We start from the raw sequence: 56,574 nt of genomic DNA on the forward strand, positions 1-56,574 counted from the left end.
TACTTAACCCCCAATCAAGTCCATTCGCAAGGAAAAAGCCCCGCCGGAAAATCCGAGCGGGGCCCTTGCCTTATTCATGTCAACATATAGCCGGACGAGACAGTAATTGCTGACGGTGGTGTCGCAGGGAGGAACTGCCGCTGGTGGTTGGGGCCGAGCGTAGGAGGAGACGGAGCGCCGGCACCCGACAATAGCCGAAGCAACTTTTGTGTGCAAACTTTAGGCAGGAGCCAAATGCTGCTGCCGGGTGGCCGGGTGCCGGCGAATACGGCTGTTGAGATGCTTTTCGACGGAATAATAGAGGGCTACCGCCAGCAGGTTCAGCAGCAGGAACTCAACTGCCAGGCTGACCAGCTCATTTTCGAACCCCAGCTGCTTGCGCAGAAAGGACTGGAGGTAGCCCAGATGGATAAGGTAAAAAATGTAGGAGCTTTTGCCCAGCACCTGGAGCAGCGGCGTGGCCAACAGCCGGCGCAGGCCGCTGGGCTCGGTGAGCAGTCCGGCAAACAGGGTCATGATGCCGCCGGGCAGCACTACGTTGTTGAGCATAACGCCAAAGGGGTGCTCCTGCCCGTAGGTATAGCCGCCGCGCGTCCAGACCATGCCGGCCAGGGCCGCCGCGGTGAGCAGACTGCCTGTAGTGGTCAGTGCAGCCGGCCAGCCATAGTGCCGCAACCGGCCCTGCTGGTACCAGTAGGCGAGCTGCATGCCCGCGAAAAACTCGAAGCACCGGCCAAAGAAAGTGAAGCGCAGCATGAACTTGAAATTGGCAAACAGGCCGTGCCACCCCAGCGGGCCCAGCAGCCAAACCAGCCCGCACCCAACAGCCAGCAGGATAAAAGGCAGTGGCCAGAGGCGCACCCGGGGCCGGGTCAGCAGCCAGAAGGCCACCGGGGCAAACAGGTAAAAGCATTCCTCCACGGTGAGCGTCCAGCCTTGGGCAACTCCCGAATAGATGAGCGCCTCAAAAAATCCCCGCACAAACGTAAGATTGGCCAGCCATTTCCAGGTGCTGAATTCGCCGGTATCGGCGTAGTTCCAGCCGTAGCTCAGGCAGGTGAGCAGAAAATACATGGGGTAGATCCGGGCTACGCGGTTGCGCAGGTACTCCCGCCACCAGCGGCCGTTCCACTGGTAGGCGTTGGCGTAACGCAGCGTGATAAGAAAGCCGCTGAGCACGAAGAAAACCGGTACCCCGATGTGCAGCTCCCGGCAGATATTGTGCAGCAGCCGGGTGGAGCCTTCGGCCGGGAAAGGATTGAAATGGTGAAAGAAAACCAGGTAGGCGGCCACTGCGCGCACCCCGGTCAGGGCCGGAAAATAGGAGGTAGGAGGCGGCAAGGATGAAGCAGGCATAAAAGCAAACGAAGCAGCTAAGTTACCTCGTTTGCCACCGGCCGGCCGGGGTTGGGATAAACTTAAAAAGGATTGGAAAACCGCTTATCCTGAACAAAGGTGGAGTCGGTCAGCGTCTTGAGGAAGGCAATAACCTGGCGTTTCTGGGTGGGCGTCAGGTCGAGCTGGGTCCCGTTGAAAGTGTTGCTGGCATCGAGCAGGTTGGGGTCGATGTTGGGGCTGGTGAGCTGCACATGGTCGCTGTAGTGGTCGAGCACCTGCTCCAGGGTCTGGAAGCGGCCGTCGTGCATGTAGGGCGCCGTCAGGGCAATGTTGCGCAGCGTCGGAGCCCGGAACTTGCCCCGGTCGGTGGCCAGCCCGGTTACGCCGCCCCGGCCGGTGTCGGTGAGCGTGGCGTCGAGGCCGTTATTGAAAAAGGTAGCCGCCGGGCCGCGCAAGTAGTCGGTGGAGCTGAACAGCAGGTTGCCCTCGTTGTGGCAATGAAAGCAGTTGGCGCCCACCAGCGACTCGATGGGGAAGGGGTGGGTCGAAAACAGCTGGCGGCCGCTTTCTTCCTCAGTAGTGAGCCGGCTGATTTCCTTGCGCTTAAGCTTGTCGTACTTGGAGTTGGCAGAAATCAGGGTGCGCTCAAACTGGGCCAGGGCTTTGAGCACAGTAGCTTCCGTGATGGTGGCAGCCCCGAAGGCTGCGCGAAACAGCGGGGGATACAGCCCAGTTTGCTGGAGCTTGCTTACTCCTTCGGCCAGGGACTGGTGCATCTCCACCGGGTTTTCGATGGGCGTGCGGGCCTGCCCCTCCAGGCCGGTGGCAGCGCCATCCCAGTTCAGACTGGGCTCCCACAGCAGGTTGGCCAGCGTCATCGCGCTCCGGGTATGCGCCGCGCCATCAACGCCCACGGCCCGGGCCCGGCCATCGGTAAAGGCCTTGCTTTGCTGGTGGCAGCTGCCGCACGACATGGTATTGTTGCGTGAAAGCCGGGTTTCGTAGAACAGCATCCGGCCCAGGGACACGCCCTCCTGGGTGAGCGGGTTGTCGGCCGGAATGACTACCGTCTGCGGAAAGCCGGCCGGCAGTACCAGCTGGTACGGGGTGGTAACCGGCGGGTCCAGGTCAGGTTCAGCTTCGCCGTCCTCTTTACAGCTTCCCAGCAGCAGCAGCCCGGCCACCGCCACCAGAAACCAGGAATACAGACGGGTAGGAGTTAGCACAGGCAAGCGGGCAAAATAAGGTGAACGGTCAAGTTATTGATTTTAGCTCAGAACGCTACCGCCCGCTTAATTGATTTCCTCCGCGGCTGTACCCACGGCCGAATACTGCAAGCTTCACTGGATCAGGAATTTGGTTCGCTTACAGCTGTAGCCCAGCGCCACCAGCAGGAGGCCGGCGCTGGCCGGGTGGTCGGTGGCAGTGGTGTACACGGGCAGCTGGCAGCTGGTGTTGAGTGACAGGTTCTTGTAGTAAACGTCTGGACCTCACCCGAGCAGGGCGTCGTTCATGGCGTGTTCGTGAGTAAGCTGGCCGTCGAGCATTTCGCCCTTGGTCTTCTCGTAGCAGAACTCTCTGGGAGGTGTTCATCACGAAGGGCACAAAGGCAGTCAGCTTCACGTGCCGGGCCAGAAAATACTTGCCCCGCAGCTCCGTGACGCGATAAGTCTCGTAGTCGGTCGGGTCGCCGACGTGGCGATGCCTGCAGCCATTATCCTCGTCGGGATAAAGGTCGGAAGGGGTGGGCGCCGGCGGGGAAAACCCGGTGGTCCTGCTCCAGCAGCTGGTGGCCGTTGAACACCCGGTAGTGGCGCACTACGGACACTCCGCTCGGGTTGTCGTAGAGAGTGACGCCCTAAAGCACCCGCAGATGTCGCAGGCGTGGCTGACTGCCGGAAACAGCAACAAAGCCAGCGGAAAAGTCAGGGGAGAAGCTTGGGCAGGGCGCCAGAACAGCCTACGGCTGCTCGGCCAGCCGTTTATCCGCCAGAAACGCTTCGTCGGTGAGGGTGTGCAGGAAAGCCAGCAGGTCGGACTTTTCCTGGGCCGTAAGGGAAATGCCGGGCTGGCCGGCGCGCTGCCGGAAAACCGGGTCCAGCGTCGCCGACTCAACCAGGCCGTGGTCGTAGTGGTCGAGCACCTGGAGCAGGGTCTGAAAGCGGGCGTCGTGCATGTAGGGCGCCGTCAGGGCCACGTTGCGCAGGGAGGGTACTTTGAACCTGCCCCGGTCGGTGGCCAGCTGGGTGATGTGCATGCGGCCCGAGTCAGCGGGAAAGGTGCGGTTCAGCCCGTTGTTGCGGAACGACTCGTCGGTAAACAGATCGGTCGCGTGGCAGCCGGCACATTTCTGCTGCAGCGCGGCCCGCCCCCGCAGCTCCGGCTCCGACAGTGTGCCGCCGGCCTCGCGCCGCACGAAGTGGTCGTAGCGCGAGTTGGCCGACGTAAGCGCGGCCGTAAACTGGGCCAGGGCCCGCAGCAGCTGGTACGAGTCGATGGGCTGCTTGCCGAAGACCACCTGAAAACGGCGCCGGTAGGTAGCATCCGCGTTCAGCTTGCCGACCACGTTTTCCACCGTTTCATCCATTTCCACCGGGTTGGTAATGGGTGCCAGGGGCATCACTTCCAGATGGTTGGGGCCACCGTCCCACATGAAGCCGCGGCGCCAGCGCAGGTTTTGCAGGGCCGGGGCGTTGCGGGTACCGGTGCGGCCATCAATACCGTGGCTGACGTCGTGGCCCGCATTGGCAAACGCCACAAACTGCTGGTGGCAGCTGCCGCAGGAAACGGTGCCGTTGCGGGACAGGCGCGGGTCGTAAAACAAGCTCCGGCCCAGCTCGAAAGCTTCTCTGGTGGGGGGATTCTCGTTCGGGCCGTACACCGGGGCCGGGAAATTGGCCGGCAACACCGTGCCGGGCACCCCCGCCTCGGGGAGGACATCGGCCTCGGACCGGCAGCCCGGCGTGAAAACTCCCGCCAGCCCCAGCAGGACCAGCGGCAGCATCAACGTGCGTTTCATGGGTGCCCGGGCCTAGTTGGCGTACACGTGCTCAACCGTAAACATGCCCGCGGCATAGTTCTCGGCTATTTTCACCGCGTTGGCGCCGGGGCCGTGCGGAATGGCGAAGCTGCCGAACCGGACCGTATTGGGGCCGGTAAACATCTTCAGCACATCCACTTTCAAGTGTATTGCGGGCGAGTGGTCAGCTCGGACCAGTACCTTCACACCCGCCGGTAGCGCCGGCGACACGGTTTTCAGGGCGTTGTTGGGGCCTTCAAAGCCCCCAATGTGAAACTGCATAAAGCGCGTCGAGCTGGTAGCCACCGGAGAGTAGCCTTCCATTTTCACGAAGATGTAGCCCGTGGTCCAGCTCCAGAACATGTCGCTGGGAGCCAGGGCATTCTCCTGCACCCCGGCCGTATTGCGCGGGGCATCCACGCCGATCAGGAAGCTCAGGCCGGTGTAGTCGCCTACGGGTACGTCCTTAATCGTCAGTAGCTTGTAGGCCGGCTTGGCCTCGTCAACCAAATAGTAGCTGTTGGGCTGCACGTATTCCGTCCCATCGGCGCGCCTGAGCCTGATGTTGGAAACGTAGTAGCGGAAGGTAGTCACGTTGAACGGGTCGCCACTGGGAGTAGCGTAGTCGTAGGTGGTGGGAGCCGTAGCGAGCTTCAGGACGCCCGCGCCCACTACGTGCTCCATCTCAATGGATAGCTCACCGGTTTTAGCCACGAGGTTTGGGTCGTCGCCTTTTTTCTTTTCGCAGCCGGTTACTGCCCAGGCAGTCAGGGCCAGGCCCAGGAACAGGGAAGAGATTTTCATCGTCAAAAACTTCGGGGTAAGTGGAACGGCAGGGCTACAGGGGAGCACCGCCGTTCCGGAAACAAACGGGGCCGTCAGCCGGCGGGGCCGACGGCGGGTCGGATTCAGGCCCGGAGCAAGGGAGGGTGAAAGATGCCGTGGGCGGGCGTAAACGCGTAGGGCCGCGCCCGGAAACCGGCGAAGCGCCCCGGGGCCGCGGGCAAAGCAGCCAGCGCCGCAAATACGGGCCGCAGCGGCCGCAGCGCCTCGTACTTCATCTTGGCGAGGCTGGCGCCCGGAGTTTTGCTGTCGGTGTCCGCAGCCTTGCGCAGCTCTTTGGCCAGGTGGCACTTGCCGTTGCACTGCAGCTGCGGGCGGGCCTTGTTCACGCAGAAAAGCTGGGTAATGCGGGCCTTGTGCACCTGGTAATCCAATACCACCAACTCCTGACTAAACGTCTGGAGCAGCATAAGGGTGGTCAGGAAGCAAGCCAGAAAGCGGGCCACGGCGGAAGGAGTAGGGGTAGCTGGCAAATATAAGCTCCTGGCCGGGAAAAGAGTTCGGGCTGCCTGCGGCTGAGCCTTACGCGGCCAGCAGCTGGGCGGCCTGCTCCCGCAGCAGCTGCAGATACAGGGAGTTGGTCAGCTCGCCGCCGCTGTCCAGGTGCTGGTTGATGGTCGGCAGCCGGACGCGGGCGGGCACCACCGTAGTGCCCAGGTACATGAGAATGTCGGTGAGGTGGGACAGCGCCAGCAGCCCGCCCTGGCTGCCCGAAGACAGCCCCACGAGGGCTGCTTTCTTGCCCCGCACACCGCCGGGATAGGGCAGTCCGTCGATAAAGCCCTTGAGCACCCCGGGAATCGAGTTGTTGTATTCCGGCACGATGAATACCAGCTTGTCGGCCGCTTCCGCCTGCCCGACCAGCTTATTGAAGGCCTCGTGCTTCCCGGCGTTGTGGTACAGCGCCATCTGGGTGAAGTCGGCGGGCAGGTCGGCCAGGTCCAGAATCTGGTGGGGGGCGCTAAGATCAGCCAGCAGGTCGGCGTAAATGTTGGCAATGAGACGGGCGCGGGAGTTAGGACGGTTGGTGCCGGCAATAATGGTTATCATTCGCAAAAGCCAAGTAAGAAAGCAGAGGCCAGGAGCAAGCCTCGGTAGGGCATAAAGCGGTCCGCACGCTGATTTGTTGGTGCGGGCTGCCGAATAAATTGCCGTGGCCGGAGCACTGACGCATAAAAAAAGCGAAACGGGAGCCGTTTCGCTTTTCTAGGCAGTCAGAATGACCAAGTCGCCGGACTACGACAGGTTGTTGGACGAGGCTTTGGCCGAGAGGAATTCGCGGTTCAGCATGGCAATGTTTTCCAGCGAAATGCCCACCGGGCACTCGGCGGCGCAGGAGCCGATGTTGGTGCAGGCGCCGAAGCCTTCGATATCCATCTGGGCCACCATGTTCTCGACGCGGGTCGCGCGCTCCACGTGCCCTTGCGGCAGCAGCGCCAGCTGCGATACTTTCGCCGAGACGAACAGCATGGCCGAAGCGTTTTTGCAGGCCGCCACGCAGGCGCCACACCCGATGCAGGTAGCCGCCTCAAATGCACGGTCGGCAATGTCTTTCGGAATCGGAATCTCGTTGCCGTCGGGGGCGCCGCCGGTGTTTACGCTCACGTAGCCGCCGGCCTGAATGATGCGGTCAAAGGCCGAGCGGTCCACGCTCAGGTCTTTGTTGACCGGAAACGAGTTGGCCCGCCAGGGCTCGATGACGATGGTGTCGCCATCCGAGAACTTGCGCATGTGCAGCTGGCAGGTCGTGGTGCCCGTCTCCGGCCCGTGGGCGCGGCCGTTGATAAACAGGTTGCACGAGCCGCAGATGCCTTCGCGGCAGTCGTGGTCGAAGGCAACCGGGTCGTCGCCTTTGCGCAGCAGGTCCTCGTTGAGCACGTCCAGCATTTCCAGAAACGACATATCGGGAGAAATGTCGCGGACGTTATAATCTACTACCTGACCCGAGGCGGTACGGTTTTTCTGCCGCCACACTTTCAGCGTCAGGTTCATTGGTTTGGCGTTGGGATTGGAGCCGGCCATATTTTTTTATTAGCTACAAGCTGCAGGCTGTTTGCTGCGAGCTGAGTTCAGTTGATTTAAGCACCGAGCCAGAAGCGGGCGCCGCCCGGCCCAAAGGGCCGGCCGCGGGCTGCCGGCCCCCCGTAGCTCCTTTATTTGTAGCTACGCTGGGTGAGCTTGACGTTTTCGAAGTGCAGCTCTTCCTTGTTCAGGATTTCGGGCTGGTTGTCGCCCACGTACTGCCAGGCCGCTACATAAGCGTACTCGTCGTCGTTGCGCTTGGCTTCGCCTTCCTCGGTGGCATATTCCTCGCGGAAGTGGCCGCCGCAGCTTTCGTTACGGTCCAGAGCATCGTCTACCATCAGCTCGCCCAGCTCCAGGAAGTCGGCCACGCGGCCAGCTTTTTCCAGCGCCTGGTTCAGCTCCATATCGGTACCGCTCAGCTTCAGGTCGCTCCAGAATTCCTGGCGCAGCTTCTGAATTTCGGCCTTGGCGTGCTTGAGGCCTGCCTCATTGCGGGCCATGCCGCAATATTCCCACATCAGCTGCCCGAGTATCTTGTGGAAGTCGTCCGGCGTGCGGCTGCCATTGATGCTCATCAGCTTCTGTACCCGGGCCTGCACATCGGCTTCGGCCTGCTTGAAGGCAGGGTGCTCGGTCGTCACCGGCTTGGGCGGCGTCTGCGCCAAGTAGTCGCCGATGGTATAGGGAATCACGAAGTAGCCGTCGGCCAGACCCTGCATCAGGGCGGAGGCGCCGAGGCGGTTGGCGCCGTGGTCGGAGAAGTTGCACTCGCCGGTGGCGTAGAGGCCGGGCACGGAGGTTTGCAGGTTGTAGTCGACCCACAGGCCGCCCATGGTGTAGTGCACCGCCGGGTAGATGCGCATCGGCTGCTTGTACGGGTCCTCGTCGGTGATTTTCTCGTACATGGCAAACAGGTTGCCGTACTTCTGGCTCACCGCCTCGGCGCCCGTGCGCTTGATGATGTCGCTAAAGTCGAGGTACACGGCCAGGCCGGTTGAGCCCACGCCGCGCCCTTCGTCGCACATCTGCTTGGCATTGCGCGAGGCTACATCGCGGGGAACGAGGTTGCCGAAAGCCGGGTACTTGCGCTCCAGGAAGTAGTCGCGGTCGTCCTCGGCAATGTCGGAGGCTTTGATTTCGCCCTTCCGAATCCGCTCCGCCGTTTCCACCGTCTTGGGCACCCACACCCGGCCATCGTTGCGCAGCGACTCCGACATCAGCGTCAGCTTCGACTGGTACTCGCCCGATACGGGAATGCAGGTCGGGTGAATCTGGGTGAAGCAGGGGTTGGCGAAGTACGCGCCTTTCTTGTGGGCGCGCCACGCCGCCGTAGCGTTGCAGTACATGGCGTTGGTGCTCAGGTAGAACACGTTGCCGTAGCCGCCGGTGGCCAGCACCACGGCGTGGGCCGCGTGCTGCTCAATCTCGCCCGTAACCAGGTTGCGGGTGATAATGCCCCGGGCCTGCCCATCGACAATCACCACGTCCAGCATCTCCGAGCGGGTGTACATCTTCACCTTGCCGTAGGCAATCTGGCGCGACAGCGCCGAGTAAGCGCCCAGCAGCAGTTGCTGGCCGGTCTGGCCCCGGGCGTAGAACGTGCGGCTTACCTGGGCTCCGCCAAACGAGCGGTTGGCCAGCAGGCCGCCGTACTCGCGGGCGAAGGGTACGCCCTGCGCTACGCACTGGTCAATAATATTCACCGACACCTGCGCCAGCCGGTACACGTTGGCTTCGCGGGCACGGTAGTCGCCACCCTTGATGGTGTCGTAGAACAGGCGGAAGATGGAGTCGCCGTCGTTCTGGTAGTTCTTGGCGGCGTTGATACCACCCTGAGCCGCAATAGAATGCGCGCGCCGGGGCGAATCGTGGTAGGTAAAGGCTTTTACGTTGTAGCCCAGCTCGGCCAATGAAGCGGCGGCCGCGCCCCCGGCGAGGCCCGTACCTACTACAATCACGTCGTACTTCCGCTTGTTGGCGGGGTTGACGAGCTTTACGTTGAACTTGTGCTTATCCCATTTTTCGGCCAATGGCCCCTCGGGAATTTTGGAATCCAGAATCATCGGAATGAACGAGGTTAGGGGTTATTTTAAAAAGTAGAAGTAAAGCGGCATGGCGGCGAAGCCCGCGCAAACCACAACCGAAAAAGCGTAGCCCACCAGCTTGATGGCCGGGGTGTACTTGCGGTGATTCAGGCCCACGGTCTGAAACGCGCTGTGGAAGCCGTGAATGAGGTGGTAGCACAGGGCCACCTGCGCCAGCACGTACAGCAGCACGTACCACCACTGGTGAAAAGAGCTAACTACCAGCGTGTACAGGTCGTCATTGTTGTTGATGTCCGGATCCAGGTCGCCGAAGCGGGCGCGCCAGAAAAAGTTGTACAGGTGCACCAGCAGGAAAACCAGGATGACCGTACCCAGCAAACCCATGTTGCGAGCCTGCCAGGGACTGTTCTGGCTGGGGCGGCTTTCCACGTAGCCAATGCCGCGGGCCGTCTGGTTGCGACGCGTCAGCACCAGGGCCTCGTAGATGTGGAAGCCAAAACCCAGTACCAGACCCCACTCCAGCGTCCGGATGATAGGGTTGGTGCCCATGAAATGGGAGTAAATGTTGAAGGCGGCGCCGCCGTCATCTTTGAACAGCTGCAGGTTGCCGATCAGGTGAACAACCAGAAAAGAGCAGAGGAACAGGCCGGTAAGGGCCATAATGATCTTGCGGCCGATGCTACTGGAAAACGTCTTACTAATCCAACTCATAGGAGCGATTGGTGGGTTTGAAGGGGTCGGGTGTATCGGCCAAAGGTACGTGCCGACCGGGTACTAAACAATGCAATTACTACGTTTACACGCGAGGTGAATCAATATTGGGCCAACCCCGTTAGAGTTTGACGGGGAAATAGTAACCGGCCGGACCGGACTTTTGTTAGGTTTCCAAACGGTTTTTCCCGACCTTCTTCAAATTGTCTTTTCGGGCTTTTAATTCATTCGTTCTATGAATCTTCCGTTACTTTCCCGTGCCGGCAGAGCACTGCTGGTAGTAGTGTTGGGCATGGTAGGGCTGCTGGGGCTGAGCCCGACGGCGTGGGCGACCCACATCCGGGCCGGCGACATCCAGGCTACCAGCGACCCGGCCGACCCGCGCCACTTCTTCTTCAAGATGGTGCTCTACACGGATGCTACGACTGGTCCGAACGGAACCCCGGCTGATACGCAGGAGGTGACCATTTTCTTTGGGGATGGTACCCGCACTGATGGTATTCAGCGGCGCGACAAAATCCTGCTCACGGGCGCAGCTTCCGACAGCTACCTGAATACCTACTTTTTCGAGCATACCTACAACGGGCCGCGCCTGCTATACCGCGTCAGCTTTATCGGGGAAAACCGCAAGAAGGATCTGGTGAACATCCCGGGGGCGGCCAACCAGACGTTCTACATCTTCACGTCCGTGTCCGTGGACCCGGCCGTTCCGTTCAACCGGACGCCGGTGCTGGCTAACCCGGCCCTGAACAAGGCCTCCCGCCAGCAGGTGTTCGTGCACAACCCCGGCGCTTTCGATGCCGACGGCGACTCCATGTCGTATGAGCTGCGGCCCAGCCAGCAGTCTGATCTGCAGGAAGCTATTCGCAACGGCAACCAGCCCATTGCCGTCAATTGCAGCGGCTTTGTCTATCCGCACCTGGCTGCCGGAGGCCAGCAGGTGGCGTATAACGGCCCGCCCGCGGGCCAGGTAGGCCAGGCTCCCATCTTCCGGCAAGACCCCATCACGGGCACTATCGTATGGAACTCGCCCCTCACCCTGGGCGACTACAATGTGGCCTTTATCGTACGGGAGTGGCGCAAGACCGGCTCCCGCTACCTCCTGATCGGGGAGGTGGTGCGCGACATGCAGATTACCGTGCGCAACGCCAACAACGTGCGCCCCATTCTGAAGGTGCCCGCGGATATCTGCGTGGTGGCGGGCACGCCTGTCGTGAAGACCATCACGGCCACCGATGCGGACAACGACCCGATCGAGCTGACCGCATTCGGGGGAATTATTCCGCCGGGCACCATACAGCCTTCAGCCACGTTCACCATCACTCCCTATTCTCCGCCCCTGAACCCACCCGTCACGCGCGGTATCTTCCGCTGGACGCCTACCTGCGACAATATCTCGGCGCAGCCTTATCAGGTGTTGTTCAAGGCGGAAGATATTCCTCCCCGCAATGGCGCCACCCCGCTGGCCGATGAGCTGTCCTGGCGGATACGGGTGGTAGGACCCGCGCCGCAAAACGTGCAGGTAGCTCAGGCAGGCACCCGGGCGGTGCTCAACTGGGATGCCTACGCCTGCCAGAATCCGGGTGCCCGCCTGTTGATCTACCGCAAAGAGGGCTGCACGATTACGCCCGTAGATACCTGCGTGACGGGAATTTCTGCCTCTTCCGGCTTCATTAACATCGCAAATCTGCCCGTCGGAACGCGCACCTTTACCGATGACTTCGGCGGTAAAGGGCTGGAGCGGGGCAAAACCTATTCGTACCGGCTGTTTGTGCAGTTTGCTTTGCCCAAGGGCGGCGCCAGCCTGGCCTCCCGCGAGGCCTGCCTGACCGTGGGCGGCAAGCCGGCCCTGTTCAAGAACGTCACCGTGGACCGCACCAACCCGACGAACGGGCAGATTACGGTGAAGTGGACCCAGCCAGTGCCGGGCCTCAATAGCCCGTTCAACAACCCCAAAGGCTATAACCTGTTCCGCTCGTCGGTGCGGGCCACACCAAAATTCAAGCGCATCACCGCGACACCGGTAGCTTTCGACGACACCACTTACGTGGATCAGGGCCTTAACACCCAGGACAGCGCCTACATCTACAAGCTGGAGTTCTTCAACAATGCGCTGCCCACGCCCGGCTCCCCCGTGTCGACTGAAACCACGGGTCCGGCCTCCAGTGTGCGGCTGCTGGCCACGGCCGATCCGGCGAACCTGCGAATCACGCTGAGCTGGACCTATGAGGTGCCGTGGGATAATTCGCTCCGGCCCGTAGTTATCTACCGGCGCGACGCCAACGGCAACTTTGTGCAGATAGGTACGGCGCCCACTACCAGGACCGGCGGAACTTACGAAGACCGCGGCACGACGGCCCTGCCCCTGCGCGTGGGCCAGAACTACTGCTACTACGTGCAGACCGACGGCACCTACGGCAAGCCCGACCAGCGGCTGATCAACCTGAGTCAGGAGCGGTGCGTGCGGCTGCAGGAAGTGCCGTGCATTCCGGTGCTGAGGCTGAAGCAGGTGAACTGCGACAGCCTGCAGGCGCGCCTGTTTGAGCTTGATGCCACCCCGCTGAATACCACGTACACCAACAATCTGTCGTGGACGCTGAGCAGCCTGCCCAGCAACTGCAGCCGGAAAATAGCGGCCTACCGCCTGTATTATCGGCCCAACGTGAAGGTGGAGGGCAACGACACGGCTACTACCCGCTTCACCCTGCTGGCTACCCTGACCGGGCAGAGCTACGCGCATACCATCAACAACGCTGCCATCGGGGCGGCGGGCTGCTACTACGTGGTAGCCGTCGACTCGGCCGGTGCGGCCAGCGGCCCCAGCAACATCGAGTGCAAGGACAACTGCCCGCTGTTCCTGATGCCGAATATCTTCACACCAAACAACGACGGCAAAAACGACAAGCTGCGGCCCAAAGTCGCCAGCCCGATCCGCAAAACCCGTTTCCAGGTGTTCAACCGCTGGGGTGTGAAGGTCTACGAAAGCGATGCCGACCCGCTGATCAACTGGGATGGCGGCGGCCCGACCGGCGAAAGCAACAAGGGCGTGAAAGCCGTTGATGGGGTGTACTACTACCTGGCCGAGGTGGAGTTTGCCGACGCCGTGGGCACCAAGAAAACCTACAAGGGCTGGGTGGAAATAACCCGCTAAGCTTTTCTGATTCGTTTAAAAGCCGCTTCCAGCCCTGGAAGCGGCTTTTTTATTCCCTTATCTTGTCGCCCCAACCACCTCCTCTTCTTCCGTTCCTTTACTTCGCCACATGAAAGCAGTTATTTTCCCCGGTCAGGGCAGCCAGTTCACCGGCATGGGCCGCGACCTGTACGAGCAGCAGCCCGCCGCCCGCCAGCTCATGGATCAGGCCAACGAAATTCTCGGCTTTAGTCTGACCGACGTCATGTTCACGGGCTCCGACGAGGACCTGCGCCAGACTAGCGTCACCCAGCCGGCCATCTTCCTGCACTCGGTGGCCCTGGCCGCCACCCTGCCCGACCTGCGCCCCGACATGGTGGCCGGCCACTCCCTGGGCGAGTTTTCGGCGCTGGTGGCGGCCCGGGTCCTCAAGTTTGACGATGCCCTGCAGCTGGTAGCCCGGCGCGCCCAGGCCATGCAGGCCGCCTGCCAGGAGCAGCCCGGCACCATGGCCGCCATCCTCGGCCTCGATGATGACACCACGGTCCGCATCTGCCAGGAAATCACCCAGGCCGGCGACGTGGTGGTGGCTGCCAACTTCAACTGCCCCGGTCAGCTGGTCATTTCCGGCTCCCAGCGCGGCGTGGAGCTGGCCTGCGAGCAGCTCAAGGCCGCCGGGGCCAAGCGGGCGTTGCTGCTGCCCGTGGGCGGCGCGTTTCACTCCCCGCTGATGCAGTCGGCCGAAGCGGCGCTGGCTCAGGCCATCGAGCGCACCCAGTTCAGCGCCGGCCTGTGCGCCGTGTACCAGAACGTGGACGCCGCCCCCCACCGCGACCCGGACGAAATCCGCCGGAACCTGGTACGCCAGCTCACGGCGCCCGTGCGCTGGACCCAGAGCATCCAGCGCATGGTGCAGGACGGCGCCACCGAATTTGTGGAGTGCGGCCCGGGCAAGGTACTGCAGGGGCTGGTAAAGAAGATTGCGTCCGAAGTAGTTGGTAGCTCGGCGGTGGTATAGCCGGTGTTTTCAGCTGTTGAACTAAAAAGCCTGCTAAACCACTAGCAGGCTGGGGTGGTCCAGTAAAAACGGACAGTAGGCTAAGGTAGGTTGGATTTCAGGTCTTGCTCAAATTGGTGGGGCGAGCGGTAGCCGAGAGCAGAGTGGCGGCGGTCCAGGTTGAAGTAGGTGTCGAGGTAGTGGGCCACTTCCAGCCGGGCTTCTTCCAGCGAGGCAACCGGGCTGCCGCCGGGCAGCAATTCGGTTTTGAGCGTGCTCCAGCCGGCTTCGGCCTGGGCGTTATCATAGGGATTACCCGGCCGGCTGAAGCTGGCCACCGCCCCGGCGGTGCTGATGCGGGCCCGGCAGGCGGCGCTGGTATACTGACTGCCGCGGTCAGCGTGAATAATAAGCCCTGGCGCGGGCTGCCGCAGGGTCAGGGCTTGTTCGAGCGCGAAGAGCACGAGTTCGGTGGGCATTTGGGCCGCCAGGTGCCAGCCCACCACCCGGCGCGAACAGGTGTCACGCCACGTGGCCAGGTAGCACCAGCGCCCGCCCGCCAGCGGCAAATAGGTGATGTCGCCCACCCAGACCTGGTCGGGGGCGGTGGGGGCGGGCTGACCGAGTAGCCGGTTTTCAGCCACGACGGCGGCCGGGTCGGCCACCGTCGTGCGGGGGCGTTGTGGACGGGTGCTCAGCGCCCGCAGCCCGTTGCGGTGCAGCCACGAGCGGAGTGCGCAGCGGCCCACGACATGGCCTTCGGCGCGTAATTCGGCCCGCAAACGGCGCGTGCCGTACCGGCGAGCATGGCGCGTAAAGGCCGCCTGCGCTGCCAGCTGCCACGCTGCCGCCGGCTGGTCCGGGCGCTTGCGCCACTGATACTAACCGGCCGAGCTCACCGCCAACAGACGGCAACGGACCTGCACCGGCCAAGCTTCCACACAGGCGTCGAGGAATTGGTAGCGGCTCATAACTGAGGCGGTTGCGCAAAGATGGTCACGACTTTTTTTAAAATATCACGCTCCATCTCCACGCGTTTGAGCGCAGCGCGCAGCTGCCTGATTTCGTCGCGCTCGGCGCTACTGGGCACGGCGGCCTCCAGGGCTTCGCGCTGCCAGCGGCCCAAGAGCGCCGGCGAAATGCCCTGGGCACGGGCCACGTCGCTCTGCCGGGCACCGGCGGCCACCTGGCGCACGCACTCCGCCTTAAAGGCCGGCGTATATTTCTTGCGGGTGGCGGGCAAATCGCCAAAATGCAGTTTCTCGGTCATGGGCAGGGGAAGGTAAGACTTCTCACTGTCCGTTTTAGCTAGACCACCTCAATGGGAGCTCTTGAAAGGTCCGTAGCTTTCCGCAGTCAGTAGCAGTCGCTCTTGCTTCCTGGCAGTGTCGGCTGATATCCGATTTGCTCAGCTTATAGGCCGAGAATAGTTTGTCAAGGGTCAACATATGCGCGACTTATAGCAGTAGTGCTACCCGAAGATATAGCGGTTTTGCAAACGGCGTACGCAGGATGTAGAAATGTGAACCTTGAACGAAATCGTTAAACGAGGAAACGCGAAGGGTCGCGTCTCTGTATGAGGTGGAAAACTGCTATGGCCAACTCGTGTCAGTAGCACCTTCCCCGCAGATACCGACTAAGGTGCCCTGACTTTGAAAGCTGCTCGGCAAAGATTAGCGCTACCTGCTACCCTGCCACCCGCCGCACCGCCAGCTCATCTGCGCACCCCGCCAGCAGCTCCGCCACCGTCCGGCCCAGCCCGGGATGCACTACGCCGGCCGCAATTTCGGCCAGGGGCACCAGGGCAAACCGGCGCTCCGGCAGGCGCGGGTGAGGAATTTGCAGCTGAGGCAAATTGAGGATTACATCGTCGTAGAGCAGGATGTCCACGTCGAGGGTGCGGGCGTCCCAGCGGATGCGGCGGGTGCGGCCGGCCTGCTGCTCGGTGGCCAGGCAGGCGGTGAGTAGCGCCTCCGGCGTAAGACTGGTAGCCAGCCGCACGGCCTGGTTGAGGTAGGCGGGCTGGTCGGTGAGGCCCCAGGCGGCGGTTTCGTAGAGGGCGGATACCGCCGTTATGGCGCCGGCGGTGACGGCCAGGGTTTGCACGGCGGCGTGGAGGATGGCGGCCCGGTCGCCGAGGTTGGAGCCGAGCAGGAGGTAGGCGGTGGGCATTGCGAAGGGGAAAAGCGCTGTCAGGTTTTGGAGCTTATTTTTCCTTTTCCAAAAAATATGCTCCAAAACCTGCGGCTTATTTTTTGGAAAAGGAAAAATAAGCCGCAAGAATAATCTAGCGGGTGTTTCTAGCTCTCAACGACCAGCACCCGCCGCAAAAACTCCGCCGTGGCCTCGGCGACTTCCCGCGACTCGGCCGGCAGCTCGTCGGACTGCCAGGGGTGGGCGCCGCCGAAGTTGTGGGTCACGTTGGGCAGAATAAGCAGCTCGGCCTCGGGGCGCAGGGCGTGCAGCTCGTGGGCCCGGGCCAGGGGCACGGTTTCGTCCTGGTCGCCGTGGGTGATGAGCAGGGGCTGGCGCAGCTTGCGGCGCAGGTTGTGCGCAATGTCGAGGCGCAGGCGGTGGCGGTGGTAGTCTTCCACAATCTGAAAGCAGAGCGGCAGCTGCTGCTTGGTGCGGCTGTTTTCGACGTGGTACACGCCCTGCTGCTGCCAGTGGGCCATCAGCTCCGCCGTCCAGCCCGGGTTCACGTTGCTGATGGCGGCCCAGGTGACCACGGCCCGCACCCGCGGGTCCTCGGCCGCCTTGAGCAGCACCAGCCCGCCGCCCCGGCTGTGGCCGATAAGGGCCAGGCGGGTCAGGTCCAGCTCGGCGGCCGGCAGCTCCGGCCGGCCCTGGTCCAGCGCGTCGAGCAGGGTGCCGATGTCGTTCAGCTCCAGGCTGAAGTTGTTCTGGCCGAAGGCTTCAAGGTCTTCCAAATCGCCGGTGCCGCCGGGCACGAGGCCGTTGTGCGACAGGTTGAGCTTCACAAACACGAAGCCCCGGGCGGCAAACCAGTCGGCCAGCACGTTGAAGTGGCCCCAGTCCTTGAAGCCCTTGAAGCCGTGCACGAACACCACCACGGGCTTGGGCTGGCCGTCGGCCACGTAGCGGGCATCGGCGGCGAAAGACCGGCCGTGGTGGGGCGAGGTCAGCAGGAAGTCGAAGCGGACGGGCTGGGCCGGCATAAAGATGCGTTAGAGGGTGTAGAGACGCATGTTCGCGTCTCGGCGTTGAACGGTGCGGGGCCGCATCGTTCGGGCATCGCCGTTCAGCGGCGAGACGCAAATATGCGCCTCTAGCTCTTAATGTACGCCGTCAAAACCCGCGGACCCCGCCGGTGGTTAGGAAACCGCCGGACGGCCGCGTATCATTGTGGCGCTTTGAGCTGCCCGGCGCGGCCCTGAGGCCACTTTGAGTCGCGCAAGCCCCCGCATGAAAAGTACCCTGGATGTAATACAGGCCCCGATAGCGGCCGAGATGGAACAATTTGAGCGCAAGTTCCGGGCTTCCATGCAAACCAAGGTGCTGCTGCTCGATAAGATCATGGGCTACATCGTGAAGCGCAAGGGCAAGCAGATCCGGCCCATGTTCGTGTTCTTCACGGCCAAAATCAGCGGCGGCGACCCGCTGCCCGAAGCCACCTTCCGCGGCGCGGCCCTGATCGAGCTGCTGCACACGGCCACGCTCGTGCACGACGACGTGGTGGACGAATCCAACTACCGCCGGGGCTTCTTTTCCATCAATGCCCTCTGGAAAAACAAGATTGCCGTGCTCGTGGGCGACTACCTGCTCAGCAAGGGCCTGCTGCTGAGCCTGGAGCACGACGACTACGACCTGCTCAAAATCGTGAGCAACGCGGTGCGTGAGCTGAGCGAGGGGGAGCTGCTGCAGATTGAAAAGGCCCGCCGCCTCGACATCACCGAGGACGTGTACTTCGACATTATCCGCCAGAAAACGGCGTCGCTGATTGCCTCCTGCTGCGCCGTGGGGGCCGCCTCGGCCGGCGCCGACCAGGAAACCATCGAGCGGGCCCGGCTTTTCGGCGAGAAGGTGGGCATGGCCTTCCAGATCAAGGACGACCTGTTCGACTTCGGCACCGACGAAATCGGCAAGCCCGTGGGCATCGACATCAAGGAGAAGAAGATGACGCTGCCGCTCATCTACGCCCTGCAGCAGGCCGACTGGCTGACCAAGCGCCGCATCATCTACAACGTGAAAAACAACGACGGCCGCAAGGACCGCGTGCAGGCCGTCATTGAGTTCGTGAAGCAGTCCGGCGGCCTCGACTACGCCATTCAGACCATGAAAAACTACCGCGACGAGGCGCTGACGCTGCTGCGCACCTTCCCCGATTCGCCCTCGCGCCACTCGCTGGAGCAGCTGATCAACTACACTATCGAGCGGGAGAAGTAGGCTTCGGGTGCCGGCTCTGCCCGGTTCTGCGCCGGTACAGCAGCACCGAGCTCCGCACAAAAGGCCACCCGGAAGGTGGCCTTTGGGCTGGGATGGCAGAGGGGCGGCCTGGCGCTGGGCCGCGGGTTAAAGCCGGAAGTTCTGGTGGCGGGGCTTGTTGAACAGCCAGGACGACAGCAGCGGCACCAGAAACACGCCCACGGTCACGACGGTGAGGCCAACTTCGGCGGCGTGGCTGCCCAGAAACACGCTGAACGGGTGCGTCGGCGCAAAGTGCTCCACCAGCGACAGCGTCAGCTTCAGCCCCAGGATGCCGATGACGACAAAGGCGGCCACCTCCAGAAACGGGTAGCGGGCCATGAGCAGCACGAAAGCCTGGGCCACGAGCCGCATGGCCAGAATGCCGATAAAGACGCCCACGCAGATCAGAATCAGGTTGTCGGTGAAGGCCACGACGGCAAACACGTTGTCGATGGAGAAGGCCAGGTCCATGAGCTCAATCAGCGCCACGGTGGCCCAGAACTGCCCGAACAGGCCCAGCGTGTGGCGGTAAACCCAGCTTTTCTCCTTCACAATCTCGTCGTGCTCCGGGGCGGCGCGGGACTTGAAGTGGTCGTAGACGAGGTAGAGCAGGTAGAGGCCGCCCAGGGGCTTGAGAAACCAGAACTCGATGAGGTAGGAGGCAAACAGGATGCACAGGCCCCGAAACAGGTAAGCCCCGAAGATGCCGTAGCGCAGGGCGCGCTTGCGCTGCTCCCGGGGCAGGTCGCCGACCATGGTGGCCAGCACGGCCGCGTTGTCGACGGAAAGCAGGCTTTCGATGATGACCAGGTTGCCCACAATGGCCAGGGAGGCCGCCGGGTTGTCAAGAATTTGCTGAAGAGCTGGGTACATAATCCGGCGCAAGTTACGGAAAGTGGCCGTGGGGAGTAAAAAATAGGGCCAGTATGCTACTGACCCCACTACATGGCAACGCGTTTGGAGTCGGCTAGCCTTCCTGCCCGGCTACCTGGTAGGCCACGCTTTCGGCTTTCACCTCCGAGACGTCGAACATCACCCCATCGAAGGTGCTCTTGACGGTGATTTCGTGGGTCATCTCGCAGCCGGGGCACTTGATTTCTTCCTTCTCGAATTGCCCGTCGTCTTCCATGGAGTTGGCCAGATGGTCGGGTGCCGGAATTCCGATCAGGTCGGTGAAGACTTCGGTCTGGCACTGGTTGCACTCAAACTTAAGACCGACGGTACGGCCCTGCAGCTCGTCGAGGGGGGCGGGGGCGTTGGGTTTCTGCTGAATCCACATGGCAAAGAAGGGTTTGGGGTTGGGAAGAGGCGGAACGGGCGCGGGCCGAAGCCCTGACCGCTTTACGAGCAGGTTTTGAAAAAAGATGAGCCGGCCCCCGGCGGGTTGGGGCCGAGCGGGTTACTTTTGGGCCTGCCCCGCAACTACGCCCGTTTTTATGGCTGACTCTTCGCCCTCTACCGTTCCGGCGCGCCTGCCCCGGGTGCCGCGCTGGCAGTCGGTGCTCCGCTCGCTGGCCCTGGCCAAAGACCCGCTGCCGGTGCTCGAAGCCACGCTCCGCCGCTTCGGCGACACGGTGCAGCTCTACATCGGCGGGGTGCAGAAGTCCATCCTGACCCAGGACCCCGGCCTGATCCAGCACATTCTGCAGAAAAACCACCGTAACTACGCCAAGTCGAAGTTTACCCAGGGCTTTGCCCGCTACGTGGGCCACGGCCTGCTCACCAACGAGGGGCCCGACTGGCTGCGGCAGCGCCGCCTGATTCAGCCCGGCTTCCACCGCCAGCGCGTGGCCGGCCTCACCGGGCTGATGCAGGAAATCATTCGGGAAACCCTGGCCCCGCTGACCAGCCAGGCGGCGGCCGCCGGGGGAGAGGTGAGCGTGCCGGCCCACGCGCTGATGACCCGGCTCACCTTCCGCATCATTGCCCGCTCGGTGTTCAGCTCCAACTTTGCCGCCGCCGAGCTGGATCGGGTAGCCGGGCTGATAACCGAGATTCAGGCCTTTTACGTGCGCACCATCCGCCAGCCCTACCTCACGCCCTGGCTGCGGCTCCGCGGCCGCTTCCGCTACCACGACCAGCTCACGGCCGAGCTGCGCGCGCTGCTCGGCGGCTACATTGCCCAGCGCCGCCAGGCCAACGACGCCCCCAATGCCCCCGCGCGCCCCGACGACCTGCTGCAGATGCTGCTCGACGTGCGCTACGAGGATACCGGTCAGCCCATGAGCACGGCCCAGGTGCTCGACGAAGCCCTGATCCTGCTCATTGCCGGCCACGAAACCAGCGCCAACGCCCTGAGCTGGCTGCTCTACCTGCTGGCCCAGCACCCCGGAGAGGCCGCAGCCATTCGCGCCGAAACCGCCGCCGTGCTGGCGGCCCGCCCGCCGGCGTTGGCGGCTGCGCCCTTCTCCTTCGAGGAGCTGCCGCGCCTGAGCCGGGCCCTTTACGCGGTGCAGGAAGCCATGCGCCTGTACCCGCCCGCCTGGATGGTAGACCGCGTTGCGCTGGCCGACGACGAGTACCAGGGCCTGCCCATTCCCAAAGGCACGCTGTTTTCGCTCTATATCTACGGCCTGCACCACGACGCCAAGTACTGGCCGGCGCCGGCCGAATTCCGGCCGCTGCGCTTCGCCCCGGGCCAGCCGCCGCTGGTGCCGGCGGCCTACGCGCCCTTCGGCGGCGGCCCGCGCCTGTGCATCGGTATGCAGTTCGCCCTCACCGAGATGCAGCTCGTGACCCTGGAATTGCTGCGTCAGTTTGAGGTGGAGCTGGCGGCCGGCCAGCCGCCCGTGCTTACCCAGCCGCTGATTACGCTGCGCCCGAAAGGGGATTTTGAGCTGACGCTGCGGCTGCGCTAGGTCAATAAAAAACGTCCGTCATCCTGAACGGCGCGAAGCAGAGGGAAGGACCTTCCTCCGCGTTATTGCTGAACCTGGTTCAAAACCCAAAGCCCTTTACCTGGCGAGGTAAAGGGCTTTGGACATTTAATAGCGTGGGCAGAGGCAAAGAGGAAAGTCCTTTGCAGGCTCCGGATGGCAGCCGGGGAAAATACGGGCTGCTGTGTAGCTACTCCGCCAGCAGCTTGTCCACCGTCTGGTTGAAGTCGGCCATTTCCGCCTCGTAGTACTTGCCGGTGCCGGGGCCCGAGAAGCCCGTGTGAATCTTGCGCACCTCGCCCTTCTTGTCGAGGAAGATGGTGGTGGGGAAAGCCAGCACCTGGGCCAGCTGCGGCAGCGACTTGGCGGCGGCTTCCTTGTCGGCAATGCCGGCCACGGCCAGATCGTAGCCGATGTTCATGCGCTGCTTCATCTTGAGCAGCTTCTGCGCGGCCAGCTTCTGGTCGGCGGTCCGCTCGTAGCCCAGGCCGATGACTTCCACGCCCCGGCTCTTGTTTTTCTCGTACCAGGGGGCCAGGAAGTTGGTTTCGTCCATGCAGTTGGGGCACCAGGAGCCCAGAATCTGGATGACCACGACTTTGCCCCGGTACTTGGGGTCGGAAGGGGAGATGCTGCCGCCTTCGAAGATGTTGGGGAACTTGAAGTCGAGCTTTTTCTGGCCGGGCTTCATGCCGGTCAGGGCGTTGGCATCGGGCAGCTTGGCGGTGGGGTCGCGCACGGCAGTCCAGGTTTCGTGGCCGCTTTTGCCGGAGTAGAAGTCGCCGAACAAGGTATTAGGGGCGTACTCCTTCGTAATATCGATGGGCTCTTTCGGTCCGTTGTGGGCCGTGAAGAGGAAACCGTGGCTGCCGTCGAACGTGCTGACTTTCAAATTGGCGCCATCCACTTGCCCGGCCAGATAGCGGTAGTCGCCGGTCGTGGTCAGAAAAGTGCCGGTTACGTCGGTACCGGTTTGCTTGAAGATGCCGACAGCCGGATAGGTTTCGCCATCGTCGCCTTTGAACGTTACTTTCCAGGTACCATCAAACGACAGGGCTTTGCGGGCAGCAGCTACTGCAAACAACTGCTGCTCCCCCTTCGTAGCCGCAAACGGCACCCGGTACGGCTCCTTGCCGTCGTACTTCACCCAAGAGCCTTTCAGCTTGTCTTCCCCATCGGCCCGCACCACCAGCGCGGCGTCGAACACGCCCAAACGAATCGTAGTGGAGTCGCCGGCCGAGGTGATTTCGTCGAGCTTGAGGCGCTCCTCGCCGTTGCGCAGCGTTACGGTGGGCTTGCCGCCGGCCGTGGCTACGTCGAACAGGAACGGGATTTCCTGGCCCTGGGCCGACAGCACCCCGCGCCAGGTGCCGTCCGTCAGCGTGGCGGGAGCGGTGGCCGCGTCGGCGGTGGCGGCGGCTTCGGGCTTCTTATCGGACTGGCAGGCGCCCAGGGCCAGCGTGAGGCTCAGGCCGGCCAGCACGGGGCGCAGGGAAGGGGAGTAGGTCATGGAAAAGCAGGAAGGTAATTCGGGGCTAAACTACCACGTCCGGCACTTAGTTTAATAGCCTGACCCGGCAGATAAATTTTGGCTGGCGCAACGGGAGGCACCTATATTTGCGTAACTGCTCCCAAGAGCCTTCCTATTTCACTTTTTCCCTTCTGACTATGGCGTTTGACTTAGAAATGATTCAGGCCGTGTATGCCGGTATGGGCCAGCGGATTGAAGCTGCCCGTGCTGCCGTTGGCCGCCCGCTCACGCTGACCGAGAAAATCCTGTACGCCCACTTGTATGGCGGCACCGTAACTCAGTCCTTCGAGCGGGGCGTTTCCTACGTCGATTTTGCCCCCGACCGCGTCGCCATGCAGGATGCCACCGCCCAGATGGCGCTGCTGCAATTCATGCAGGCCGGCAAGCCCCAGGCCGCCGTGCCCAGCACCGTGCACTGCGACCACCTCATCCAGGCCCGCGACGGGGCCAGCGAGGACCTGGCCGTGGCCAACGACGAAAACCGCGAAGTATATGATTTCCTGGCGTCGGTTTCCAATAAGTACGGCATCGGCTTCTGGAAGCCCGGCGCCGGTATCATTCACCAGGTGGTGCTCGAAAACTACGCCTTCCCCGGCGGCATGATGATCGGCACCGACTCGCATACGCCCAACGCCGGCGGTCTGGGCATGATTGCCATCGGCGTAGGCGGCGCCGATGCCGTCGACGTGATGGCCGGCATGGCCTGGGAGCTGAAGTTTCCGAAAGTAATCGGCGTGAAGCTGACCGGCAAGCTCTCGGGCTGGGCCTCGGCCAAGGACGTGATCCTGAAAGTAGCCGGCATCCTGACCGTGAAAGGTGGCACCGGTGCTATTGTCGAGTACTTCGGCGAAGGCGCCAACAACCTCTCGGCCACCGGCAAAGGCACCATCTGCAACATGGGCGCCGAAATCGGGGCTACCACCTCGGTGTTCAGCTACGACGAGAAGATGGGCGACTACCTGCGCGGCACCAGCCGGGCCGAAATTGCCGAAGCTGCCGCCGCCGTGGCCCACCACCTGCGCGCCGATGACGAGGTGTATGCCGACCCCGCCAAGTTCTACGACCAGCTCATCGAAATCAACCTCTCCGAGCTCGAGCCCTACGTGAACGGCCCGTTCACCCCGGACGCGGCCTGGCCGATTTCGCAGTTTGCCGCCGCCGTCAAGGAGCACGGCTGGCCCGAGAAGCTGGAAGTAGGCCTGATCGGCTCGTGTACCAACTCCAGCTACGAGGACATCACCCGCGCCGCTTCCATTGCCAAGCAGGCCGTAACCAAAGGCCTGACGGTCAACGCCGAGTTCACCGTAACGCCCGGCTCGGAGCTGGTGCGCTACACCGTGGAGCGCGACGGGCTGCTCGACACCTTCGCCCAGATGGGCGGCGTGGTGCTGGCCAACGCCTGCGGTCCGTGCATCGGGCAGTGGGCCCGCCACACCGACGACCCCAAGCGCCGCAACTCCATTATCACCTCGTTCAACCGCAACTTCGCCAAGCGCAACGACGGCAACCCGAACACCCACGCGTTTGTGGCCTCGCCCGAAATCGTGACGGCCTTCGCTATTGCCGGCGATTTGACTTTCAACCCGCTGACTGACACGCTGACCGACAAAAACGGCCAGCAGGTGAAGTTCGACGAGCCCCAGGGCGTGGAGATGCCCCCCCGCGGCTACGCCGTGGAAGACGCCGGCTACCAGGCGCCCGCCGCCGACAGCCGCGCCGTGCAGGTGCTCGTGGCCGAAACCTCCGACCGTCTGCAGCTGCTTGAGCCCTTCAAGGCCTGGGAAGGCACCGACCTGACCGGGCTGCGCCTGCTCATCAAGGCCCAGGGCAAGTGCACCACCGACCACATTTCGATGGCCGGTCCGTGGCTCAAGTACCGCGGCCACCTCGACAACATCTCCAACAACATGCTTATCGGGGCGACCAACGCCTTCAACGGCGAGGCCAACTCGGTGAAGGATGGCATGACCCAGGGCACCCCCTACAACACGGTGCCGCAGGTAGCGCGCAACTACAAGGGCCAGGGCATCGGCTCGGTCGTAATCGGGGATGAGAACTACGGGGAAGGCTCGTCGCGGGAGCACGCCGCCATGGAGCCCCGCCACCTCGGCGTGCGCGCCATCATCGTGAAGAGCTTCGCGCGGATTCACGAAACCAACCTCAAGAAGCAGGGCATGCTCGGCCTGACCTTCGCCAACAAGAACGACTACGACCTGATTGAGGAGGACGACGTCATCGACCTCATCGGCCTGACCTCGTTTGCCCCCGGCGTTCCGCTGCAGGCCCGCCTGCACCACGCCGACGGCGACACGGACCTCATCACGCTCAATCACACCTACAACCAGGGCCAGATTGAGTGGTTTAAGGCTGGTTCTGCTTTGAACCTGATCCGGTTGAAGGAAGCGGGTCTGGCAGTATAAGTACTGCGCTGAGTCCGATTAACGCCTGTGAAAACGGCCACTCCAGCTTCTGGGGTGGCCGTTTCTTTATAGTGAGCTACACTAGCTCGAAAATAAACTTTGCAATTCAAAGTTCTTTGATATACGTTTGTTCGGCCCAAGCACAACGCTTGGGAGCCTGACTTTATTCGGCCCTTATCTGATGCGCAACCTGCTCACTGCCAAGTGGATTATTCTGCTCAATACGCTGCCTGTTCTGCTGCTGCTGGGCTTGTGCTACGCTGAGTTTGGCGTAATCCAGAGTCTGCTGCCGCCGGCCGGCGTGGTGCTGTGGAGCCGGTTTGGGCTGGCTCTCGGCGCGCTGGCGTTGCTCACGCTGGGCCACGGGCTGTGGCAGCTGAGGCGGGGCCGGCCGCTGGGGGCCACCTACGGGCTCGGGGCTCTGCTGGCTTACGTGGTTTATCTGTACCTGGCCCTGTACTGGGGCGCGGACCTGGTGCCACGGGCCATTCCGGCCTGGATGCTGCCCACGCCGCCGGTGTTCTACCTGCTCACGCTGCTGATGCCCACGCTGGCCCACGCCATGTTTGTGCTCATTGCCCGCCTTACTCCCGAGGAGCAGCCCCACTCGGTGGCGGTGAATCTGGGCCTGGCGCTGGTGGTGCCGCTGGGGTGGCTGCTGCTGATTCAGGTGCCGGGCTGGTTCTGGCAGCCGGCGTATTCGCCCTTCTGGGAGCAGCTCTGGGGCGTCATGTACGTAGCAGGAGCCCTGCTGTTCCTGTTTTTTGTCACCCGGGTCGTCTACATCATCGGCCTGAAAAAGCCCGGGGAGTGGGGCGAGTTTGGCCTTGTCTGGAAGGCCGTCATCACCCTCGTGCTGCCGCTGCTGGGGCTGGCCGTCAACAGCGGGCTGTTTCTGAATAAATTCTCCGCCGAGGACCACGGCATTTTCGGCAACTTCAGCAGCCCGTGGTTCTACGGGCTGGCGGCGTTGAACGGCCTGCTCCTGTGCCTGCCCAACAGCACAGACCGGCGGTGGCGGCTGGTGCAGTACCTGAGCCGCAGCGCGCTGTTTGGCTACACGTTTTACTTCTTTATTGTTTTCCTGCCGTTTCTGCCCTTGTCGGTTATCGCCATCATTGCCGTTGGCGTAGGCTTTCTGATGCTGGCCCCCTTGCTGCTGCTCATGGTTCACCTGCGGGAGCTGACCACCGACTACGAGGCCCTGCGCGCGTTTTACTCCCCGCGGGTGCTGGTGGCAGGCTTTCTGGCGGGCTGGGCCGTGCTGCCGCTCTACATTACGGCCGCCTACCTGCACCGCCGCGCTACTCTGCACGCGGCGCTGGACTACGTCTACAATCCCGACTACTCCAAAAGCTACCACCTTGATGCCCAGACCCTGGCCGGCACGCTGCGGGTGGTAAAGCAGCACAAGGAGCGTAGTGCCGAGTTTATGGCCAGCCACCTGCCCTACCTTTCCACCTACTTCAACTGGCTGGTGCTCGACAACCTGACGCTGTCGGACGCGAAAATCAGTACGCTGGAACAGATTTTTCTGGGGGAAGCGCAGGCGGAGAGCGGGCCGCGCCGCCGCTGGGCTGCCGATCCTACGCCGCCGCCTACTACCGTCCGGCTGCGCCGCCTGAGTAGCTCCAGCACGTTCGATTCGGGGCAGCAGGCCTGGGTGAGCTGGGTGAACCTGGACGTGGCCAACACCGACACCACCCAGCGGGCCGCCGAGTACGTTACCACGCTGCCGCTGCCCGTCGGCTGCTGGGTAGGCAACTATTACCTGAACATCGGGGCGCGGCGGGAGAAGGGTATCCTGGCCGAGCAGAAGGCGGCCGCCTGGGTGTTTGCCCAGATTGTGAATGAGAACAGCTCCCGCGACCCGGGCCTGCTGGCCTACGACGGACCCAGCCGCGTGAAGCTGAAGGTGTACCCGGTGGCGGGCCGCCAAGTGCGACGCACCGGCATTCAGCTCCTGCACAAGGAACCCTTCGTGCTCACCGTTGATGGGCTGCGCGTGGTGCTGGGCGACACCACCCAGGCCCGGCCGGCCGGACCGGTAGCCACGCCCGGGCGGGAGGTGGCCTACCTGAGCGCCGCCGCCAAAAAGCAGCTGCCTTTGGTGCAGCGCCAGCCCTACTACCATTTCCTGCTCGATGTATCGGCGCGCAAAGGGGCCCGGAAATCAGATTTCCGCCGGCGGGTGCTTGCCCGGCTTAGCCGTGCGTCAGCCTTGGGCCAGCCCCGGTTTAGTCTGGTAAATACGTATGCTGCCACCCTGCCGGCCGGCGCCGACTGGCAGAAGTCTTTGGCGGAAGCTACCAACGCCGGCGGGTTTTATCTTGAGCGCGCCATTCGCCAAACCCTGGTGGAGGCTCGCCAAAACCCAACGCCCACGTATCCTGTGCTCATAGTCGTGACCGACAGCCTGCGCAAGGCCGTGCTGCCCGCGGATTTCGCCGATTTGAGCAGCGCCTATCCGGAAAGTGAGCTATTCTACGCCCTGACGCCGGACGGCAGGTTGAGCCCCCACTCGTTGCGCACAGACCCAACAAATGAGGTGCGTAGTACGCCGGACCCAGGGATGCCTGTATCCGTGCGGGCCTGGCCGGATGCGACCCGCCCGCTGGCTTATCTGCCGGATAACGAGCTGGCCGATATCGTGTTGAAGCGGTCCGGCAGGGACCTGCCCGCCGCCGAAATCATCCAGGGCCGCTGGCAAACCGGCCTGCTGCTGCAGGGGCAGCAGCAGTGGCAGGTGCTGCACCCCGAGGCTACCGATGCCCAGCGGGTGCCCTTTATCCGGACCAGCTTCCGGGCCGGCATCATGACGCCTTTCACGGCGTATCTGGCCCTGGAAAATGACGCCCAGAAAGCGGCCCTGCACCGCAAGCAGGAGCAGGTACTCGCCGGCAAGGCCGCCCTGGATGTAGCCGAGCAAACCACCGAAGTCCCCATCGACGAAGGCGCGCTGCTGCTGCTGCTGGCCGGCGCAGGGCTGGGACTGGCCCTGCTGCGGCGGGGGAGCTGAACAGGATTCAGGGCTGGATTCTGCGGTTGCCACCCTGGGCAGACACCCTGAATTCCGGCTTTCGGTCGCCGAATCCGTATGAGGGCATATTTCGGGCACGCAGCCCGAGGGCATTCATGCGAAATATGCTTCGGAAAGTAGTTAAGGGCGCCGCCTACGCGGTAGGAGGAATTGTTGGAGTGGCGGCCGTGTACGGAATAGCGTCCTTCGGTTTGTCGCGCATTGCGGTGGGCAGCCGCAGCCAGCCCAGCCCCCAGGCCATTGAGGCGTATCTGCTGTCGAACGGTGTGCATACCGACATCGTGCTGCCCGTGCGCACCAGCCACCTCGACTGGAGCCAGACCATACCCTACGCCCACACGCCCGCCGCCGACACGACCATGCGCTACGTGGGCTTCGGCTGGGGCGACAAGGGCTTTTACCTCGACACGCCGACCTGGTCGCAGCTCAAGGCCAGCACGGCGTTCAAAGCCATGTTCTGGCTGGGCACCTCGGCCATGCACATCACCTTTCACCACCAGCCCTCGGAAGGCCCCAACTGCGTCAAGATCTACCTGACGCCGGCCGAGTACGGCCGCCTGGTCGGCTACATCAAAGGCAGCTTCGACTACGATGCCGCGGGGCAGGTGCAGAATATTGGCGGGCACCACTACGGCCGCTACGACACGTTCTACGAGGCCCGGCGCACCTACAACCTGTTTTATACCTGCAACACCTGGGCGAATGATGCGCTGAAAATCAGCGGGCAGAAAGCCAGCTTCTGGACGCCCACCGATTCGGGTATTCTGCACCACTACGGCCGTTAGCAGCTCTCGTACCGGTTGTCCAGCCGCTTCGGGCCGGCGGCAGCGGGCAACAAAAAGCCCGGCCGTTGGCGCTACGGGCGCCAAACAGCCGGGAAAAAGGATGGAGGATAAGTCAGTCCGCTAGTTCAGCCACACGTCGACCACCGGGGCAAAGCGGCGCTGGGCAAAAGCGCCGTAGGGCCGCTCGGCATAAAAGCCCAGCACGTGGACCTGGGTTTCGCCGGTGCGGGCGTTGCGGCGGCACTCTACCGGGTACACCTGACCCTGGGCGGGCCAGTCGCCGATGTGGTCGGTGGGGCGTTTGGTGGCATCGATGCAGCGGGCGTACTGCTGTACGGGGAGGGGAAAAGGAAGCTTGGTCTTCTTCGTTCTGCGCATATCCAAAGATACTGATATTACCGGTTAACTAAAAAAATTAGCCGAAAAAATATTTCAATAGAATTGGGCTTTGAAGGGGCTTTAATCCGGAATTAATCAGAAATAATTGCCTTTCGCCGCAAGCCGCAGGAACTTTTCCGGCCGGCTAAAAAACCAATTTACTAAAAAATGTAGTAAATAGCAGCGGCGGGTTACTATTCCTGCTGGCTGCGCATGAGCGAACTGGTTTTCTATTCCCCCGTCAAGTCGTCCCAACTGACTAAGCTGCCCGTGTTTACCTGCCCGGTGCCCGCGGGCTTTCCTTCGCCTGCCGACGGACAGGCCGACGAAATGCTGGACCTGCACCAGTACCTGTTTAAGCAGCCTGCCTCCACCTTCATGGCCCGGGTTACCGGGGAGTCGATGCTGGGCGCGGGTATTCATCCCGACGATTTTATCGTGGTCAACCGCGCCATTACCCCTCTCGACGGGCATGTAGTGGTAGCCGTGGTAGATGGTGAGCATACCGTGAAGCGCCTGCGGCAGGAGCCGGGCCGCACCTGGCTCGAAGCCGCCAACGACCTCGACCCGCCCCTGGAACTGCACGAGGACTGCGACCTGCGCATCTGGGGCGTAGTTACCCACGTGATTCACCCGTTGTTCAAGAAGCGCGCCGGGGCCGCCTGGCCCGGCCGCTCACCGCGCCCGACGGCGTAGCGCCCATGTACGCACTGGTCGACTGCAACAACTTCTACGTGTCCTGTGAGCGGGTTTTTCAGCCCCAGCTCGAAGGCCAGCCCGGCGTGGTGCTCAGCAACAACGACGGCTGCCTGATTTCGCGCTCCGACGAGGCCAAGGCACTGGGCCTGGAAATGGGGGCGCCCTACCACCTGGTCCGGGCCCAGCTACAGGCCCAGGGCGTGTGGGTGCGGTCCTCCAACTACGCGCTGTACGGCGACCTGTCGCGGCGGGTGGTGGAGGTGCTGGGGCTGTTTACGCCCGATGTGGAGGTGTACTCCATCGACGAAGCCTTTCTGGACTTGGCCGGCCTGGGCTATATCGTGCCGGACCTGGAGGCGTACGCCGCCCGGATCCGGGCTACGGTGCAGCAGTACGTGGGCATTCCGACCTGCGTGGGCGTGGCTCCTACCAAAACGCTGGCTAAGCTAGCCAACCGCCTGGCCCGGCGCACCGGCACCCGGGTGATGGTGCTGGCTACGGCCGCCGAGCAGCAGCTGGCCCTGGCCGCCACGCCCAGTGGCAGCGTGTGGGGCATCGGCCGGCGCTACGCCAGGAAGCTGCTGGAGGCTGATGTGCATACCGCCGCCGACCTGGCCGCGCAGCCCGAAGCCTGGGTGCGGCGGCACCTGGGCGGAGTGGTCGGCGTGCGCCTGTGGCAGGAGCTGCGGGGCCGGCCCTGCCTGGGCTTTGCGGGGCCGGAGTGGGACGACGACGGGCAGCTGCTGCCGGCCCGGAGTGCCAAGCACACCATCACCTGCACCCGCTCTTTTGGCCGCCCGCAGCAGGAGCTGGAGCCGCTGCGGGAGGCCGTAGCCACTTTCGTGGCCCGGGCGGCCGAAAAGCTGCGCCGGCAGGATGGGGCAGCCAATATGCTGACCGTGCTGCTCGGCACCCGGGGCCCGACGGCGACGGCCCGGTCAACCACCCACACCGCCGTGCTGGCCCTGCCGGATGCTACCAGCAGCACGCCCGAGCTGACCCGCGTTGCCTGGCAGGGCCTGCAGCAGCTCTGGCGGGCCAATACCAGCTACTACCGGGCCGGGGTGCTGCTGGGCGGACTGGAGCCGGCCGGGCAGCCCCAGCTGAGCTTGTTTGGCCCCACGCCCGAAGCGCAGGCCCGGCAACAGCACCTGATGACCGCGCTGGATATCGTAAACAAGCGCTTTGGCAGAGATGCCGTGCGCTGCGCGGCCACCGGGCAAAAAAAGCCAGCCTGGAGCGGGCGGGCCGCCTTCCGCTCGGCCCAGTTTACCACCAGCTGGCCCCAGCTCTGGACGGTAGCCTAAGTAAAGCGAACAAAGGAAAAGCCGGTTGGCCGCCCCGATAAGGCAGCCAACCGGCTTAGCATGGAAGAAGGACCCTACGGGCTGCCTACTTTGTCACAACTACCTTGTGCTGGTAAATTCCTTGGGCAGTTGGCACCTTGAGAAGGTAGAGTCCTGCCGCCAGAGAGTATACGTTCAGCGTGGCCTGCCGCTGCGCTGCGGGTACCTGCCAGGTGCGCACCGTCTGGCCCTGCAGGTTGACCAGGGAAGCCGTCAAAGAAACGGCGGAAGCGGGCAGGTCAATGGTGAGCCGGTCCCGGACTGGATTGGGATAAGCGGCCAGGGGCAGCAAGGCAGTACCCGGTCGGGTGGCCGTCAACCCAGGATTAATAAGGCGGGCCAGGCCAATACGCGGCTGTCCGGCAACTGAGCGGAACGCGCCAAATACCAGAATCTTGCCGTCGGCGGGCTGCAAGGCTACGCCGTTGACAAAGTCGTCGCCGCCGAAAATAGCGGAGGGGATTGATACGGGCACAAACGTATTGTCTACGCTGCCATTGGTGTTCAGGCGGGCCAGGGCGGTAGCCGCACCATTGCCGCTGGTAACCAGAATGCGGCCATCGGGCTGTACCAGACGCAATACGTAGCCGGCCGTCAACCCACTGAGGCTGGCGTCGTTGCTGCCGTCACTGTTGAGCCGCACGATGCCAAAAGGAGTGGCCTGACCATTGAAGCTGACGAAGCCGCCACCAAGCAGCAGCTTGCCATCGGGCTGGGCCAGGACTGAAAAGAAGGAATTGGCGCTGGCACCCGTGCCCACGGCAAAAGTGTTGTCCAGGGTGCCATCGGCATTGAGGCGGATCAGCCGGGTGCCAACGGCAGCCCCGGTGCCGGTTTCCTGGTAAGCAACGACAATCTTGCCGCTGCCCTGAACGGTGGCGCTGATTACGTTGCGGGGCTGGGTGCTGGCGGGCGGGGTAAAGGAGTTGTCGAGCGCGCCATCGGCATTGAGGCGGACAATGCCGTTGCGGGCCGCGCCGCCGAAGGTGGTAAAGTTACCATAAGCCAGCACTCGCCCATCGGGCTGCACTACCACATTCTGTATGGGCAACGGACCGGTGGTAGAGCCGAATAGCGGGCCCGCAAAAGAATTATCGAAGGCTCCCGAAGGCAACAGGCGCACGAGCTGGAGCTGGGTGCCGGCATTGCCTAGGGAGTAGAAGCTGCCATCGGGCTGCGCACCGAGGAAAATATTGTAGATATTAGTATACGTCTGGTCCAGCGTGCCATCGGTGTTCAGCCGGCGTACTGGTCCGGCCGGCAGAACGGTACCGTTAAATTCCGTGAAAGTTCCGCTGATCAGAATTTTTCCGTTGGTCAGGGGCATAGTGGCCGCAAGAGTGCCCCGGGGCTGTGCCAGCGCCGTAAAAGACGCATCATTGGTCCCCGCCGCAGTGATGCGGGCCAGCGCGCTCTTGGCCAGGCCATCGTAGAGGAGAAAGCCGCCCGCGAGCAGAAACTGGCCGCTGCCCACCTGAGTAATGGTGCTTACCGAGCCGGTGCCCGCGCCGGTGCCGTTGTTGAAGGACGCATCCACGGTCCCATTTTCAAAAATCCGGGCCACTTGGTTGCGGGGCTGCCCGTTGTACTGGGTGAAGTTGCCACTAGCCAGGATGCTGCCGTTGAACTGCGCCCCCCCGTTGGTCTGAATCAGTAAGCTAAGGACCTGATTGTTGAAGCCGGCACCCGCAGTGAAGGAGGCGTCTGACGTGCCATTTGAGAGCAAGCGAACTATGCGGCCTACTGTCTGGCCGTTGAAAGTGGTGAAAGCCCCACCCACCACCACTTTGCCATCGGCCTGGACGGCAAAAGCGCGTACCGAACCATTGGTGCCCGCGCCCGTAGCGAAGCTGGCATCGGTGCTGCCGTTGGCATTGAGCCGCACCAGGTTGCCCACGGCTTGCCCGTTGAACGTGCTGAACATCCCGCCGACCAGGATTTTGCCGTCAGGCTGAATGACGATGCTGCGCACGAAAGAGCCGGGAGAGTCGGCGCCCGTGCCCGGGCTGAAGGAAGTGTCGAGCGTTCCATTGGCGTTGAGGCGGAGGATACCGCCGTCCGCGATGCCGGTTTCCAGGTTAGAACCACTGCCCACCAGGATTTTGCCATCTGCCTGCAAGGCCATGGAGCCAATCTGGCGCCGGGCCGTGATGCCCGTCGGGGTAAAGCTGGCATCCAGCGTGCCATCCGCATTGAGGCGGGCCACTGTGAGCCGGGGCGTGTTGTTGTAGGTGGTGAAGCCGCCGCCGATCAGGATTTTGCCGTCGGGCTGCAACAGCAGCGCCGCCACAAAGCCGTTGGCCCCCACGCCGCCGGCATTGAAGCTGACATCGGTGGAGCCATCCGGGTTTAGGCGCTGGATCTTGCCAGAGAGCGTGCCATTCAGGAAGTCGAAGCCCCCGGCTACGAGCACTTTGCCATCGGGCTGGACCACGGTCAGCTGCGGCCCCCCTTGAATAAAGGGAGCCGGCGCAGCCTTTAGTACGGTAGCCTGGAAGCTGGGGTCCAGGGTTTGGGCCGGCGCAGCCACCAAACTACCGAGCCAAAGGAAGCCGCCTAGCAGCAAGCGACGAGTAAATAATTTTGCCATGTTGGTAGATGAAAATTGGTGAGAAAAGAAGAAAAAATTGTCTGGTGTAAATATATAAGAAAGACGGAGTTTCTTATGCAACTGCCGGCTCAAAACCAGCTGACCGGAAACGGCCGAACAGCATCGGACTGCATGGCGCGGCTACCGCTGTACCAGCACCGGGCGGGCCTGCACGCCGGCGGCGCTCCATAGCTGCACGAGGTAGATACCTGCCGGCTGGCTGCTCAGATCGAGAATGATGACGGGAGTGGTCTGCCGTTGCGTCAGCACAACCTGCCCCAGCATGTTCAGAACCCGGATTTCCTGGCCCCCGAATTCCAGGGGTACTTCCACCCGCAGGCGGCCGGTAGTAGGGTTGGGGTACAGCTGCCAGCTGGTGAAGCGGGCCGCCGGCCGGGCAGGCAAAACGGTGTTGTAGCGGATCTGGGCGGCATCGGCGGCAGCCTGCAGGGCGGGCAGGGTGGCCGCGCCCAGCACGGCAAAGGCCACAGTAACCGAGTCGCCGGGAGCCAGTCGGAGGCGGGCGGCGCCCACTACCTGCGACACATCGGTGCCATTGGGCAGGCCAGTGGCGCTTTGCCGGGCCTTGCTGCTCAGGGTCAGGAATTTTTCGGCGGCGCTAAAGCCATTGCCCAGATACACCGGGGCGCTGTTGGGCGCATTGTTGTTGATGGAATAACAGCTTGGCGTGCCACCGGCCAGCAGCTTTACGCCCGCGTACACCGTGGGGGCTGCGGGCGTGTAGGCGTAGCCCAGGGCCCGCACCGAGTCCCAGGCCGCGGCATTGCGGTTGGCATCGGGCGAAATGTCCCAGTCCATAAACAGGCCCGCGTACAGGGGCTTGAGCGTATCGGCGGTCAGGTTGCGGAGCTGGTATTCCACCACCACGTAGTCGCGGTGGGGGGCGTCGGACCAGGCGTAGGCCCGCTGGCGGACGCGCACTCCCACGGTGCGGCCTTTGGTCAGGGTAGGCAGCGAGTCCTGAAACAACCCCGCGGCTTCCTGGGGAGCCCGTAGCGGCTGCCGGCGCAGCGCCACCTGGCTGAGGGCATAAAAGTCGTTGTCGGCTACGTACCGCTCGTTGCGCACCCGGTCCGAAACCCGGGCGGGCGTGGTGGCCACCATCAGCCCGCCTTCGTAGAGCAGCCCGGGGCTGCCCTTGTAAGTCACGCTTTCCCCGCGGCCGGAGTTCAGCCCGTCGGAGCCCAGGTTGCCGCGGCTGGTGAGCGTCAGGTGCAGGTCGTTGGCGTCGAGCACCACGTAGTCGGGGTTCAGCGTCAGGGTCAGAAACTGGTCGGTCTGGTAGCCGTTGTCGGCCGTGAAGCGGTAGCGCAGGGTAGCGTGGGTGTTGATGGGTACCGCCGCGGCCACTGCCAGCCGGAACGGCGCGGCCAGGTTGCTGGTCCGGGCCAGCGTCGCCAGGGCGCCCACGCTAAAGGTGCCCTGCAGCACCGTCACGTGGGGCGAAAGCGAGGTGAGGGTCAGCGTGAGGCCGGTAATGGGCTGGAGCAGATTCTCTACTTCGGTCGTCAGGCTGAGCTGGTCGCCGGGCAGGTACACGGTCCGGCCGGGGCTGAGGGTGCTGGCAATGATGCGGGCCTCGCGCCGGTCGGTAAGGCGCACGGCCCGGCTCACGTTGAGGCGGCCCGAGCCGAGCTTGCCGGCCAGGCCCGCGTTGCCGGGCAGGGCGTCGATATTGTCGGCACTCTGGCGCAGCTGGGCCGCTACCTGGTCGGCGGTGAACAGCGGGAAGCGGCTGCGCACCAGCGCGGCGGCCCCGGCTACCAGCGGGGCGGCAAACGACGAGCCGGTGACGGCCACGTAGTCGCTGTTCGTGTCGCCCCACACGGTCAGGATACTCTCGCCCGGCGCCGACACCGACACGTGGGTGCTGTAGGTGGCAAAGCCGGCCTTGGTGTCGTTTGGGGCCAGGGCCGCCACCGATACCACGTGGTCGTAGCTGGCGGGGTAAAAGTCCAGCTCGGCATTGGTATTGCCGGCGGCAGCTACCACCACCGCGTTGCGGTTGACGGCGGCGTAGGTGATGACGTCCTGCTCAAACTGGGAATAGCGGCCTGCGTCGCCCCAGGACAGGTTGATAACCTGGCAGCCGTGGTCGGCGGCGTACACGATGGCCTCGAAGCCGGCAAAGCGGCCGGTGGCGGTGTTGGGGTAGATTTTCAGGGGCAGGTACTTGCACCGGAAGCCCACGCCGGCAATGCCCTTGCCGTTGTCGGCCTGGCCCACGGCGCAGCCGCTGACCAGGATGCCGTGAATGGGCTGAAACACGGCCGGGTTGGTGGAGGCGTCGTTGTCGTTGTCGGCCACGTCCCAGCCGCGGAAGTTGTCGGTGTAGCCGTCGTTGTCGTTGTCGACGCCGTCGATGGGGTCGGCGTAGTTCTTCTTAAGCTGATTGATCAGGTCTTCGTGGCCGTAGCGCGTGCCCGTGTCGGTGATGCCGATAATTATGCTGGTGTCGCCCTTAGTCACGTCCCAGGCCCCGTAGGCGCGGATGTTCTTCAGGTAAAACTGCCCGGCGGCGTTGGTCGAGTCGGCCAGCGGGTCGTTGGGCTGGTAGAGCGGGGCGCGGTAGTACAGCGGCTCGGCGTACTCCACGGTGCCCGTCAACAGCAGGGCCCGGCCGGCTTTTTCCGGGGAACTACCTGGGGCCAGCTCAATCTGGTACACCAGCCGCAGCTCGACCGAGCCCGGCAGCTCGGTGCTGGCGGGCCGGGCCCGGGGAAACTTCTGCCGCAGCCGGGTCGCGCCCAGCCGCTGCAGGGCGGCCGCCAGGGCGGGCACCGTAATCTGGTCGGCCGAGGCCTGGGTGCGGAATTCGGGCTTCAGCTTGAAAACCAGCGTCCCCGGCATTGCGGTGGTGCCGGCAGTGGGCTGGGAAAAGCCCGGCGCCGGGCCCAGCAGCAGGCAGCAGGCAAGAACAAAGCGTACCAGTAACTTCATGGCCGGGCAGATTCGGTGGGTGTGGGGTAGGTACGTAAATTTAAGCCCGCCGGGCCGCACTTCCGGCGCCGGGCCGCGTACTTTCTGCTGAACCCGCGTAAAACCTCCTCCAACCTTTCCGCCCTCGTTTTCAAGATCCTATGCTCGAAACCATTCAGCGCCACCAGGCTGCCCTCGACACGGCCATCAAAGCCCTGCACGGCCGCACGTTCTACGCCGCCTTCCCCGAAAATCCGGCACCCGAAATCTACGGGGCCGATGCCGACCGGCTGGGCCGCGAGGCCTTCGACGCGCTGCGCCACCAGCGGTTTGCCGAGCTGCGCCAGCCGAACCCCGAGCAGTGGGTGGGGCAGGAGGAGTCGCCCTACGAGCAGCAGCCCTTGGGCGTGAAATATCCGTTTTTCAGCCCCGAAACGCTGGTGCAGCGGGCCCAGGGCAGCTTCGACGCCTGGCGCCGGCTCAAGCCTGCCCAGCGGGCCGCCCTGCTCACCGAGGCGCTGGACGGCATGCGCAGCCGCTTTTTCGAAATTGCCTACGCCACCATGCACACCACCGGGCAGTCGTACCTGATGTCGTTTCAGGCCTCCGGGCCGCACGCCGCCGACCGGGCCCTGGAGGCCATTGCCGCCGGCTACGAGGAGCAGACCCGCTTTCCGGAGGAAACCACCTGGGAAAAGCCCATGGGCAAGTACAACCTGACGCTGCGCAAAACCTGGCGGGCCGTGCCCAAGGGCGTGGCGCTGGTGGTGGGCTGCTCCACGTTTCCGACCTGGAACACCGTGCCGGGCATGTTTGCCAGCCTGGTTACCGGCAACCCGGTCATCATCAAGCCCCACCCCAAAGCCGTGCTGCCCATTGCCCTGGTGGTGGCCGAGGTGCAGAAGGTGCTGGCCGAGCACGGCCTGAGCCCCGATATCTGCCAGCTGGCCGTCGACGCCGACGACCGGCTGATTGCCGGGGAGCTGGCCGAAAATCCGGCCGTAAAGCTGATTGACTACACCGGCGGCAGCCACTTCGGTGAGTACCTCGAAGGGCTGAAGGGCAAAACCGTCTTCACCGAGAAAACCGGCGTCAACAGCATCATCCTCGACTCCTGCGCCGACCTGGACAAGGTGGCCCAGAACCTGGCGTTTTCGGTGAGTTTGTACTCGGGGCAGATGTGCACCGCGCCCCAGAACTTCTTTGTGCCCGTGGCCGGCGTGCGGGTGGGCGAGGCGCTGGTACCTTACGAAGAGGTGGTGCAGAAGCTGGCCGAGGCCGTCCGCGGGCTGGTAGCCAACCCCAAAGTGGGCCCCCACATTGTGGGGGCGCTGCAGAGCCCGGCTACCCACGAGCGGGTGCAGGGCCTGGCTTTCGTCGGCGGCCGCACGGTGCTGGCCCCCGGCGCGGTGGCGCACCCGCAGTTTGCCCAGGCCCGCACCTGCTCGCCCACCATCCACGAAATCGACGCGGCCCGCATCGAGCAGTTCAGCCAGGAGCTGTTCGGCCCCATCATGCTCATCATCAAAACCCGGGACACGGCCGAAAGCATTCACCTGGCGGCCCACCTGGCCCGCGAATTCGGCGCCATCAGCTGCGGGGCCTACACCACCGATGCCCGGGTAAAGGAGCAGATCATGGATGAAATGAGCCTGGCCGGCACGCCGGTGAGCTTCAACCTGACCGGCAATATCTACGTGAATCAGAATGCCGGCTTCTCCGACTTCCACGTGACGGGCGGCAACCCGGCCGGCAACGCCAGCTTTACCAATCCCGAATTTGTGATTAAGCGCTTCACCTGGGTGGGCTTCCGCGAGCCGGTCTGACAAGATTACTGCGGCCGTACTCTGCGGCTCCAACGACAACGCCCCGGCTTTTTGCAAAGTCGGGGCGTTGTCGTTGGGGGGAGAAGCCGGGACTAAGGCCGCGGGTTGTTGTTGTACTTGTATTTTTTGGGGGCATTGGTTGTGCCGGTTTTGTAAGGGTTGCGGGCATTCAGATCAATGCCCAGCCCTTCGCCACGGGTTTTCTTGTACTTGGCCTTGTCATTGGGACGGCGCGCCGACTGGGTAGAGGCGGCTTTGTATTTGCGCGGGCTCTGCGTGACGGTATCGTGGCTGCAGGAAGCGCCGCCAATGAGCAGCACGCTCAGAGCAAGTAGGTAACGGAATTTCATACGGAGAAAGGCCAGGTGAGAAGTGCGGCCCGGGGAGGCCAGTCGGCTAAAAGTTTGTACTGGATGTAAGACCAAAAAGATACAGTCTCCGTTCAGCGGCGCCGAAAAAAACGGCTGCACAAACCATGCCGCCGCTCACAAGCTCAGCAGTTCGCGAAACAGCACCGACTGCTTGCGCGATACCTCCACCTCCGGTCCTTCCCGCAGCTTGATTTTCAGGGTATTGCTAAACCAGGGCGTGATGCTTTCCACCCATTTCAGGTTGATGATCTGCTGGCGGTTGGCGCGAAAAAACACTTTGGGGTCGAGGCGGGCTTCCAGATGCTGCAGGGTGCGCGGAATCAGGGGGCGGTGCTGCTCAAAGTAGATCTGGGTGTAGCTGCCGTTGATTTCGAACAGCCTCACATCGGCCAGGCGCACAAACCAGCACTGCTCCCCGTCCTTGACGAACACCTGATCCTGGGCCGTGAGCGGGGCCGCGGCCGGCTCCGCAACGGGCGCGGCAACCGCCGCCGGCCGGGCCAGCCGGGCGCGGGCTTTGCCGAGGGCCGTGGCCAGCCGGGCTTCCATCACGGGCTTTACGAGGTAGTCGAGGGCGTTGGCCTCGAAGGCGCGCAGGGCGTATTCGTCGTAGGCGGTGGTGAAAATAACCTGGGGCGCCGCTTCCAGCGAAGCCAGCAGTTCGAAGCCGTTCTGCCCGGGCATGTGGATGTCCAGAAACAGCAGCTCGGGGCTTAGGACCCGGATCTGGAGGCGGGCTTCGTCGGCGTGGCGGGCCTCGCCCACCACTGTTACGTCGGGAAAGGCCTGCAGCAGCCGGCGCAGCTCGGTGCGGGCCAGCCGCGAGTCGTCGATAACCAGTGCCGTCATGCCAAAGCCAGTTGGGGAAGGAGCGGCAGGTGCAGCTCGGCCACCACGGTAGCCGGCGCGGCCGCCGAGTTGCCCACCCGCAGCCCGGCCCGGGCGCCGAACAGCAGGTTCAGCCGCTCCTGGGCGTTGCGCAGACCCACGCCCGCGTGGTCCGGCGCGGGAGCGTAGTGGCCGGTGTTGGTGACGGTGATGCGCAGCGCCTCAGCGGCCGGGTCGAGGCGGGCGGTCAGGGTGATGCGGCCGCCCCCGGGCCGGGGCGCAATGCCGTGCTTGATGCCGTTTTCGACCAGCAGCTGCAGAGTCATAGGCGGAATGAGCACCTGCAGGGCCGCCGGGTCGGCGTCGATGGTGTAGCTCAGGCGCTCTTCCAGCTGCACGGCTTCCAGCTCGAGGTAGTGGGCCACAATTTCCAGCTCCCGGGCCAGGGGCACCTGCTCGGCACTGTTGAGCTGAATGGAGTAGCGCAGCAAATCCGACAGGTGGGTTATCATGTCGCGGGCCCGGGCGGGGTCTTCCGTGACCAGGGCGCGAATGTTGTTGAGGCCATTGAACATGAAGTGCGGATTGATCTGGGCCTTGAGGGTACGCATCTCGGCTTCCCGCACGGCGGCGCTGAGCTTCCACTTGTCAATTTCGGCCTGCTTGTAGCCGTCGAGGTAGTGCAACCCAAAATACAGTGCCGACCACATCCAGAGTACGAAGTTGGTGTTCATCACGTAGCCGCTGAACTGCGCCCAGCCGTACTGCTGCCCGCTGCTAGCATATAGCCGCACCACATACACCAGCAGCACCCAGATAACCACTTGGCTTAGTACGGACGTCAGCGCAGCGGCCAGCAGCACCCGGGGCAGCAGGCGGCCAATGGGCAGGCGTACCCAGCCGTGGTGCTTGATGTAGCGCCGCAGCAAGTGGCTGGCAACGAGCAAGGTGCCGGAAATGCAGGCTTCCAGAATAATGATTTCGCTCAGCGGCTGCCGGTGGGTTCGGGGGGCAAACAGCAGGTAAAGCAGGGTGCCGAAAACGCCGAACAGGCCCCAGCCCACGAGCTGAAGCGTCCAGTAGAGGCGGGGGCGGGGAGCAGACATAGGCGCAGATTACGGATTTTGCGGCACATCCTCCAGCCGGGCCGCCGAGGTAAGGCAGCCCGGCCAGAGTAGCTAGGGGCGGCTTTTCGAAACCTTGACCGCCCCGGCCGCAGTATTCTGCTTGAGAAAAGCGTCGGCCTGGGCGAAAAACCACTGCGTATCGTCCCACATCAGAAAGTGCTTGCCGGCCGCCGACATTTCGATGCGGTGCTGGGGCAGCCTGGCATACTGCTGGGCGAAAATGGCTTTGGTGCTTTCCTTGGTGGCACCGTACTGCTGGTAGGCGGCCCAGGCCCCCAGCACCAGCGTGGGCTCCTGAATGCGGCCCAGCTCGGGGCGCAGGTCGGTGGTCATCATGTCGTACATGGCCTGGGCCACGGTCGGCGCGTCGGAGGCCTGGCCCCAGCGGGTGGCCTGGCTGATGCGGGCCGTATCGGTGATCAGACCGGCCACCATCTGGCGCTGGGCGGCCGGGGGCAGCTTGCCCTGGCTCATCTGCCGGCGCATGCCTTCCGCCATCGGCCTGGCTTGCTCCGCCGTCAGGGCCGGGTTTTGCACGGCCGCCATGAAGGGCAGCGAATCCAGAATTACCAGCGGCCCTACCGCTTCGGGCCGGGTCACGCTCAGCCACAGGCCCAGAAAACCACCCAGGCTGTGGCCGATGATGACCGGCTTGGTCAGCCGCTGGATTTTGAGATAGGTCAGCAGCTGGTCGCGCACGTTGAGCAGCAGCGCCTGGGTGCTGGCCGCGGCCGGCGCGCCGCCGAAGCCCGCCAAAGAAATGACGTGGCACTGGTACTGCCGCTGGTAGTGGGCCACGGTTTCGTCCCACACCGCGCCGGGGCAGGTCAGGCCCGGAATCAGCAGCATGGGCTGGCCCTGACCTACCACCCGCACCGTGAAGTTGGGGTGAGCGGCGGCGTTGTCGGCCGCGGGGGCAGGGCGGCCGGCGGGAGCAGCCACGGCGGCCAGCGGTGCCAGGGCGAGCAGCAGGGCGGCGCAGAGGGGGCGAAGGGAAGCAGCGAGTTTCATAGGGTGGCAAGGGTTGGCGTGAAAGGATAGACCAAACCTAGCGCGGCCCCGGGCCGGATGAAAAGAATTTTGGGCGAACGGTCAATAACCCCGGTAACGGGCCGCAAAGCCGGCTGAATGGCCGGCTGGTTCGGGTAGCCGCCTGAGCCGGCAAAAGCCCGGCCCCGGATAACCGGTCCGCTCATTCAACGCCAAAAGCCCTTTGCCGGCGGGCGGCAAAGGGCTTTTAGAGACGCAGGGTATTGCAGGCGTGTCTGCGGCCGGGCCCGGCTCAGAACGACGGGCACCCTCCCGCGGCGGGCCGGGCTAGTTGCCCGTGGGCCGCTCGCTGCCCGAAGCCTGCGGGGCGCAGGCGGTGGAAGCTACCTTACCGTCGGCCCCAAACTGGATACGGATGGGCTGGGTATCGGTAGCGCTGCCGAACAGGTACGACCAGGTTGTGCTGCCCGCCGCCGCATCCTCGCCCGTGGGGGCTCCCATGAGGCGGCGCACCTGCTCCTGGCTCATCCCGACTTCAACCTTGGCGCAGTTCTCGGCATTCTGAAAGCTTTCCTGCGCCGTACAGCCGGGCATCAGCAGCAAAGCCGCCGCCAGCGTCAGCAGCGGAACGAAATTTTTGGTCAGCATAAACGTAGCTTAAAGGATGTTGCGCAGATCGTCGCGCAGGTTGTCGATGCCACGGCGGATTTCGTCCCAGGCCGTGGTGGGGCGCTCGGGCGAGGTGGTGCCGGGCGCAGTGCGGGGGCCGAGCAGGGTGGCCAGCTTGGTGCGCTTGGCTTCCAGGGCGGCAATGTGCTCGTGGTAGGTGTTCTGGGAAGTAGCCGTGGTAGCGTGGGCGCGGTTCTGCAGCGTTTTGATCTTGCCGTTCAGCTCGTCCAGGGCCAGGCGCAGCTCTTCCTCATTGAGATGCTGGGGCACGCGTACGTTTTCGGGAGTGGGAGTCATGGAAAGGTGGGCTAACCGAAGCCATCCGGCCGGCTTCGGGGGGATTGGCTTTAAAGTACTGCATTTGCGCGGAAAGGATGCGGCCAATGTTACCAACATATCCGCAACACAACCATAATGCAGGCGTTACGGATGAGCTTTTGGTGGGGCATACCTTTGACTGTGTGTTTACTAAAGCCCATTTCCATGCTCCGCCTCCTACTGCTGCTTCCAGTCCTGCTGCTTACGGCCGAAGTGGGAGTGGCCCAGACCGCGGCCCTGGTAGCCACCACCGACAGCGGCACCAGCGCGGCCCCCGCGGTAGCGCCCCCGGCCGCACCGGCCGCGCCTGTGCTCTACCACGCGGCGGAGCAGATGCCCACCTTTCCCGGCGGCGACGCCGCTTTTGCCAAATTCCTGCGGGCCAAAATCCAGTACCCTACCGAAGCCCTGAGCCACGGCACCTCGGGCAAAGTCCACGTGGGCTTTATCGTCGACGAACAAGGGCACATCCTCGACGCCCGGGTGGTGAAGGGCCTGGGCTTCGGCCTCGACGAGGAAGCCCTGCGCCTGGTGCGCATCATGCCCTGGTGGAATCCGGGCCGCATTCAGGGCCAGCCGGTGCGCGTGGCCTACACGCTGCCCATCGTCTTTCGCGCCCTGGATTGACTTACCAGCGGCCCACTGCCCGCCTCAGAAGGCTTTCGGCACGCCCAGCTCCCGGGCCAGCGGTGCCGCCGCCGACTCGTAAAGCCGGGTCAGGAGCTGGTTGACGGCTTCGGCCAGCTCCAGGTGGTAGTCGGCGTGGAGCTTTTCGGTCTGGCGCAGCGCGTCGTGGGTGCGCTTGGCCAGGTGCTGAAGCAGGGGCTGGGTAGGGCCGTGCAGCCGGCTCACCACCGCGGGCTGGTGCTCAAATACGCGGTTGAGCAGGCGCAGCGTCAGCTCCACTTCGCCAAAGGCATCGTCGGTGATGCGGGCGTGGTAGCTGATGCGGCTCTGCAGCTGGCGCAAAATGACCAGCAAGTCGTTGGGCGTCTGGTGGAAGCCGCGCACCGGGTCGTCGATCTGGGTGCGCAGGTGCTGGCGGCGGTCGGCCAGCGCGTCGGGGCCTTCGAGCAGGCGGTAGCTGAGCTGCTCGGTGAGCACCGCGTCCTGGCCCACGAGGCGGGCCAGCAGCTGGTCTTTTTCCTTCTGGGGCAGGTTGAACAGGGCTTTGCGCAGATCGGGCGGCAGGGCGGGCATACCACGAAGGTAGCGAGCTTCGCCCAACAACAACCCAAGCCTTGTTAGCTCCCCACAGTCCTTGTTACGGCCTCACCACCGGGTTATTTCCCCAGCGTCAGGTCGTAGGCCAGCCCCAGGCGGAAGCCGTGGTTGAACTCGAAGACGGGCAGGCCGGACACGGGCTCCGGCGCGGCGTGCTGGGTTATCTGATTCAGGTAAAGCAGCTCCAGGCGAAAGTTGTCCTGCACCTGGTAGCCCAGCCCGCCCGCAATCCGGTTCTGGTTGAACACCCGGCTTACGTGCTGCCCGAAGCTGAGGAACACCTCATCAAAGCCCGTCAGGTACCACTCGCCGGCCTCCACCCGCGGGCCCTGCAGCGGCAGGGTGGCGGCCAGCTGGTAGCGGATGCGGTTCTGGTACTGCCAGCTTTGCACGGCCCGCCCCCGCCCTTCGGCCAGCTGCCCCACCCAGCGCTGCTCGAGGCGCAGGCGCTGGTCCAGGGTGAGGCGGCCCAGCGTGTCGCTGAGCTGCACGTCCTGGTAGAGGCGGTGCTCCGGGAAAGGCACACCGGTGTCGGCCGTGGGATAGTCGCCGTAAACGTGGGTGGTCAGGTGGGTGTAGCCCCCGCCCAGCGTGAGGCGGGGCCCCACCTGGCAGGCCGCTCCCAGCCGGGCCAACGACTGCTGCCAGTCCCGGATAAAGCCCACCCGCCGCCACTGATACTCGGTGTGGATCGTCCAGCGCGGCCCTAGGGCGTGGTCGCCTTCGTACACGTACCAGCCGATGGCATTCGCGTCGCGCACGCGCTGCGCCTGACCCAGGGCCGGCAGGGAGCTGAGCAGCAGCAGCAGCGCGCCACTGAGGAATTTGGGGAACACCATGCCTGTAAGACGAGGGGCAGCGGCTGCAGGTTAGAAAACCGCGGATTTACGAAGCCTGCAACCGGCACCCCGCGGTAGTCAAAGATGAACCTCCCGCCCGCTTTCCCGTTCGGACCAGTACCGACCTGATGCTCTTCTATGCTCCCCCGACTTCTTCTGTTGTTCACGCTGCCGCTGCTGCCGGCGTCCCTACTCGCCCAGACGGCCGCCCCCGATACCACCCGGCCGGTGGCGCTGCCCGAGGCCACGGTGGTGGGCTACGGCCAGAACCTGCCGCTGCGCCGCACGGCCGCCAGCGTGGGCGTCGTCGATGCCCGTACCCTGGACCGCTTCAGCCCGGTTTCCCTCACGGCCGCCGTCAATACGCTGCCCGGCGTGCGGCTGGAGGAGCGGGCCACGGCCAGCTACCGGCTCAGCGTGCGCGGCAGCACGCTCCGCTCTCCCTTCGGCGTACGCAACGTGAAGGTGTACTACCACGATATTCCCTTCACCGACGCCAGCGGCAGCACTGCCCTCAACCTGCTGGACGTGGCCAGCCTGGGCCGCATTGAGGTGCTCAAGGGTCCGGCCGCCAGCGGGTACGGCGCCGGAACCGGGGGCGCGGTGCTGCTCAGCAGCCGGCAGCCTACCCCGGGCGAAACCCGGGCCCAGGCGGGCTTTGTGGCGGGCAGTTTCGGGCTGCGGCGCTATTCCGCGGCCGTGGAAACCGGCACTGCCGCCACCAGCCTGCGGGTGAGCTATGCCCATCAGGCGGCTACCGGCTACCGCGAAAACAGTGCCCTGCTCCGCGACGTGCTGACCCTCGACGGCGAGTTTCGGCCCTCCGACCAGCGCACCGTCTCGGCCCACGTGCTGTATTCCGACCTGAGCTACCAGCTGCCCGGCGGCCTTACCCGGGCGCAGTTTGAGCAGAACCCGCGGCAGGCCCGCCCCAGCACGGCGGTGGCTCCGGGCACCGTGGCCCAGCAGGCGGCCTACGCCTCGCGCACGGCCCTGGTAGGCCTCACGCACGAATACCGGTTTACGCCCGCTGTTACCAACCAAACCACGCTCTACGTAACCGGCGGCGCCATTCGCACACCTTTCCTGGTCGATTATGAGCGCAATACCACCGTGGGCTGGGGCGGCCGCACGGCTTTCAGCTACCGCACCACGGTGGCGGGACGCAGTCTGCGGCTGCGGGCCGGCGGCGAGTGGCAGAGCAGCTTCGAAAGCTCCCGCAACTACCAGAACCGCGCCGGTACGCCGGGGCTGCTGCGCTACGACGACGAAATCCGGACCAGCACGGGCTTTGGCTTCGCGCAGGCCGAGCTGGAGTTGCCGGCGGGGCTGCTGGCCACGGTGGGCGGCAGCTACAACCGCCTGGCTTACCGCATTGCCCGCGTCTCGGCTGCGGCCCTGAACCCGGCGGGCTACGAGTTTCGGCGCGACTTCCGGCCGGTTGTGTCGCCGAGGGTGGCGCTGCTGAAGGAAATTACGCCGCAGATTTCGGCTTATGCCAGCGTGAGCGGGGGCTTCTCACCGCCGACGGAGGAAGAAATCCGGCCTTCCGACGGCAGCCTGAACCGGGAGCTGCAGGCCGAGCGCGGCACCAGCTACGAAGTAGGCACCCGCGGGCAGCTGCTCCGGGGCCGGCTTACCTTCGACGTGGCCGCCTATGAGCTGCGGCTGCGCCAAACCATCGTGGTCCGCTCGGCGGCGGGGGGCGCCAGCCTCTTTTCCAACGCGGGCACCACCCGGCAGCGCGGGGTAGAGGCGGCCCTGAGCGGCTGGCTCTGGCAGCCGACCGCACCGGCCAGCGGTTCTGCCGGCGCCGGCCTGCGGGCCTTCGCCAGCTATAGCTTCAATCAGTACCGCTTCGGCCGCTACGAATCCGGGGGCAACGACTTCAGCGGCAACCGCCTGACCGGCACGGCCCCCCACACGCTTACCACCGGCTTCGACTGGGCCGAAAAGCGGGGCTTCTACGCCAGCCCTACCGTGGCCCACCAGGCGCGGTTGCCGCTCAACGATGCCAACTCGGAGTACGCGGCCGGCTACTGGACCTTTGGGGTACGGGCCGGGTGGCGCCGCCCGGCCCGCGGCCACCTGCAGACCGACGTATTTGCGGGCCTCGACAATGCCACCGACCGGCGCTACAGCCTGGGCAACGACCTGAACGCGTTTGGCAGCCGCTTCTTTCAGCCTGCCCCGGGCCGCAATTACTACACGGGCGCTCTGGTCGGCTGGCGGTGGTAAGCCCGAGGAGAAGATGGCTCGACCAATGGGAAAAGTATACTAAAAAGCGGGCCGATGGCTATCCGCCATCGGCCCGCTCAGGGTCTATTGCTCTTCTGCACCAACGCTACGGCTGCGTAGGGCACAGCACGTAGCCTTTGCTGCTGGTACCATCGACGAAGTTCTCGTTGATACTGGACAGAGCCTCGTTCAGTTGCGAATACGTGAAGGTTGTCGTTACGCCCAGCGGATTGACGAAGCTAAGCTTGCCAGCCCCCACGGCTGCATCGGCAATGGTCATCAGGTCAGTGACACGCACGCCGTTGAAGATGCCGCCACTGATTCGGGTGAAGGCCAGGTTGATGTTAGAGGGGGCGAAATTGGCGTCTTCCAAGTCAAAGTAGATGTTGAGCTTGAGAGCTACCAGCTGCCCTATCAGCACGTTGATCTTCTGATCCCAGATCTGCGCGTCTTCTCCGCTAAAGGTCAGCGCGGCCGGCGTGCTGCCCTGGGGTAGAAATTTTTCGATGCCCTGCGAGGTCGTAAAGCGGAGGTAGTAGGTGTTGGGCAATCCGCCCACGCTGCCGACGACCAGGCCTGATGGGAACACTTTGAGGAAATTCGCATCCCGGTACGTGCCGGGGTTTTTGCCCTTGGCTACCGTTCCCCAGCCACCCTGGGTTTGGGTGCGCAGCTGGTCACAGGGGACGCAGGGACAGGAGTTGTCGGCAATACCAACAGCGGCCATAGGGTCCGTTTTTTCTTGTTTTTGACAGCTCGTTGCAACAAGCAGGCACAGGGCGAGAAAAAGGTTGGAGTGTTTCATGAGCATTGGCTTTAGTGTTTAAACTAAATTTATTATTTAAATATTTACAAAACAAATAGAATATTTTGTTCGGTATATATTGTCGCAAAAAAGCTGTGCCAACCCAGGGAACCCAGGTTGGCACAGCTTTTTACTTCGGTGAAAAGGCAGTAAGCTTAGCGGTTGTTGTCGTCAATCGAGTTATTTGACTCGATGATGATGTTGTCGACCGGGTCGCCGGTGGTGCCGGGGTCGGCACCTTTGCTCACGGTGTCGTCGGGAATGCCGGTGGTTTCGGCATCGAGCTGGGCGGAGGTGTCGAGGGTGCCTTCCTCGTCGCGCTTGTAGGTATACAGCTCGTCGTGGTGCTTCTGCTGCTCGGGGCTCATCTTGGCGCCGTCATTCTGGGGGCCGGTGGTATCTTTTTTCTGCTTGTCCATCAGGAAGGAGGTTAAAAGTGGTGGTAGCTGACGGCTTAGCTCAGGGTGTTGTCGTTGGCGTCTTCGGCCGAGTGCTCGGTGCGGTTGGCTGGCTCGTCGGTTTCCCAGTTGCGGGTGCCGCCGCCGTAGCGCGGGTCGTCCTTCTTGTAGGCTTCCCGGCTGTCTTCTTCCGAGGCGTTATTGGTGGCCCGCACGGCCGCCGTGTCCAGGTTCTGCGGGGCGCCGCCGCGCTGCTCGGGCGCTGCCGTGCTCGGGGCCGCCACACCGTGGGGCGTAGCGTCGGTGGGGCGGGCAGCCGTGGCATTGGGGGCCCCGGGCTCGTGGCCGAAGTCGCCGTAGGCGGGAGTACCGGAAGGCGCCGCCGGGGCCGAGTCGCCGGCGCGCTTTTCGCCTTCAACGTGGTTTTCGGCCTTGGCGTCCTTGTCGGTCGACTTGGTGCGGAACTCGCTGAACTCGTCCGGATTATCGTTGCTGCCGTCGTTAGGGTTGTGTGCCATAGTAGGAGGTAAAAGAAAGTAGGAGTGATGGGCGGGAAAAGTGCCGTGGTGCTTTCGTGTACGCAGAAACCCCCGGATTGGCTGCCCCGGGTTCGAAAAACCGTTTTCCCGGCTCCGGCGCAACCTCGCCGCCGGTGGCAGAGTTAAAAGCAGGCGGCTGCCGCTGGTGGCGGAGCATTCTTTTCATCCTTCTCAGCGCATGAACCCGACCCTCACCCACAACCAGGACGAGCAGGCGTTTTACGCCTCCCAGCAGGGCTACGAGGCCGAGCTAACCTACTCCCGCCCGGCCGACAACGTTATTGACTTCACCCATACCTTCGTAGACGAGCAGCTGCGGGGCAAGGGCGTGGGCGAGCTGCTGGCCAAAACCGCGCTGGCCTTTGCCCGCGAGCAGCACCTGCGCGTGCGCACGTCCTGCTCGTTTGTGCGCGGCTTTGTGGAGCAGCACCAGCAGGAGTACCAGGACCTTCTGGACCAGTAGCTGCCCTGCTGGTAGCTGCCTGGCCGCTCAGGCCTTACCGGGTCGCCTGCGGCTTCCCGCGGGTTGTAAACCGGGCTCCACCGGTGCCGGGCGGACCAGCAAAAAGCCCGGGCTCCACTGCTGGAGCCCGGGCCATTTGCCTAGCCGGCGGCGGGGCTGATCAGGGGCGCACAGCCACGCGGCTGGTGTAGCGCACCCCATCGACGGTCACGCGCACCGAGTACAGGCCGGCCGGCAGGGCCGCAACGTTCAGCGTCGCGGCGTCGGCTCCGCTCAGGGGCTGGGTCAGCATCAGCACCTGCTGGCCCAGGGCATTGTAGAGGCCGATTTCGGCGGTGTGGCGGCCGCGCAGGCCGGGAACACGCACCTGGAAGGCTCCCGCCGTCGGGTTGGGATACACTGCCAGGCCGGTGCCCAGCGGGGCGGCTTTGGGGGTACCCGTAACCAGGCAGGCCGAGCTGGTGTAGAGGCCGACGTTGGTGAAGACATCCACGCCGAGGCTCTGCCACTCGCCGGCGGCCTGGGCCCAGCGGGTGTTGCCGTGGCCTACCGTGGCTTTGCGCACCAGCGTGTTGTTGGTAGTGCTGCCGCCGCCCGGAATCACCCAGCCCGTACCCGTCGGCTGCTGCCCGATAACGCCGATAACGTCGATGGTGTCGGTGCCATCGAACAGACCCAGCGCATCGTCGCCGTTGAAGAAGGTAATGTTTGAGGTGACGTTGGCCTTGGCCAGCACCGGCGCGACCGAGCCGGCATTGGCAATGACGTAAACGGCGCCGGGGTTCAGCATGCCGGTCAGGGCCTGGGTAGACGTGGGCGTCGTGGCGCCGTTGGCAAACAGGTCGACCCGCAGGCCGGCCAGGTTGATGATGTCGGGGGTAGGGTTGAAAATCTCGACGTACTTGGTATTGCCGGTCGATGACTCAGCGTACTCCGAGAAGTACAGGTCGGAGCAGCTGGTGCCGGCCGGGGCCTGGTCGTCGTTCAGGATGCTCAGCGTGTGGGTGCTGTTCAGGCTTAGCACGGCGCCGCCCGTGGTGGGCGTACCGAGCTGCAGGCGCACGGTTTCGTTGGACTCGGGCGTGACGTCCCCGCTCACCGTGATGGTCACGGGCACCGTCTGGGTGGCCTGGCCGGCGGCGAAGGTGACGCTGGTGGTATTCAGCACGTAGTCCGTCGCGTCGGCGGTGGTGGCGGACGTGACTACCGTGACGGGGATGGTGACGGCGGCCGAGGGGGCACTGCCGGTCAGCGTGACGTTGGCGGTGTAGGTGGTCGTGCCGGCGTCGCCTTCGGTAATGGTGCCCGTGGCCGAAGCAAAGGCAATGGTCGGGGCCGGGCCGTCGTCGTTAGTGATGGTCAGCACGTGGCTGGCGGGGCCGCCGATGGCCGCGCCCGAGCTGGCGTTGAGCAGGTTCAGCTGCACGGTTTCATCGGCCTCCGGGGTCGTGTCGCCGTTCACCGTGATGGTGACGGTCTGAGTGGTCTGGCCGGCGGCAAAGGTCAGCGTCTGGGCTGAGAAGAGGTAGTCGCTCGGCGTCAGGGCCGTCGAGTTGGCGGCATCGGGAGCCACCTGCACGGTGAGGGCCGCGGTGGGGGCCGGGGTTACCGAAACCGTCACGGTATACGGCTTGGTGCCGGTGTTGCCTTCGGTGGTGGTACCGGTAGCCGTAGCAAAGCTAAACGTGGGCTGGATGGTGAAGCCCCAGGCGCGGGCTACCAGGTCGGGGTAGGCAATGTAGGGGTTGAAGTTGCCCTGGCTTTTGGCGGCCCGGCGGTTCCGCTCCCGCTCGCGCGCATCAACCGGGTCGCCCAGGTGCCACTGGTAGAGCGTGTTGAGGTCGGCCAGGGCCGCAATTACCTCCTTGCCGGGGTCAAACGACTGGCCCTGGTGCATGGTGTAGAAGTAGAAGGCGGCGCGGGCCAGGTTGCCTTTGTGGTCTTCGCGGGGCTCAAACATGGTGTTCGTGTCCTCGCTCCACTCGTCGATGTTGGCGGCAGGAATAGCGGCCTGGGCCACCGTGCCGCGCATCCAGAGCTGGGTGCTGGCGTCGGCGATTTCGCCGAACGGGTCACTGCCGCGGTTGGAGTTCCAGGTGTCGTAGGTGGGGTAGAGGTGGTGAATATCGGCCTTCATGCGGCTGACCTCATTGAACCAGGACTGCGGAATGCTGTGCTCACAGTTCAGGCGGCCCACGTTGCTGGTGCTGGTGGCCGTCGAGTCCAGGGTTTTGGGCACCGAGTAGCCCGAATACACGCAGGTAAGCTGGCCGTTGTACACGTCCACGTAGTTGTACATCTTGCCCCGGGCCCGGTCGTAGCCCAGATCCACCCGCTTGCCGTCGTACCAGTTCTGGACCAGCCAGGTTTTCAGCGTCTGACCCTGCAGGGTAGTGGGAGGGGCCGCGGGCATTACTTGAGCCGTAGCGGCCGTGCTCAGGCCCAAAACGGCCGCGCAGGCCCAGGCGAAAAAGTGCTTCATGTAGGGGTGGAGAAGGGGGAACGAAAAAACGCCTCTAAAGGTCGGAAAATTACGGCGTAGATGCGCTATGCGGCTGGCGCTCTGCCGTCAGGGAAGTGCGCTTTAGCCGGTGAAGGGCCCAATAGTCATCAAAGCGTAACCTGGAACCCGGCCTGAAAACAAGAAAAGCCGACCTGAGGGGGTCGGCTTTTCGCTAAGCGTCGGGTGCCGGAGCACCGCGCAAATTACTTGGTTGGCATCAGTACCGTGTCGATAACGTGGGTTACCCCGTTGCTGTCGACGATGTTGGGGATGGTAACCGTGGCCATGCCGCCTTTCGCGTCGCGCAGCATCACGGAGCCACCCTTCTTCATAACCGTCAGCATTTCGCCTTCCACGGTGGTCAGCGTCTGACCGTCCTTCAGGTCGGCCGCCATCAGCCGACCGGGTACCACGTGGTAGGTGAGGATGGTGGTGAGCTTGGCTTTGTTTTCGGGCATCACCAGCGTGTTTACCGTCCCGGCGGGCAGCTTGTCGAAGGCCGCGTTGGTAGGGGCAAACACGGTGTAGGGACCCGCGCCCTTCAAGGTTTCAACCAGGCCGGCCGCCTTCACCGCCGACACCAGCGTGGTGTGGTCGGTGGAGTTAACGGCATTATCCACGATGTCTTTGTCGGGCACCATCATGGCGCCGCCGACCATTACACCGGCCGAGCTGCCCATGGCCATGTCACCAGCCATCGGCTTGGTCTTGGCTTTCATCTTGCTGCCATCATCGGCTTTGCCTTTCATCTTGGTTTTGCCGTCGTCGCCCACCTTGGTTTTCGACATCATGCCGTCGGCCTTGGTTTTGGTCTTTTCAGAGTCCGACTTCGACGACATGCTTTGGGCCAGGGAGGCGGAAGCAGTGCCCAGACTGAAAATGGCGGCCAAGGCAAAAGTGGAAATCAAGTGCTTGTTCATAGGAGGGAAGAAAGGGTGAGAATTTATCTTACTGTCGGGCTATACGGCACAAGGTCGACAATGGATTCGGCCGGCGCTGAGCAAAGCCCCGCGAGGGCCGCCGGCCGGAACCCGGATTCCGAATCCTAGTCTTCCATCGCCGAGCCTTCGGCCTGGGTGGCAAACCAGGTCAGAATGGCGTTGGTGTCGTGGGGGTTGCCCTGCCGGAGGTAACGCATGGCAGCCAGCTTCCAGCCCTGAAACATTTCCGGGCGCTGCCGCCGGTTGCGGATTCGGTTGGGGTGGGCCTGCAGCCAGTGGTTAACCAGGGTGCGGACGCGCTTGTTTTCAGGGTTTTCCATGAGCAGGAGGGGAATGAAGAAGCGTCTAACTTCTTCTAAGATAAATGAAATGCCGCAGACCCGCACCACTGTCACAGCAGCCGGCAGATTGGCGGGAGTAAAATCTGGCAAGATGCTTAAACGGCAGTAGTTTGTCTCGTAAAAAATCATAGTAAAAGAAAAATATAGCCCGGCTATTTCGTGTCACGATTTGCTTGAAAAAGGCCTTTCATCAAAGGCCGCAATTGCCTTGCTTTACTTACTTTCCATCCTTCTTTTCTTCAAACCATTCCGCCGGAGTGTCTGGCGCTGGTATCCTTTTCTATGGTTCCACTCCTGAAACAAACCAGCCTGACCGCCGTCGGCTTTGCCCCCCTGGGCACCACCGGCCAGCCCGCCTACCAGGCTTCTGCCCAACCCGCCGCCTACATTCCACCCAGCGAGATACGCTACGTGCACACCTGCCAGGCCCAGGACGGGACACAGCTGTACGTGTACTCCTGGCTCGATGCCCCGGGCTACCTGCTCTCGACGCACCCGCACATCACTTCCCTGAGCCACATCATCGCCGAGCTGGACACGGATGATGTGCAGGCCCTGCAAGCGGCGGTCAACGATTTTTTCCTGCGCCACGCCGGGGCCTACGACCATCCGGCCATCGGCAGCAACTGATGGCCCCGGCGCCCCGCGCATGGGCAGGAGAAACTCTGCAAAGTGGCCCGTAGGTCAGCAGGGGCTGCGGATGCCCAGAGCTGCGTAGGTAGGTGGTAAAGCCAAAAAAGCCTATCCGGGAACCGGACAGGCTTTTTTAGGGCAGCTGGAGGCAGGATTACTTGCCCAGCTTGCGCTTCAGGTTTTCGTCCAGCGCCGCCAGGAATTCCTCGGTGTAGAGGTAGTCGCGGCCGTGCTCCACCTTGTTGCCGTGGATGCAGACGGCTAGGTCCTTGGTCATCTTGCCGCTTTCCACGGTTTCGATGCACACGGCTTCCAGGGCTTTGCAGAAGTCAATCAGCTCCTGGTTCTGGTCCAGGATGCCGCGGAACTCCAGGCCCCGGGTCCAGGCGAAAATGGAGGCAATGGGATTGGTCGACGTCGGCTTGCCGGCCTGATGGTCGCGGTAGTGACGCGTAACGGTGCCGTGGGCGGCTTCGGCCTCCATGGTGCTGCCGTCGGGCGTGACCAGCGTGGAGGTCATCAGGCCCAGGGAGCCAAAGCCCTGGGCGACGGTGTCGCTCTGCACGTCGCCGTCGTAGTTTTTGCAGGCCCACACGAAGTTGCCGTTCCATTTCAGGGCCGAGGCTACCATGTCGTCGATCAGACGGTGCTCGTAGGTGATGCCGGCGGCCTTGAACTTGGCCTGGTAGTCCTGCTCGTAGATTTCCTGGAAGATGTCCTTGAAGCGGCCATCGTACTTCTTCAGAATGGTGTTCTTGGTGCTCAGGTACAGCGGCCAGCCTTTCATCAGGGCCTGGTTGAAGCAGGCGTGGGCAAAGCCGCGGATGGACTCGTCGGTGTTGTACATGGCCAGGGCCACGCCGTCGCTCTTGAAGTCATACACGTTGAACGACTGCACTTCGCCGCCGTCTTCGGGCGTGAAGGTGATGGTGAGCTTACCCTTACCCTTGGTCACGAAGTCGGTGGCCCGGTACTGGTCGCCGAAGGCGTGGCGGCCGATGCAGATGGGCGCGGTCCAGTTGGGCACCAGGCGGGGCACGTTGCTCATCACGATTGGCTCGCGGAACACTGTGCCGTCCAGAATGTTGCGGATGGTGCCGTTGGGCGACTTCCACATCTGCTTGAGGTTGAATTCCTTGACCCGCTCCTCGTCGGGGGTGATGGTGGCGCACTTGATGCCCACGCCGTACTGCCGGATGGCGTTGGCGGCATCGATGGTCACCTGGTCGTTGGTTTCGTCGCGGTACTCAATGCCCAGGTCATAGTACTTGATGTCCAGCTCCAGGTACGGGGTTATCAGCTTGTCCTTGATGAACTTCCAGATGATGCGCGTCATTTCGTCGCCATCCAGCTCGACGACCGGATTTGCTACTTTGATTTTTGTCATTTCTAACGGGTTGGATTTGGTGGGTACTGGGTTGTTCCGCGGCGCCTGTGCGGCGCCGGCTGGGGTATACGGCCGGGTAGGCCAAATGTCCCGGAACGAAGCCCCCAAAGTAACACATTGGGGCTTTGGCCGGCTGAAAAACCACCAGAAAGCCCCCGGATACCGCAGAAAGGCCCGGCGGCTAGGCGGTTAAGACCAGTCCGCCACTCATTTTCCGGCCGGCTTAAAGCTCACTGCCGCCCCGCCGCCGGGGGCCAGCAGCAGTTTCAGCACGGTTTTGTGGTCCACCTGCTGCCGGCGGATCTGGTAGGCCATCGGGTTCTGGTCCCAGCTGGCGCCTTTGCCGTCGGCGTAGATGGTGGCCTCATACTGCCGGCCCGGAGTCAGGAAATCGAGCTTCACGCTTTGCGCACGGGCGTTTTCGTCGGTGATGGCGCCCAGGTACCACTCGTCTTTGCCCTTGGCTTTGCGCACCGTGGTGATGTAGTCGCCGGGCTCCGCGGCCAGGATGCGGGTGTCGTCCCAGTCCACGGCCACGTCCTCGATAAACCGGAAAGCGTCGAGGTGCTGCTCGTAGGCTTCGGGCAGGTCGGCGGCCATCTGCAGGGGCGAGTACATGGTCACGTACAGGGCCAGCTGCTTGGCCAGGGTGGTGTGTACCTGCCGGCCTTTATTGCGCGCCGGGTTCCAGTCGTCGAGCTTGATCTGGAAGATACCCGGAGTGTAGTCCATCGGGCCGCCCATCAGGCGGGTGAAGGGCAGGATGGTTTCGTGCTCGGGTGGGTTGCCGCTGCTCCAGGCGTTGAACTCGTTGCCCCGGGCCGCCTCGTTGGCCAGCCAGTTGGGGTAGGTGCGGTGCAGGCCCGTGGGCCGCACCGACTCGTGCATGTCCACCATAAGGCGGTGGTCGGCCGTGAGCCGGGCCGTACGCACGTAGTGGTTCACCATCCACTGCCCGTCGTGGTGCTCCCCGCGGGGGATGATGCGGCCCAC

The 56,574-nt window shown here is 63.6% G+C and carries 48 protein-coding genes and 1 pseudogene (1 of these 49 only partly in view); 14 read left to right on the forward strand and 35 right to left on the reverse strand.

Annotated features, from left to right (window positions below; all coding sequences use genetic code 11):
• Positions 1–219: 219 nt before the first annotated feature.
• The 9 genes from ABD842_RS19455 to ABD842_RS19495 all read right to left on the reverse strand — a co-directional run bounded on the left by ABD842_RS19455 (position 220) and on the right by ABD842_RS19495 (position 9,981).
• Entirely contained in the window at positions 220–1,356 is a 1,137-nt protein-coding gene (locus ABD842_RS19455; RefSeq protein WP_345117546.1) for an acyltransferase family protein, read from the reverse strand.
• 62 nt (positions 1,357–1,418) lie between these two features.
• Positions 1,419–2,564, reverse strand: a complete 1,146-nt coding sequence (locus ABD842_RS19460; RefSeq protein WP_345117547.1) for a cytochrome-c peroxidase — start codon at positions 2,562–2,564, stop codon at positions 1,419–1,421.
• Positions 2,565–3,298: 734 nt separating this feature from the next.
• Entirely contained in the window at positions 3,299–4,357 is a 1,059-nt protein-coding gene (locus ABD842_RS19465; RefSeq protein WP_345117549.1) for a cytochrome-c peroxidase, read from the reverse strand.
• Between the two features lie 12 nt (positions 4,358–4,369).
• On the reverse strand, positions 4,370–5,161 hold the full coding sequence (locus tag ABD842_RS19470; RefSeq protein ID WP_345117551.1) for an MbnP family protein: 792 nt from the start codon (positions 5,159–5,161) through the stop codon (positions 4,370–4,372).
• A gap of 104 nt (positions 5,162–5,265) precedes the next feature.
• A complete protein-coding gene (locus tag ABD842_RS19475) occupies positions 5,266–5,646 on the reverse strand; it encodes a hypothetical protein (protein ID WP_345117553.1) in 381 nt (126 codons plus the stop codon).
• Between the two features lie 76 nt (positions 5,647–5,722).
• A complete protein-coding gene (locus tag ABD842_RS19480) occupies positions 5,723–6,250 on the reverse strand; it encodes an NADPH-dependent FMN reductase (protein ID WP_345117555.1) in 528 nt (175 codons plus the stop codon).
• Between the two features lie 186 nt (positions 6,251–6,436).
• Positions 6,437–7,192, reverse strand: coding sequence for a succinate dehydrogenase/fumarate reductase iron-sulfur subunit (locus ABD842_RS19485; RefSeq protein ID WP_345117759.1), 756 nt, complete (start codon positions 7,190–7,192; stop codon positions 6,437–6,439).
• A 161-nt stretch (positions 7,193–7,353) separates the two neighbouring features.
• Positions 7,354–9,288, reverse strand: a complete 1,935-nt coding sequence (locus ABD842_RS19490; protein WP_345117557.1) for a fumarate reductase/succinate dehydrogenase flavoprotein subunit — start codon at positions 9,286–9,288, stop codon at positions 7,354–7,356.
• 21 nt (positions 9,289–9,309) lie between these two features.
• On the reverse strand, positions 9,310–9,981 hold the full coding sequence (locus tag ABD842_RS19495; protein WP_345117559.1) for a succinate dehydrogenase cytochrome b subunit: 672 nt from the start codon (positions 9,979–9,981) through the stop codon (positions 9,310–9,312).
• Positions 9,982–10,216: 235 nt separating this feature from the next.
• Here ABD842_RS19495 and ABD842_RS19500 point away from each other — a divergent pair, with 235 nt between their 5' ends.
• The gene (locus ABD842_RS19500) at positions 10,217–13,132 is read left to right on the forward strand and encodes a T9SS type B sorting domain-containing protein (RefSeq protein ID WP_345117561.1); all 2,916 of its coding nucleotides are present in this window, start codon (positions 10,217–10,219) and stop codon (positions 13,130–13,132) included.
• A 109-nt stretch (positions 13,133–13,241) separates the two neighbouring features.
• Positions 13,242–14,129, forward strand: a complete 888-nt coding sequence (gene fabD, locus ABD842_RS19505) for an ACP S-malonyltransferase (RefSeq protein WP_345117563.1) — start codon at positions 13,242–13,244, stop codon at positions 14,127–14,129.
• 80 nt (positions 14,130–14,209) lie between these two features.
• On the opposite strand, the pseudogene ABD842_RS19510 reads toward fabD, so the two are convergent.
• The 4 genes and pseudogenes from ABD842_RS19510 to ABD842_RS19525 all read right to left on the reverse strand — a co-directional run.
• Positions 14,210–14,977 (reverse strand): annotated as a pseudogene (locus ABD842_RS19510) (IS3 family transposase); the annotation flags it as partial.
• Between the two features lie 98 nt (positions 14,978–15,075).
• A complete protein-coding gene (locus tag ABD842_RS19515; protein WP_345117565.1) occupies positions 15,076–15,378 on the reverse strand; it encodes a transposase in 303 nt (100 codons plus the stop codon).
• Between the two features lie 416 nt (positions 15,379–15,794).
• Positions 15,795–16,280: a 2-amino-4-hydroxy-6-hydroxymethyldihydropteridine diphosphokinase gene (gene folK, locus ABD842_RS19520; RefSeq protein WP_345117567.1), complete on the reverse strand. Its 486-nt coding sequence runs from the start codon at positions 16,278–16,280 to the stop codon at positions 15,795–15,797.
• A gap of 128 nt (positions 16,281–16,408) precedes the next feature.
• Positions 16,409–17,287, reverse strand: a complete 879-nt coding sequence (locus ABD842_RS19525; RefSeq protein WP_345117569.1) for an alpha/beta hydrolase family protein — start codon at positions 17,285–17,287, stop codon at positions 16,409–16,411.
• 247 nt (positions 17,288–17,534) lie between these two features.
• Here ABD842_RS19525 and ABD842_RS19530 point away from each other — a divergent pair, with 247 nt between their 5' ends.
• A complete protein-coding gene (locus ABD842_RS19530) occupies positions 17,535–18,515 on the forward strand; it encodes a polyprenyl synthetase family protein (RefSeq protein ID WP_345117571.1) in 981 nt (326 codons plus the stop codon).
• Positions 18,516–18,641: 126 nt separating this feature from the next.
• Here ABD842_RS19530 and ABD842_RS19535 read toward each other — a convergent pair whose 3' ends face one another.
• Both ABD842_RS19535 and ABD842_RS19540 read right to left on the reverse strand, forming a co-directional pair.
• Entirely contained in the window at positions 18,642–19,409 is a 768-nt protein-coding gene (locus ABD842_RS19535) for a TerC family protein (protein WP_345117573.1), read from the reverse strand.
• A 94-nt stretch (positions 19,410–19,503) separates the two neighbouring features.
• Entirely contained in the window at positions 19,504–19,815 is a 312-nt protein-coding gene (locus ABD842_RS19540) for a hypothetical protein (RefSeq protein WP_345117575.1), read from the reverse strand.
• A gap of 157 nt (positions 19,816–19,972) precedes the next feature.
• Here ABD842_RS19540 and ABD842_RS19545 point away from each other — a divergent pair, with 157 nt between their 5' ends.
• Positions 19,973–21,394, forward strand: coding sequence for a cytochrome P450 (locus ABD842_RS19545; protein WP_345117577.1), 1,422 nt, complete (start codon positions 19,973–19,975; stop codon positions 21,392–21,394).
• Positions 21,395–21,602: 208 nt separating this feature from the next.
• Here ABD842_RS19545 and ABD842_RS19550 read toward each other — a convergent pair whose 3' ends face one another.
• On the reverse strand, positions 21,603–22,922 hold the full coding sequence (locus ABD842_RS19550; protein WP_345117579.1) for a peroxiredoxin family protein: 1,320 nt from the start codon (positions 22,920–22,922) through the stop codon (positions 21,603–21,605).
• Between the two features lie 158 nt (positions 22,923–23,080).
• Here ABD842_RS19550 and ABD842_RS19555 point away from each other — a divergent pair, with 158 nt between their 5' ends.
• The 3 genes from ABD842_RS19555 (at position 23,081) to ABD842_RS19565 (ending at position 29,188) form a co-directional block, all read left to right on the forward strand.
• Positions 23,081–25,363: an aconitate hydratase gene (locus tag ABD842_RS19555; protein ID WP_345117581.1), complete on the forward strand. Its 2,283-nt coding sequence runs from the start codon at positions 23,081–23,083 to the stop codon at positions 25,361–25,363.
• Between the two features lie 181 nt (positions 25,364–25,544).
• Positions 25,545–28,382, forward strand: a complete 2,838-nt coding sequence (locus ABD842_RS19560; protein ID WP_345117583.1) for an MSEP-CTERM sorting domain-containing protein — start codon at positions 25,545–25,547, stop codon at positions 28,380–28,382.
• Between the two features lie 125 nt (positions 28,383–28,507).
• A complete protein-coding gene (locus ABD842_RS19565; RefSeq protein WP_345117585.1) occupies positions 28,508–29,188 on the forward strand; it encodes a TIGR02117 family protein in 681 nt (226 codons plus the stop codon).
• A gap of 120 nt (positions 29,189–29,308) precedes the next feature.
• Here ABD842_RS19565 and ABD842_RS19570 read toward each other — a convergent pair whose 3' ends face one another.
• Positions 29,309–29,566 (reverse strand): hypothetical protein, encoded by a 258-nt coding sequence (locus tag ABD842_RS19570; RefSeq protein WP_345117587.1) that lies wholly within the window; start codon positions 29,564–29,566, stop codon positions 29,309–29,311.
• A gap of 213 nt (positions 29,567–29,779) precedes the next feature.
• Between ABD842_RS19570 and ABD842_RS19575 the strand changes: the two genes are divergently transcribed.
• Entirely contained in the window at positions 29,780–30,262 is a 483-nt protein-coding gene (locus tag ABD842_RS19575; RefSeq protein WP_345117589.1) for a LexA family protein, read from the forward strand.
• 5 nt (positions 30,263–30,267) lie between these two features.
• A complete protein-coding gene (locus tag ABD842_RS19580) occupies positions 30,268–31,572 on the forward strand; it encodes a Y-family DNA polymerase (protein ID WP_345117591.1) in 1,305 nt (434 codons plus the stop codon).
• A gap of 85 nt (positions 31,573–31,657) precedes the next feature.
• On the opposite strand, the gene ABD842_RS19585 is transcribed toward ABD842_RS19580, so the two are convergent.
• Positions 31,658–34,045, reverse strand: a complete 2,388-nt coding sequence (locus tag ABD842_RS19585; protein WP_345117593.1) for a T9SS type A sorting domain-containing protein — start codon at positions 34,043–34,045, stop codon at positions 31,658–31,660.
• A 297-nt stretch (positions 34,046–34,342) separates the two neighbouring features.
• Positions 34,343–37,162: a S8 family peptidase gene (locus tag ABD842_RS19590; RefSeq protein WP_345117595.1), complete on the reverse strand. Its 2,820-nt coding sequence runs from the start codon at positions 37,160–37,162 to the stop codon at positions 34,343–34,345.
• 140 nt (positions 37,163–37,302) lie between these two features.
• Between ABD842_RS19590 and paaN the strand changes: the two genes are divergently transcribed.
• On the forward strand, positions 37,303–38,967 hold the full coding sequence (gene paaN / locus ABD842_RS19595; protein WP_345117597.1) for a phenylacetic acid degradation protein PaaN: 1,665 nt from the start codon (positions 37,303–37,305) through the stop codon (positions 38,965–38,967).
• A gap of 92 nt (positions 38,968–39,059) precedes the next feature.
• On the opposite strand, the gene ABD842_RS19600 is transcribed toward paaN, so the two are convergent.
• The 6 genes from ABD842_RS19600 to ABD842_RS19625 form a co-directional block, all read right to left on the reverse strand.
• Positions 39,060–39,317: a hypothetical protein gene (locus tag ABD842_RS19600; RefSeq protein WP_345117599.1), complete on the reverse strand. Its 258-nt coding sequence runs from the start codon at positions 39,315–39,317 to the stop codon at positions 39,060–39,062.
• A 135-nt stretch (positions 39,318–39,452) separates the two neighbouring features.
• Positions 39,453–40,187, reverse strand: coding sequence for a LytR/AlgR family response regulator transcription factor (locus ABD842_RS19605; RefSeq protein WP_345117601.1), 735 nt, complete (start codon positions 40,185–40,187; stop codon positions 39,453–39,455).
• Positions 40,184–41,272 (reverse strand): sensor histidine kinase, encoded by a 1,089-nt coding sequence (locus ABD842_RS19610; RefSeq protein WP_345117603.1) that lies wholly within the window; start codon positions 41,270–41,272, stop codon positions 40,184–40,186. The genes ABD842_RS19605 and ABD842_RS19610 overlap by 4 nt, the downstream gene beginning before the upstream one ends.
• A 72-nt stretch (positions 41,273–41,344) precedes the next feature.
• Entirely contained in the window at positions 41,345–42,304 is a 960-nt protein-coding gene (locus tag ABD842_RS19615; protein ID WP_345117604.1) for an alpha/beta fold hydrolase, read from the reverse strand.
• Positions 42,305–42,610: 306 nt separating this feature from the next.
• Complete coding sequence (bamE, locus tag ABD842_RS19620; RefSeq protein WP_345117606.1) at positions 42,611–42,931, reverse strand: outer membrane protein assembly factor BamE domain-containing protein; 321 nt, start codon at positions 42,929–42,931, stop codon at positions 42,611–42,613.
• 9 nt (positions 42,932–42,940) lie between these two features.
• Complete coding sequence (locus tag ABD842_RS19625) at positions 42,941–43,249, reverse strand: hypothetical protein (protein WP_345117608.1); 309 nt, start codon at positions 43,247–43,249, stop codon at positions 42,941–42,943.
• 186 nt (positions 43,250–43,435) lie between these two features.
• On the opposite strand from ABD842_RS19625, the gene ABD842_RS19630 reads away from it, so the two are divergent.
• A complete protein-coding gene (locus tag ABD842_RS19630) occupies positions 43,436–43,897 on the forward strand; it encodes an energy transducer TonB (RefSeq protein ID WP_345117610.1) in 462 nt (153 codons plus the stop codon).
• Positions 43,898–43,921: 24 nt separating this feature from the next.
• Here ABD842_RS19630 and ABD842_RS19635 read toward each other — a convergent pair whose 3' ends face one another.
• The gene (locus tag ABD842_RS19635) at positions 43,922–44,470 is read right to left on the reverse strand and encodes a hypothetical protein (protein ID WP_345117612.1); all 549 of its coding nucleotides are present in this window, start codon (positions 44,468–44,470) and stop codon (positions 43,922–43,924) included.
• A gap of 83 nt (positions 44,471–44,553) precedes the next feature.
• Positions 44,554–45,333, reverse strand: a complete 780-nt coding sequence (locus ABD842_RS19640) for a DUF2490 domain-containing protein (protein ID WP_345117614.1) — start codon at positions 45,331–45,333, stop codon at positions 44,554–44,556.
• A gap of 138 nt (positions 45,334–45,471) precedes the next feature.
• Here ABD842_RS19640 and ABD842_RS19645 point away from each other — a divergent pair, with 138 nt between their 5' ends.
• Positions 45,472–47,571, forward strand: a complete 2,100-nt coding sequence (locus ABD842_RS19645; RefSeq protein WP_345117616.1) for a TonB-dependent receptor family protein — start codon at positions 45,472–45,474, stop codon at positions 47,569–47,571.
• 106 nt (positions 47,572–47,677) lie between these two features.
• On the opposite strand, the gene ABD842_RS19650 is transcribed toward ABD842_RS19645, so the two are convergent.
• From ABD842_RS19650 to ABD842_RS19660, 3 genes are all read right to left on the reverse strand, one after another.
• A complete protein-coding gene (locus tag ABD842_RS19650; protein WP_345117618.1) occupies positions 47,678–48,298 on the reverse strand; it encodes a hypothetical protein in 621 nt (206 codons plus the stop codon).
• A gap of 233 nt (positions 48,299–48,531) precedes the next feature.
• The gene (locus ABD842_RS19655) at positions 48,532–48,795 is read right to left on the reverse strand and encodes a hypothetical protein (protein WP_345117620.1); all 264 of its coding nucleotides are present in this window, start codon (positions 48,793–48,795) and stop codon (positions 48,532–48,534) included.
• 35 nt (positions 48,796–48,830) lie between these two features.
• Positions 48,831–49,292 carry a hypothetical protein gene (locus ABD842_RS19660; RefSeq protein ID WP_345117622.1) on the reverse strand — a complete coding sequence of 154 codons (462 nt, stop codon included), beginning with the start codon at positions 49,290–49,292 and terminating at the stop codon, positions 48,831–48,833.
• A gap of 199 nt (positions 49,293–49,491) precedes the next feature.
• On the opposite strand from ABD842_RS19660, the gene ABD842_RS19665 reads away from it, so the two are divergent.
• Positions 49,492–49,776, forward strand: coding sequence for a GNAT family N-acetyltransferase (locus ABD842_RS19665; protein WP_345117624.1), 285 nt, complete (start codon positions 49,492–49,494; stop codon positions 49,774–49,776).
• 160 nt (positions 49,777–49,936) lie between these two features.
• Here the strand turns inward: ABD842_RS19665 and ABD842_RS19670 are convergent, their stop codons facing one another.
• From ABD842_RS19670 to ABD842_RS19680, 3 genes are all read right to left on the reverse strand, one after another.
• The gene (locus tag ABD842_RS19670; RefSeq protein ID WP_345117626.1) at positions 49,937–52,258 is read right to left on the reverse strand and encodes an endonuclease; all 2,322 of its coding nucleotides are present in this window, start codon (positions 52,256–52,258) and stop codon (positions 49,937–49,939) included.
• A gap of 224 nt (positions 52,259–52,482) precedes the next feature.
• On the reverse strand, positions 52,483–52,998 hold the full coding sequence (locus ABD842_RS19675) for a fasciclin domain-containing protein (RefSeq protein ID WP_425553213.1): 516 nt from the start codon (positions 52,996–52,998) through the stop codon (positions 52,483–52,485).
• A gap of 326 nt (positions 52,999–53,324) precedes the next feature.
• Complete coding sequence (locus ABD842_RS19680; protein WP_345117628.1) at positions 53,325–53,540, reverse strand: hypothetical protein; 216 nt, start codon at positions 53,538–53,540, stop codon at positions 53,325–53,327.
• 303 nt (positions 53,541–53,843) lie between these two features.
• Between ABD842_RS19680 and ABD842_RS19685 the strand changes: the two genes are divergently transcribed.
• Positions 53,844–54,191, forward strand: coding sequence for a hypothetical protein (locus tag ABD842_RS19685; RefSeq protein WP_345117630.1), 348 nt, complete (start codon positions 53,844–53,846; stop codon positions 54,189–54,191).
• Between the two features lie 157 nt (positions 54,192–54,348).
• Here ABD842_RS19685 and ABD842_RS19690 read toward each other — a convergent pair whose 3' ends face one another.
• Both ABD842_RS19690 and ABD842_RS19695 read right to left on the reverse strand, forming a co-directional pair.
• Positions 54,349–55,581, reverse strand: a complete 1,233-nt coding sequence (locus ABD842_RS19690) for an NADP-dependent isocitrate dehydrogenase (protein ID WP_345117631.1) — start codon at positions 55,579–55,581, stop codon at positions 54,349–54,351.
• A gap of 207 nt (positions 55,582–55,788) precedes the next feature.
• Positions 55,789–56,574: the final stretch of a glycoside hydrolase family 97 protein gene (locus ABD842_RS19695; RefSeq protein ID WP_345117633.1), read on the reverse strand. The gene runs 1,335 nt beyond the window's last position; 786 of the gene's 2,121 nt are visible here — the last part of the coding sequence; its start codon lies beyond the right edge, outside the window; it ends in the stop codon at positions 55,789–55,791.

This window comes from Hymenobacter algoricola (genome assembly GCF_039539525.1).
GTDB classification, from domain to species: domain Bacteria; phylum Bacteroidota; class Bacteroidia; order Cytophagales; family Hymenobacteraceae; genus Hymenobacter; species Hymenobacter algoricola.

Bases quoted from the DNA above. Each gene is read 5' to 3' on its own strand.
- ABD842_RS19455 (WP_345117546.1), bottom strand. From the start codon at position 1,356: ATGCCTGCTTCATCCTTGCCGCCTCCTACCTCCTATTTTCCGGCCCTG.
- ABD842_RS19465 (WP_345117549.1), bottom strand. From the start codon at position 4,357: ATGAAACGCACGTTGATGCTGCCGCTGGTCCTGCTGGGGCTGGCGGGA.
- ABD842_RS19470 (WP_345117551.1), bottom strand. From the start codon at position 5,161: ATGAAAATCTCTTCCCTGTTCCTGGGCCTGGCCCTGACTGCCTGGGCA.
- ABD842_RS19480 (WP_345117555.1), bottom strand. From the start codon at position 6,250: ATGATAACCATTATTGCCGGCACCAACCGTCCTAACTCCCGCGCCCGT.
- ABD842_RS19485 (WP_345117759.1), bottom strand. From the start codon at position 7,192: ATGAACCTGACGCTGAAAGTGTGGCGGCAGAAAAACCGTACCGCCTCG.
- ABD842_RS19490 (WP_345117557.1), bottom strand. From the start codon at position 9,288: ATGATTCTGGATTCCAAAATTCCCGAGGGGCCATTGGCCGAAAAATGG.
- ABD842_RS19495 (WP_345117559.1), bottom strand. From the start codon at position 9,981: ATGAGTTGGATTAGTAAGACGTTTTCCAGTAGCATCGGCCGCAAGATC.
- ABD842_RS19500 (WP_345117561.1), top strand. From the start codon at position 10,217: ATGAATCTTCCGTTACTTTCCCGTGCCGGCAGAGCACTGCTGGTAGTA.
- fabD (WP_345117563.1), top strand. From the start codon at position 13,242: ATGAAAGCAGTTATTTTCCCCGGTCAGGGCAGCCAGTTCACCGGCATG.
- ABD842_RS19515 (WP_345117565.1), bottom strand. From the start codon at position 15,378: ATGACCGAGAAACTGCATTTTGGCGATTTGCCCGCCACCCGCAAGAAA.
- folK (WP_345117567.1), bottom strand. From the start codon at position 16,280: ATGCCCACCGCCTACCTCCTGCTCGGCTCCAACCTCGGCGACCGGGCC.
- ABD842_RS19525 (WP_345117569.1), bottom strand. From the start codon at position 17,287: ATGCCGGCCCAGCCCGTCCGCTTCGACTTCCTGCTGACCTCGCCCCAC.
- ABD842_RS19530 (WP_345117571.1), top strand. From the start codon at position 17,535: ATGAAAAGTACCCTGGATGTAATACAGGCCCCGATAGCGGCCGAGATG.
- ABD842_RS19535 (WP_345117573.1), bottom strand. From the start codon at position 19,409: ATGTACCCAGCTCTTCAGCAAATTCTTGACAACCCGGCGGCCTCCCTG.
- ABD842_RS19540 (WP_345117575.1), bottom strand. From the start codon at position 19,815: ATGTGGATTCAGCAGAAACCCAACGCCCCCGCCCCCCTCGACGAGCTG.
- ABD842_RS19545 (WP_345117577.1), top strand. From the start codon at position 19,973: ATGGCTGACTCTTCGCCCTCTACCGTTCCGGCGCGCCTGCCCCGGGTG.
- ABD842_RS19550 (WP_345117579.1), bottom strand. From the start codon at position 22,922: ATGACCTACTCCCCTTCCCTGCGCCCCGTGCTGGCCGGCCTGAGCCTC.
- ABD842_RS19555 (WP_345117581.1), top strand. From the start codon at position 23,081: ATGGCGTTTGACTTAGAAATGATTCAGGCCGTGTATGCCGGTATGGGC.
- ABD842_RS19560 (WP_345117583.1), top strand. From the start codon at position 25,545: ATGCGCAACCTGCTCACTGCCAAGTGGATTATTCTGCTCAATACGCTG.
- ABD842_RS19565 (WP_345117585.1), top strand. From the start codon at position 28,508: ATGCTTCGGAAAGTAGTTAAGGGCGCCGCCTACGCGGTAGGAGGAATT.
- ABD842_RS19570 (WP_345117587.1), bottom strand. From the start codon at position 29,566: ATGCGCAGAACGAAGAAGACCAAGCTTCCTTTTCCCCTCCCCGTACAG.
- ABD842_RS19575 (WP_345117589.1), top strand. From the start codon at position 29,780: ATGAGCGAACTGGTTTTCTATTCCCCCGTCAAGTCGTCCCAACTGACT.
- ABD842_RS19580 (WP_345117591.1), top strand. From the start codon at position 30,268: ATGTACGCACTGGTCGACTGCAACAACTTCTACGTGTCCTGTGAGCGG.
- ABD842_RS19590 (WP_345117595.1), bottom strand. From the start codon at position 37,162: ATGAAGTTACTGGTACGCTTTGTTCTTGCCTGCTGCCTGCTGCTGGGC.
- paaN (WP_345117597.1), top strand. From the start codon at position 37,303: ATGCTCGAAACCATTCAGCGCCACCAGGCTGCCCTCGACACGGCCATC.
- ABD842_RS19600 (WP_345117599.1), bottom strand. From the start codon at position 39,317: ATGAAATTCCGTTACCTACTTGCTCTGAGCGTGCTGCTCATTGGCGGC.
- ABD842_RS19605 (WP_345117601.1), bottom strand. From the start codon at position 40,187: ATGACGGCACTGGTTATCGACGACTCGCGGCTGGCCCGCACCGAGCTG.
- ABD842_RS19610 (WP_345117603.1), bottom strand. From the start codon at position 41,272: ATGTCTGCTCCCCGCCCCCGCCTCTACTGGACGCTTCAGCTCGTGGGC.
- ABD842_RS19615 (WP_345117604.1), bottom strand. From the start codon at position 42,304: ATGAAACTCGCTGCTTCCCTTCGCCCCCTCTGCGCCGCCCTGCTGCTC.
- bamE (WP_345117606.1), bottom strand. From the start codon at position 42,931: ATGCTGACCAAAAATTTCGTTCCGCTGCTGACGCTGGCGGCGGCTTTG.
- ABD842_RS19625 (WP_345117608.1), bottom strand. From the start codon at position 43,249: ATGACTCCCACTCCCGAAAACGTACGCGTGCCCCAGCATCTCAATGAG.
- ABD842_RS19630 (WP_345117610.1), top strand. From the start codon at position 43,436: ATGCTCCGCCTCCTACTGCTGCTTCCAGTCCTGCTGCTTACGGCCGAA.
- ABD842_RS19635 (WP_345117612.1), bottom strand. From the start codon at position 44,470: ATGCCCGCCCTGCCGCCCGATCTGCGCAAAGCCCTGTTCAACCTGCCC.
- ABD842_RS19640 (WP_345117614.1), bottom strand. From the start codon at position 45,333: ATGGTGTTCCCCAAATTCCTCAGTGGCGCGCTGCTGCTGCTGCTCAGC.
- ABD842_RS19645 (WP_345117616.1), top strand. From the start codon at position 45,472: ATGCTCCCCCGACTTCTTCTGTTGTTCACGCTGCCGCTGCTGCCGGCG.
- ABD842_RS19650 (WP_345117618.1), bottom strand. From the start codon at position 48,298: ATGGCCGCTGTTGGTATTGCCGACAACTCCTGTCCCTGCGTCCCCTGT.
- ABD842_RS19655 (WP_345117620.1), bottom strand. From the start codon at position 48,795: ATGGACAAGCAGAAAAAAGATACCACCGGCCCCCAGAATGACGGCGCC.
- ABD842_RS19660 (WP_345117622.1), bottom strand. From the start codon at position 49,292: ATGGCACACAACCCTAACGACGGCAGCAACGATAATCCGGACGAGTTC.
- ABD842_RS19665 (WP_345117624.1), top strand. From the start codon at position 49,492: ATGAACCCGACCCTCACCCACAACCAGGACGAGCAGGCGTTTTACGCC.
- ABD842_RS19670 (WP_345117626.1), bottom strand. From the start codon at position 52,258: ATGAAGCACTTTTTCGCCTGGGCCTGCGCGGCCGTTTTGGGCCTGAGC.
- ABD842_RS19675 (WP_425553213.1), bottom strand. From the start codon at position 52,998: ATGAAAGCCAAGACCAAGCCGATGGCTGGTGACATGGCCATGGGCAGC.
- ABD842_RS19680 (WP_345117628.1), bottom strand. From the start codon at position 53,540: ATGGAAAACCCTGAAAACAAGCGCGTCCGCACCCTGGTTAACCACTGG.
- ABD842_RS19685 (WP_345117630.1), top strand. From the start codon at position 53,844: ATGGTTCCACTCCTGAAACAAACCAGCCTGACCGCCGTCGGCTTTGCC.
- ABD842_RS19690 (WP_345117631.1), bottom strand. From the start codon at position 55,581: ATGACAAAAATCAAAGTAGCAAATCCGGTCGTCGAGCTGGATGGCGAC.